Source organism: Streptomyces sp. NPDC056061 (assembly GCF_042266885.1).
Classification (GTDB): domain Bacteria; phylum Actinomycetota; class Actinomycetes; order Streptomycetales; family Streptomycetaceae; genus Streptomyces.
Genome location: NZ_JBHJWQ010000014.1, coordinates 56858 through 113521, shown reverse-complemented (window position 1 = coordinate 113521; position 56664 = coordinate 56858). Strand labels below are relative to the sequence as shown.

The 56664-nt window shown below is 73.0% G+C and carries 44 protein-coding genes and 6 pseudogenes (2 of these 50 only partly in view); 27 read left to right on the top strand and 23 right to left on the bottom strand.

Annotated elements, in window-relative coordinates:
- Positions 1-205: the start of an FAD-binding dehydrogenase gene (locus tag ACFC79_RS20715; RefSeq protein WP_376242122.1), read on the bottom strand. It extends 1451 nt beyond the left edge of the window; the window shows 205 of its 1656 coding nt (coding positions 1-205); its start codon is at positions 203-205; its stop codon lies off the left edge, out of view.
- A gap of 223 nt (positions 206-428) precedes the next feature.
- Here ACFC79_RS20715 and ACFC79_RS20710 point away from each other — a divergent pair, with 223 nt between their 5' ends.
- The 6 genes from ACFC79_RS20710 (at position 429) to ACFC79_RS20685 (ending at position 5398) form a co-directional block, all read left to right on the top strand.
- Positions 429-1322, top strand: coding sequence for a DMT family transporter (locus ACFC79_RS20710; protein ID WP_376242120.1), 894 nt, complete (start codon positions 429-431; stop codon positions 1320-1322).
- Between the two features lie 164 nt (positions 1323-1486).
- A complete protein-coding gene (locus ACFC79_RS20705) occupies positions 1487-2008 on the top strand; it encodes an NUDIX domain-containing protein (protein ID WP_376242118.1) in 522 nt (173 codons plus the stop codon).
- Between the two features lie 98 nt (positions 2009-2106).
- A complete protein-coding gene (locus ACFC79_RS20700; protein ID WP_376242116.1) occupies positions 2107-2502 on the top strand; it encodes a YidH family protein in 396 nt (131 codons plus the stop codon).
- Positions 2499-2810: a DUF202 domain-containing protein gene (locus tag ACFC79_RS20695; protein WP_376242114.1), complete on the top strand. Its 312-nt coding sequence runs from the start codon at positions 2499-2501 to the stop codon at positions 2808-2810. Before ACFC79_RS20700 ends, ACFC79_RS20695 begins: the two co-directional genes overlap by 4 nt.
- A gap of 346 nt (positions 2811-3156) precedes the next feature.
- Entirely contained in the window at positions 3157-4179 is a 1023-nt protein-coding gene (locus ACFC79_RS20690; protein WP_376242113.1) for a phosphotransferase family protein, read from the top strand.
- Positions 4180-4183: 4 nt separating this feature from the next.
- Positions 4184-5398, top strand: a complete 1215-nt coding sequence (locus tag ACFC79_RS20685) for an acyl-CoA dehydrogenase family protein (protein ID WP_376242111.1) — start codon at positions 4184-4186, stop codon at positions 5396-5398.
- Positions 5399-5487: 89 nt separating this feature from the next.
- On the opposite strand, the gene ACFC79_RS20680 is transcribed toward ACFC79_RS20685, so the two are convergent.
- A complete protein-coding gene (locus ACFC79_RS20680; protein ID WP_376242109.1) occupies positions 5488-10149 on the bottom strand; it encodes a HEAT repeat domain-containing protein in 4662 nt (1553 codons plus the stop codon).
- Positions 10150-10365: 216 nt separating this feature from the next.
- On the opposite strand from ACFC79_RS20680, the pseudogene ACFC79_RS20675 reads away from it, so the two are divergent.
- A pseudogene (locus ACFC79_RS20675) lies at positions 10366-10704 on the top strand (hypothetical protein); the annotation flags it as partial.
- On the opposite strand, the gene ACFC79_RS20670 reads toward ACFC79_RS20675, so the two are convergent.
- Positions 10643-11269, bottom strand: coding sequence for a TetR/AcrR family transcriptional regulator (locus ACFC79_RS20670; RefSeq protein WP_376242107.1), 627 nt, complete (start codon positions 11267-11269; stop codon positions 10643-10645). The pseudogene ACFC79_RS20675 and the gene ACFC79_RS20670 sit on opposite strands and share 62 nt — an antisense overlap.
- A 338-nt stretch (positions 11270-11607) precedes the next feature.
- Entirely contained in the window at positions 11608-12375 is a 768-nt protein-coding gene (locus ACFC79_RS20665) for an SDR family oxidoreductase (RefSeq protein ID WP_376242106.1), read from the bottom strand.
- Between the two features lie 340 nt (positions 12376-12715).
- Between ACFC79_RS20665 and ACFC79_RS20660 the strand changes: the two genes are divergently transcribed.
- Entirely contained in the window at positions 12716-13990 is a 1275-nt protein-coding gene (locus ACFC79_RS20660; protein WP_376242104.1) for an exo-beta-N-acetylmuramidase NamZ domain-containing protein, read from the top strand.
- 127 nt (positions 13991-14117) lie between these two features.
- Here ACFC79_RS20660 and ACFC79_RS20655 read toward each other — a convergent pair whose 3' ends face one another.
- Positions 14118-16943, bottom strand: coding sequence for a penicillin acylase family protein (locus ACFC79_RS20655; protein ID WP_376242102.1), 2826 nt, complete (start codon positions 16941-16943; stop codon positions 14118-14120).
- Positions 16944-17170: 227 nt separating this feature from the next.
- Between ACFC79_RS20655 and ACFC79_RS20650 the strand changes: the two genes are divergently transcribed.
- Positions 17171-17782 carry a hypothetical protein gene (locus ACFC79_RS20650; protein ID WP_376242100.1) on the top strand — a complete coding sequence of 204 codons (612 nt, stop codon included), beginning with the start codon at positions 17171-17173 and terminating at the stop codon, positions 17780-17782.
- Between the two features lie 128 nt (positions 17783-17910).
- On the opposite strand, the gene soxR is transcribed toward ACFC79_RS20650, so the two are convergent.
- Positions 17911-18384 (bottom strand): redox-sensitive transcriptional activator SoxR, encoded by a 474-nt coding sequence (gene soxR, locus ACFC79_RS20645; RefSeq protein ID WP_376242098.1) that lies wholly within the window; start codon positions 18382-18384, stop codon positions 17911-17913.
- Between the two features lie 324 nt (positions 18385-18708).
- Between soxR and ACFC79_RS20640 the strand changes: the two genes are divergently transcribed.
- On the top strand, positions 18709-19170 hold the full coding sequence (locus ACFC79_RS20640) for a MaoC family dehydratase (RefSeq protein WP_376242097.1): 462 nt from the start codon (positions 18709-18711) through the stop codon (positions 19168-19170).
- A gap of 104 nt (positions 19171-19274) precedes the next feature.
- Here the strand turns inward: ACFC79_RS20640 and ACFC79_RS20635 are convergent, their stop codons facing one another.
- The 3 genes and pseudogenes from ACFC79_RS20635 to ACFC79_RS20625 form a co-directional block, all read right to left on the bottom strand.
- Entirely contained in the window at positions 19275-19901 is a 627-nt protein-coding gene (locus tag ACFC79_RS20635; protein ID WP_376242095.1) for a TetR/AcrR family transcriptional regulator, read from the bottom strand.
- Between the two features lie 143 nt (positions 19902-20044).
- Entirely contained in the window at positions 20045-20335 is a 291-nt protein-coding gene (locus tag ACFC79_RS20630) for a YiaA/YiaB family inner membrane protein (protein WP_376242093.1), read from the bottom strand.
- Positions 20336-20456: 121 nt separating this feature from the next.
- A pseudogene (locus ACFC79_RS20625) lies at positions 20457-21149 on the bottom strand (acyl-CoA dehydrogenase family protein); the annotation flags it as partial.
- Between ACFC79_RS20625 and ACFC79_RS20620 the strand changes: the two are divergent.
- From ACFC79_RS20620 to ppk2, 4 genes and pseudogenes are all read left to right on the top strand, one after another.
- Positions 21150-21317: pseudogene (locus ACFC79_RS20620) on the top strand (TetR/AcrR family transcriptional regulator); the annotation flags it as partial.
- A 15-nt stretch (positions 21318-21332) separates the two neighbouring features.
- Entirely contained in the window at positions 21333-22046 is a 714-nt protein-coding gene (locus tag ACFC79_RS20615; RefSeq protein ID WP_376242091.1) for an ArsR/SmtB family transcription factor, read from the top strand.
- Between the two features lie 33 nt (positions 22047-22079).
- Complete coding sequence (locus tag ACFC79_RS20610) at positions 22080-23063, top strand: DMT family transporter (RefSeq protein ID WP_376242089.1); 984 nt, start codon at positions 22080-22082, stop codon at positions 23061-23063.
- Positions 23029-24054: a polyphosphate kinase 2 gene (ppk2, locus tag ACFC79_RS20605; protein WP_376242087.1), complete on the top strand. Its 1026-nt coding sequence runs from the start codon at positions 23029-23031 to the stop codon at positions 24052-24054. Before ACFC79_RS20610 ends, ppk2 begins: the two co-directional genes overlap by 35 nt.
- 54 nt (positions 24055-24108) lie before the next feature.
- On the opposite strand, the pseudogene ACFC79_RS20600 reads toward ppk2, so the two are convergent.
- The 4 genes and pseudogenes from ACFC79_RS20600 to ACFC79_RS20585 form a co-directional block, all read right to left on the bottom strand.
- Positions 24109-24255 (bottom strand): annotated as a pseudogene (locus ACFC79_RS20600) (alcohol dehydrogenase); the annotation flags it as partial.
- Positions 24248-24583, bottom strand: a pseudogene (locus ACFC79_RS20595) (aldehyde dehydrogenase family protein); the annotation flags it as partial. The pseudogenes ACFC79_RS20595 and ACFC79_RS20600, both read right to left, overlap by 8 nt.
- Before the next feature lie 290 nt (positions 24584-24873).
- Positions 24874-26763 (bottom strand): annotated as a pseudogene (locus ACFC79_RS20590) (ABC transporter ATP-binding protein); the annotation flags it as partial.
- A 109-nt stretch (positions 26764-26872) separates the two neighbouring features.
- The gene (locus ACFC79_RS20585; protein WP_376242260.1) at positions 26873-27499 is read right to left on the bottom strand and encodes a TetR/AcrR family transcriptional regulator; all 627 of its coding nucleotides are present in this window, start codon (positions 27497-27499) and stop codon (positions 26873-26875) included.
- A 224-nt stretch (positions 27500-27723) separates the two neighbouring features.
- Here ACFC79_RS20585 and hmgA point away from each other — a divergent pair, with 224 nt between their 5' ends.
- The 3 genes from hmgA (at position 27724) to ACFC79_RS20570 (ending at position 31204) form a co-directional block, all read left to right on the top strand.
- On the top strand, positions 27724-29052 hold the full coding sequence (gene hmgA / locus ACFC79_RS20580; RefSeq protein WP_376242085.1) for a homogentisate 1,2-dioxygenase: 1329 nt from the start codon (positions 27724-27726) through the stop codon (positions 29050-29052).
- Between the two features lie 65 nt (positions 29053-29117).
- Positions 29118-29903: a GntR family transcriptional regulator gene (locus tag ACFC79_RS20575; RefSeq protein ID WP_376242084.1), complete on the top strand. Its 786-nt coding sequence runs from the start codon at positions 29118-29120 to the stop codon at positions 29901-29903.
- 71 nt (positions 29904-29974) lie between these two features.
- Positions 29975-31204 carry a type ISP restriction/modification enzyme gene (locus ACFC79_RS20570; protein WP_376242082.1) on the top strand — a complete coding sequence of 410 codons (1230 nt, stop codon included), beginning with the start codon at positions 29975-29977 and terminating at the stop codon, positions 31202-31204.
- A 158-nt stretch (positions 31205-31362) separates the two neighbouring features.
- Here the strand turns inward: ACFC79_RS20570 and ACFC79_RS20565 are convergent, their stop codons facing one another.
- Positions 31363-32070, bottom strand: a complete 708-nt coding sequence (locus tag ACFC79_RS20565; RefSeq protein WP_376242080.1) for a TetR/AcrR family transcriptional regulator — start codon at positions 32068-32070, stop codon at positions 31363-31365.
- A gap of 64 nt (positions 32071-32134) precedes the next feature.
- On the opposite strand from ACFC79_RS20565, the gene ACFC79_RS20560 reads away from it, so the two are divergent.
- Together ACFC79_RS20560 and ACFC79_RS20555 are read left to right on the top strand one after the other, a co-directional pair.
- On the top strand, positions 32135-33112 hold the full coding sequence (locus tag ACFC79_RS20560) for an ATP-binding cassette domain-containing protein (protein WP_376242078.1): 978 nt from the start codon (positions 32135-32137) through the stop codon (positions 33110-33112).
- The gene (locus tag ACFC79_RS20555; protein ID WP_376242076.1) at positions 33109-33915 is read left to right on the top strand and encodes an ABC transporter permease; all 807 of its coding nucleotides are present in this window, start codon (positions 33109-33111) and stop codon (positions 33913-33915) included. The genes ACFC79_RS20560 and ACFC79_RS20555 overlap by 4 nt, the downstream gene beginning before the upstream one ends.
- 332 nt (positions 33916-34247) lie before the next feature.
- On the opposite strand, the gene ACFC79_RS20550 is transcribed toward ACFC79_RS20555, so the two are convergent.
- Both ACFC79_RS20550 and ACFC79_RS20545 read right to left on the bottom strand, forming a co-directional pair.
- The gene (locus ACFC79_RS20550; RefSeq protein WP_376242074.1) at positions 34248-34511 is read right to left on the bottom strand and encodes a hypothetical protein; all 264 of its coding nucleotides are present in this window, start codon (positions 34509-34511) and stop codon (positions 34248-34250) included.
- 271 nt (positions 34512-34782) lie between these two features.
- Complete coding sequence (locus ACFC79_RS20545) at positions 34783-35592, bottom strand: SGNH/GDSL hydrolase family protein (RefSeq protein WP_376242072.1); 810 nt, start codon at positions 35590-35592, stop codon at positions 34783-34785.
- Between the two features lie 226 nt (positions 35593-35818).
- On the opposite strand from ACFC79_RS20545, the gene ACFC79_RS20540 reads away from it, so the two are divergent.
- The gene (locus tag ACFC79_RS20540) at positions 35819-36913 is read left to right on the top strand and encodes a DUF5925 domain-containing protein (RefSeq protein ID WP_376242071.1); all 1095 of its coding nucleotides are present in this window, start codon (positions 35819-35821) and stop codon (positions 36911-36913) included.
- Between the two features lie 238 nt (positions 36914-37151).
- On the opposite strand, the gene ACFC79_RS20535 is transcribed toward ACFC79_RS20540, so the two are convergent.
- Positions 37152-37529, bottom strand: coding sequence for a GntR family transcriptional regulator (locus ACFC79_RS20535; protein ID WP_376242069.1), 378 nt, complete (start codon positions 37527-37529; stop codon positions 37152-37154).
- A 69-nt stretch (positions 37530-37598) separates the two neighbouring features.
- On the opposite strand from ACFC79_RS20535, the gene ACFC79_RS20530 reads away from it, so the two are divergent.
- The 3 genes from ACFC79_RS20530 to htpG all read left to right on the top strand — a co-directional run bounded on the left by ACFC79_RS20530 (position 37599) and on the right by htpG (position 41097).
- Entirely contained in the window at positions 37599-38519 is a 921-nt protein-coding gene (locus tag ACFC79_RS20530; protein ID WP_376242067.1) for a GNAT family N-acetyltransferase, read from the top strand.
- Positions 38500-38994 carry a DUF402 domain-containing protein gene (locus tag ACFC79_RS20525; protein WP_376242065.1) on the top strand — a complete coding sequence of 165 codons (495 nt, stop codon included), beginning with the start codon at positions 38500-38502 and terminating at the stop codon, positions 38992-38994. Before ACFC79_RS20530 ends, ACFC79_RS20525 begins: the two co-directional genes overlap by 20 nt.
- A gap of 171 nt (positions 38995-39165) precedes the next feature.
- Positions 39166-41097 carry a molecular chaperone HtpG gene (gene htpG, locus ACFC79_RS20520; protein ID WP_376242064.1) on the top strand — a complete coding sequence of 644 codons (1932 nt, stop codon included), beginning with the start codon at positions 39166-39168 and terminating at the stop codon, positions 41095-41097.
- 103 nt (positions 41098-41200) lie between these two features.
- On the opposite strand, the gene ACFC79_RS20515 is transcribed toward htpG, so the two are convergent.
- The 4 genes from ACFC79_RS20515 to ACFC79_RS20500 all read right to left on the bottom strand — a co-directional run bounded on the left by ACFC79_RS20515 (position 41201) and on the right by ACFC79_RS20500 (position 48556).
- A complete protein-coding gene (locus ACFC79_RS20515; protein WP_376242062.1) occupies positions 41201-42748 on the bottom strand; it encodes a trifunctional class I SAM-dependent methyltransferase/NUDIX hydrolase/VOC family protein in 1548 nt (515 codons plus the stop codon).
- Positions 42749-42912: 164 nt separating this feature from the next.
- Positions 42913-43800 (bottom strand): esterase/lipase family protein, encoded by an 888-nt coding sequence (locus ACFC79_RS20510; protein WP_376242060.1) that lies wholly within the window; start codon positions 43798-43800, stop codon positions 42913-42915.
- Between the two features lie 188 nt (positions 43801-43988).
- The gene (locus ACFC79_RS20505; protein ID WP_376242059.1) at positions 43989-45008 is read right to left on the bottom strand and encodes a hypothetical protein; all 1020 of its coding nucleotides are present in this window, start codon (positions 45006-45008) and stop codon (positions 43989-43991) included.
- A complete protein-coding gene (locus tag ACFC79_RS20500) occupies positions 45005-48556 on the bottom strand; it encodes a DNA polymerase III subunit alpha (protein ID WP_376242057.1) in 3552 nt (1183 codons plus the stop codon). The genes ACFC79_RS20505 and ACFC79_RS20500 overlap by 4 nt, the downstream gene beginning before the upstream one ends.
- A gap of 207 nt (positions 48557-48763) precedes the next feature.
- On the opposite strand from ACFC79_RS20500, the gene ACFC79_RS20495 reads away from it, so the two are divergent.
- A complete protein-coding gene (locus tag ACFC79_RS20495) occupies positions 48764-49801 on the top strand; it encodes a DUF3533 domain-containing protein (protein ID WP_376242055.1) in 1038 nt (345 codons plus the stop codon).
- Between the two features lie 164 nt (positions 49802-49965).
- On the opposite strand, the gene ACFC79_RS20490 is transcribed toward ACFC79_RS20495, so the two are convergent.
- The gene (locus ACFC79_RS20490) at positions 49966-50454 is read right to left on the bottom strand and encodes an ATP-binding protein (protein ID WP_376242053.1); all 489 of its coding nucleotides are present in this window, start codon (positions 50452-50454) and stop codon (positions 49966-49968) included.
- A 264-nt stretch (positions 50455-50718) separates the two neighbouring features.
- Between ACFC79_RS20490 and ACFC79_RS20485 the strand changes: the two genes are divergently transcribed.
- The 3 genes from ACFC79_RS20485 (at position 50719) to ACFC79_RS20475 (ending at position 52912) form a co-directional block, all read left to right on the top strand.
- Positions 50719-51570, top strand: coding sequence for a helix-turn-helix domain-containing protein (locus ACFC79_RS20485; protein ID WP_376242051.1), 852 nt, complete (start codon positions 50719-50721; stop codon positions 51568-51570).
- On the top strand, positions 51567-51779 hold the full coding sequence (locus tag ACFC79_RS20480) for a DUF397 domain-containing protein (RefSeq protein WP_376242049.1): 213 nt from the start codon (positions 51567-51569) through the stop codon (positions 51777-51779). The genes ACFC79_RS20485 and ACFC79_RS20480 overlap by 4 nt, the downstream gene beginning before the upstream one ends.
- 257 nt (positions 51780-52036) lie before the next feature.
- Positions 52037-52912 (top strand): alpha/beta fold hydrolase, encoded by an 876-nt coding sequence (locus ACFC79_RS20475; protein WP_376242047.1) that lies wholly within the window; start codon positions 52037-52039, stop codon positions 52910-52912.
- Positions 52913-52969: 57 nt separating this feature from the next.
- Here the strand turns inward: ACFC79_RS20475 and fxsT are convergent, their stop codons facing one another.
- Positions 52970-56664 carry the 3' portion of an FxSxx-COOH system tetratricopeptide repeat protein gene (gene fxsT / locus ACFC79_RS20470; RefSeq protein WP_376242046.1) on the bottom strand. Its footprint extends 238 nt past the window's final position, so the window shows 3695 of its 3933 coding nt (coding positions 239-3933); its start codon lies beyond the right edge, outside the window; its stop codon occupies positions 52970-52972.

The window sequence follows — 56664 nt, the reverse complement described above, 5'->3', positions numbered from 1 at the left end:
GGCTGTCGCGGACCCGCAGCCGACGCTGTTCGGGCGAGTCGACGAGGAAGAGCCCGCCGAAGGACCAGTGCGCCTGGCCCCCGATCGACTGCTCGGGCTCCTGGTCGAGGAGGATCACCGAACGGCCCGCCTCGACGAGTTCGGCGGTGGCCGCCAGGCCCGCGAGTCCTGCCCCGATCACGATCACGTCAGCGTCGTACGCCATGGGTTCCATCCTTGTCGGGGAGAAGCGCCGGCCCGCCCGGCGCCCCCGGGCCGTGCCGGGCGGCGGTCCGGTCCGCGAGCGGAAGTTACTCGTGCGTCAGATCCTCTGCACCGGTCGCCGCAACGTCAACAGCCCGGTCGGCGGTACTCCGGCCGCGCTCGCCGCCCGCACGCGTTATCGTCGAAACAAATCACCCATTTCTGGCCTTACTTGAGGTAGAAGCGTGTCGGTGCTGGTCGTCGTGCTCGCCGTGAGTGCCGCCTGCTGCCTGGGGTTCGGCTTCGTCCTCCAGCAGGCCGCCGCCTCGCACGCCCCGAAGAGCGACTACCTCTCCCCCCGGCTGCTCCTGGATCTGATGCGGGTGCGCAGTTGGCTGGCCGGGATCGGGTTGATGGTCTGCGGCATGGTGCTGGGTGCGCTGGCCCTGGGCAAGGGCGAGGTCTCCGTCGTCGAACCACTGCTCGCCACCAATCTGCTCTTCGCCATGGGACTGTCGCGTCACCGCACCGGACAGCGGCTGGGCCATCAGGGCTGGGCCGGGCTCTGGCTGCTGGCCGGCGGTGTCACCGCCTTCCTGGTGGCGGGCGAGCCGAGGGGAGGCGAAGCGGTGACGGACCCGCTGCGGCACTGGCTGGTCATCGGCGTGGTCGTGGGCGCCGCCCTGGTGCTCACCGTCATCGCCAAGCGCCACCGGTCCGGGGTCGCCCCCGCCCTTCTCGCGGTGGCGGCGGGACTGCTGTACGGATTGCAGGACGCGCTCACCCGGCTCACCGGCCAGCGGATCTCCGACGACGGCTTCGCCGCGCTGTGGACGACATGGCAGCCGTACGGGGTGGTGGTGCTGGGGGTGACGGGGCTGCTCCTGGTGCAGAGCGCGTTCGAGACGGGGCCGCTGCGGGTCTCGCTGCCGCCGCTGACCGCGGCCCAGCCGCTGGCCGGGATCGCCTGCGGAGTCGGCTTCCTCGGCGACCGGCTGCGCACCGACGCGGTCGCGCTGGCCTGGCAGGCCTCCGGGCTGGTGGCGATCGTCGTCGGGATCGTGCTGCTGGGGCTGCACCCGGCCATGCCGGAGGGGCCGGTGGGCAGGCACCGGCACAAGAGCCTCCAACCGAACTGAGCGACGCCCCGGGGTGCGCCCGGTCGCACCGGCCGGGCTCCGTTCGTCTGCCCGACCGGACGGCGGCCGGACCGCCGGCCCGGACCGTGATGTACGTCAGGGGCCGGTGGGCGCCGTCGGTGGCCTGATGTTGGCCGTCGGTGGCCTGATGTTGGATGAGGGGCATGACTCCTTCTGACGAGATCCTGGACATCGTCGACGAGAACGACGTGGTCGTGGGGCAGGCCCCGCGCGGTGAGGCGACCGCGCGGGGCCTGCGTCATCGCTGCGTCTTCATCGAGGCCAGGGATGCCGCGGGGAGGCTCTTCGTGCACCGCCGCACCCCCACCAAGCTGGTCTTCCCGTCGCACTACGACATGTTCGTCGGCGGGGTGGTCGGGGCCGGTGAGTCGTACGACGAGGCGGCGCTGCGGGAGGCGGAGGAGGAGCTGGGGGTGCACGGGCTCCCCCGCCCCGAGCCGCTGTTCACCTACCTCTACGAGAGCGCCGAGCACTCCTGGTGGAGCCGCGTCTACCAGGTACGGTGCGAACTGCCGGTGAACCCGCAGGTCGAGGAGGTCGCCTGGCACACTTTCCTCACCGACGCGGAGCTGGAACGCCGGCTCGGCGACTGGCGGTGGGTGCCGGACGGCCTGGAGACCTATCACCGCCTGCGCGCCTTCCGGGCCGCCGGTCCGGCCCACTGAGCCGGGTCCGCGACCGGCGGCCGGGCGTCGGGAGGCGTCGGCCGGGCGGCGGGCATGGGTGGCAGGGCGGTGCGACGAACGACGGGCAGGTTTCAGGAGTGAACGAATTCGTACGAGGGGTGCGGCTGTGGTTCGCGCCGCAGCGGGTCCGCGAGGAGGGCGAGACCCCCGACTACCGGTTCTCGCTCGCCAACGAGCGGACGTTCCTCGCCTGGATCCGCACCGCCCTCGCGTTGATCGGCGGCGGTTTCGCGGTGGACCAGTTCCTCCCGGAACTGGCGTGGGCCATGCGGGCCGGACTCGCGCTGGCGCTGCTGGCGGCCGGTGTGCTCTGCGCGCTGCGGGCGATCAACCACTGGGTGCGGTGCGAACGGGCGATGCGGCGCGGGGAGGACCTGCCGGTCTCCAGGTTCCCGACGCTGCTCGGCCTCGCCGTCGCCGTCGTCGCCGTCGCGATGGTGCTGGTGGTCCTCTTCGGCTGGGAGAGCCGGTGACGTCCAGGCCCCGCGACCCCGGGCTGCAGCCCGAACGGACCAGGCTGGCCTGGCGTCGTACCACGCTGTCCTGCACGGTGGCGGCGCTGCTCGCGGTCCGGCAGGCGCTGCGCGGCGGGGCGGGTCCGGTCGCGCTCGGTGCCGTGGCCCTGAGCACGGCCGCCTGGCTGGGTTTCCTGCTCCTGGCGCACCGGCGGGTGCTCGGGCTGGGCTCCGCGCGGCCGGCCCCTCTCCCGGCCCGGGGAGCGATGGCCGCGACGGCGTCCGTGATCGCGCTCGCGGTGTTCGCCGCGGCCATGATCTTCTGAGCCCGCGGGGACCGGAACACGCACCGCCGGACCCCGGCCACGCAGCGCCCCCTGCGCACGCGCCCTCCGGGCCCGCACACCCACCGGGGCCCCTCTCATACGTACCGTCGACCCTCGCCGCACACCGTTCCGGCCCACGCGCACACCACCGGCCCCGCACCCGCACCGCCGGACGTCGCGCCACACCCCCTCCGGGCCGACGCACGCGCGCCGCCGGGCCTCGCCACACACCGGCGGGACGGCGCGCGCACCCCGGCCCGCACCGGATTCCGGGGATGCACTGGACGACATACCGACTGGTCGGCATCATGAACCCCGACCGTCACTCACCCCGGAGGTGCGCACGATGAGCCAAGTCCACCCGCCAGGTCTCGACCTCGACCACCTGCGCGGGCATCTCGACCACGAGCTGCCGGGCCTGGTGAACGGGCCCCTCGAAGCCCGGCTCGTCGAGGGCGGCCGCTCCAATCTCACGTACCTCGTGACGGACGGCACCGGCCGCTGGGTCGTCCGCAGGCCCCCGCTGGGTCATGTACTGGCCACCGCTCACGACATGAAGCGCGAGCACCGGGTCATCAGCGCCCTCCACCCGACGGCCGTTCCGGTGCCCGAACCGGTGCTGCTCTGCGAGGACGACTCGGTGATCGGGTCGCCCTTCTACGTCATGGAGTACGTCGAGGGCACCCCCTATCGCACCGCCGAGCAGCTGGCCCCGCTGGGCGCCGCACGCACCCGGGCGGCCGTCCTCGGGCTCGTCGACACCCTCGTCGACCTGCACGCCGTGGACCCGCAGTCCGTCGGACTCGGTGACTTCGGGCGGCCCGAGGGCTTCCTCGACCGGCAGCTGCGCCGCTGGGGCAAGCAACTCGACGCCTCCCGCAACCGCGAACTGCCCGGCATCGACGAACTGCACACCGCGCTCGGCCGCACGCTGCCCGACTCCCCCGCGCCGACCGTCGTGCACGGCGACTACCGTCTGGACAACGTGCTGCTCGGTCCCGACGACCGGATCAGGGCCGTTCTGGACTGGGAGATGTCGACGCTCGGCGACCCGCTGACCGACCTGGGGCTGCTGGTGATGTACAGCTCGGACCTCGGGCTCGCCGACTCCCCGGTCTCCACCACCAGCGGCGCGCCCGGTCACCCCGCCCCCGCCGAACTGATCGAGCGCTACGCCGCCCGCTCGGGCCGGGACACCGCCGCCGTGCCCTGGTACACGGCGTTCGCCTGGTTCAAGCTGGCCGTGATCCTTGAGGGCATCCATTACCGCTACACCCTGGGCCGGACCGTCGGCAGCGGCTTCGACCGCATCGGCGACCTCGTCCCCGTCTTCATCGAGCACGGCCTCACCACCCTCCAGGAAGGCTGACCCCATGGACTTCGCATTCGACGCGCGCACCGAGGAACTGCGCGGCAGGCTCCTCGCCTTCATGGACGAGCACGTCCACCCGGCCGAGAGGACCGCGGAGGAGCAGCGCGCACGCCTGGCCTCCCCGTGGGACACGCCGCAGATCGTCGAGGACCTGAAGGCCGAGGCGCGGCGGCAGGGTCTGTGGAACCTCTTCCTTCCCGACGCCGAGCACGGGGCCGGCCTGACCAACCTCCAGTACGCCCCGCTCGCCGAGATCACCGGCCGTTCGCCGCAGTTGGCGCCGACCGCGGTCAACTGCGCGGCCCCGGACACCGGGAACATGGAGGTGCTCCACCAGTTCGGCACCGACGAGCAGAAGAAGCGGTGGCTGGAGCCGTTGCTGGCCGGGCAGATCCGCTCGGCGTTCGCTATGACGGAGCCCGAGGTGGCGTCGTCGGACGCGACGAACATCGAGACCCGGATCGCGCGCGACGGCGACGACTACGTCGTCAACGGCCGCAAGTGGTACATCTCCGGGGCGATGAACCCGGACTGCGAGATCTTCATCGTCATGGGAAAGACCGATCCGGACGGTGCGGACATCCGACGCCAGCAGTCGATGGTCCTGGTCCCGCGCGACACGCCCGGCCTCGAAGTGCGGCGCGCCATGCAGGTGTACGGCTACGAGGACCACTACCACGGCGGCCATGCCGAGGTGGTGTTCACGGACGTGCGCGTGCCCGTCGCGAACCTGATCGGCGAGGAGGGCGGCGGCTTCGCCATCGCCCAGGCACGGCTGGGACCGGGCCGCATCCACCACTGCATGCGGCTGATCGGCATGGCGGAGCGGGCGATCGAGCTGATGTGCCGACGCGCCGTGTCCCGTACGGCGTTCGGCAGGCCGCTCGCCCAACAGGGCGTCGTGCAGAACTGGATCGCCGACGCGCGGGTCACGGTGGAGCAGTTGCGGCTGCTGGTGCTGAAGACGGCGTGGCTGATGGACACGGTCGGCAACCGGGGCGCGCACACGGAGATCCAGGCCATCAAGATCGCCACCCCGCGCGCGGTGGTGGACATCCTCGACCGGGCGGTGCAGCTGCACGGCGCGGGCGGCGTGAGCCAGGACTTCCCGCTGGCCGAACTGTGGGCGGCGGCCCGGACCCTGCGCCTTGCCGACGGGCCGGACGAGGTCCACCAGCGGTCGTTGGCCCGGCGCGAGATCAAGCGGTACCTGTAGGTCCGCGGGACCGCGCGCCCCGGCACCGGCCGTCGGGCACGGGCACGGGCACGAAGCCCGTCGGGCGCGTGGTTCGCCGCCGTCGCGGATCAGTCGTCGGGCCGCTCCGCGATCCGGTCGGCGCAGCGGGCGGCGGTGATCCGGTCCAGCACCGAGGTGTAGCGGGCGCGCCGGTCGGGGCGGGCGTGGTCGGCGGCCCGGCGGAGGGCCGGGATCGCGGCCTCGCCCAGGGCGGCGAGCCCCTCGGCGGCCGCCCCGCGCACGACGGGATGGGAGTGCGCGAGCAGCGCCGTCACGGCCGGGGCCGCGGGCGTCCAGCCGGCCCGGCAGAGCGTGCGGACGGCCATCCGTGCCACGTGGGGCCGGGGGTCGTCCAGCAGGAGCGCGGTGTGGCGCAGATGGGTGTCGCGGTCCAGCATCGCGCGCGAGGTCCGGTGGGCGCGCAGCCGGATCTCGCCCCGGGTATGGAGCAGCAGTGCGTCGAGCAGGGTGCGCAGGGCGGGGTCCGGGTCCGGCTCCGGGCCCGGGTGCGTCTCGGCGAGCTCCGTCAGGGCCCGGTATGCCTGGTCCGGTGTTCCGGTGCGGGCCAGGTCCAGCAGCGCGTTCCGGGACGGGCGGTGCGGGGCCGCGGCGGGGGTACGGGCGCGCGACGCCTTCCGTTCCGCCGCGTCCCGCCGTGCCGCTTCGGGGCCGCGCAGCGGACCGTCGACGAGGACGAGCCGGTCGGCGAGCGCGTCGTGTCCCTCGGCGCGCAGCCGCTCACGGGCGCGGGTCAGCGCGGGGGTGCGCAGCAGCGCGCGGCCCAGGAGCAGGTCGAGGCAGCCCCGGGACCCGGCGTCGAGCCGGTCCTCGACGACCCTGGCGAGGGCGTCGGCGGGGTGGGCGCGCAGGGTGTCGGCGAGCGCGGGCCGCTCCGCGGGCGGGGCCTGCTCCCACCATTCCAGCAGCAGCGGCACCAGCGCTTCGCGTGCCGTCGGGTCGAGCTGCCGGGCCGCGCGGGCCACCCGTTCGCGTCGGATGTCGTCGGCACGGAGTTCCGCCGGGTCCATGGAGGTCAGCGCGTGGGCGAGGTCGCCGTCGGCGGGGAGGTCGACGCGTCCGCGGAGGAACGCGCGCAGCACCGCGCGCCGTGCCTCGGGATCGGGCCAGGTCGCCAGGGCGCGGGCGGCGGTGTCCCTGCGGTCGGCGGCGGGTGACTCCAGCATGTCCAGCAGGCGTTCCCGCAGCGGCGCGGAGCGGGGCTGGTCGAGGTCGTCGGGGCGGACCCGGCGGGGTTCCGGGACCGGGGCGCGGGCGGTCTCGGCGAGGGTCCAGGGCGGTGCGTCGAGCGGCTGGAGCGCCTCCATCCAGTCGAGCAGGGCGTCCCGGACGGCGGGGTCGGCGCCGTGGTGGACGTCGATCAGCGCGGTCAGCCGTTCCCGGGAGCCGACCGTGCCGTCGTCGCGTCGGCGGAACTCCGCCAGCGCGTCCGGGGTGCCGGCCGCGTCGTGCAACCCCTCCCGCCAGGCCCGGCCCCCGGCGGACGGGGGCGCCGCGGGGTCCGGGGCTCCGAACGCCTCGTCCAGGACCGCGGTCACGGCCCGCCAGGGGTCGGGGCCGAGCCGGGCCGACGCGAGTGCCCGGTCGAGGTCGGCACGGAGCAGTACGGCACCGAGGCGGCGCAGCAGCGTCAGCGTGGACCGGTGCGGGGTCGTGGGTGCGGGGCGCAGGGCCCGTACCGCGGCGACGGCGGCCGGACCGCCGACCTTCGGCAGGACCGGCGCGACCTCTTCGAGCAGCGCGATCAGGTCGTGCCGGTCCTCGTCCCGTGCGGCGGCGAGCGCGGCGAGCAGGACCGGGACGGACCGGGCGCACACCGTCAGCTCGTCGGCCGTCCGTGGCGCGGGGCAGACCCGCAGCACCAGCCGCACCACCTGCGCCCGCGACGCGGGGTGCGCGGCGGCCAGTCGGAGCCAGTCGGCGAGCAGGGGGCGCAGCCGCTCCGGCTGCCCGTCGCCGAACGGTCCGGAGCGCTCGGCGACGCGCAACGCGGTCGCGGGGTCCCAGCCGCGCACCACGAGCGCGGTGATGTCGTGTGCGGCCGAGTCGTCCGCGGACGGCCCGTCGGCGTCGGCCGGGGCGGCGATCCCGTGCCGGGTCAGGGCCGCTGCCAGATCCGCCGGGGTTCCGGAGGCCAGTGCCACGCGGCGGGCCGCCACCAGTTCGAGCAGGGGCGCCGCCGCCGGGGACGCCTGGTCGTCCAGGGCGAGGACGGCGCGTGCCGTGAGGGTGCCGTGGAGCCCTTCCAGGAGCAGTGCGCGGGTCCGGTCGTCCGGGGCCCGCTCGGCGGCGGCGAGGAGGGTCGCGGCGTACGCGTCGCCGAGGACGGCGCGCAGGGCGGCGACGAGGGAGTCGCGCAGCCCGGGGTTGTCGTGGTGCCCGAGCCGGAACAGCAGACCGGGTACGGCCTCCGGTGTGCCCGCGCGGACCAGTGCCCGGGCGGCGGTCTTCCGGATGTTCATGTTCGGGTGGTCGAGGCGGGCGGCGATCGCCCCGGAGGCCCAGTGGGCCTCGGCATGGCCCAGGGCGAGCAGGGCCTGCCGGACGGTCTGGATGTCCGCGGCGGCGGTCAGGGCGATCAGGGTGGCCGACAGCGCCTGCGCGTCCTCGCCGGTGGCGTCGCGGGCGAGCAGGGCGATGACGTGCTTGCGCACGTGCCGGTCGCGGTGGCGCAGCAGCCGGTGGACCCGGGAGCGGGTGCCGGGCCAGGGTGCCGCGAGGAGGGCTTCGAGCAGGATCGCCCGCTCCCGGTCGGTGAGCCCGGTCCGGTCCAGCAGGTCCAGGGTCGTGGTCGCGACGAGGGCGTGGCCGGCCTCCTCCGCGTCCGCCGCGTCGAGCAGGCAGACCGGCCTGATCGCGCCCCGTTCGTACAGTCGGCGCCCCAGGCCGTGGAGGGCGTCCAGGACCGTCCGGGGCACCACCGGCTCGGCGCCCCGCCCGTCCGCGGCATGCGCTGCGGCCGGGCCGCCCTGCCGGGCGGGCTGCCGCGCCCCGGCACCGGGGGCCGCAGGGTGCTCCCGGGCGCCTGCCAGGTCGGCCACCACGCGCAGCAGCAGGTCGGCGAGGGCCGGCTGGGAGTCCGCGGTGCCGTGGGCGGCAGTCCGGCACAGGGTCGCCACCGGGTCGCCCGGGTCCGGACGGGCGCCCAGCAGGGCGAGTTCCCGTGCGTCCGGGCCGCCGAGCCCGGCCGCCACCCGGGGCGGCAGGTCGAGCGGGTCGAGCCGGGCCAGCAGTTCCTGCCGCTGTTGCGGATCGGTGGTCAGCTGCCAGAGCAGGTCGACGGCCCGGTGCCGTACGGCGTACAGGCGCGGGTCGGCCGGGGCCGAGGTCAGGCCCAGTGCGGCGCGCAGGGCGTGTACCGTGCGCTCCCCGCCGATGGCCTCCAGGGCGTCCAGGGCCGGCGCGGGGGCCGAGGGCAGCAGGGCGAGCACGGCCTCCTCCGCCCCGGTGTGGCGCAGTGCGCGGATGGCGTGCAGGAACGGGCCGGGGGCGGGGGCCGAAGCGAGCAGCCGGGTGATCGCCGCCCCGATCGGGAGTTCGCCCACGCCCTGCCGGGCCAGCGACACCAGCAGGTCGAGCCGCCGCGGCCAGGACGGGTCGTCGGGGGCCGCGTCCGTCAGTTCCCGCAGCGTCGCCTCCCGGCAGGTGTACAGGATCGTCGTGACCTCGTCGGCCGGTATCGCGTGGTCGTCCAGGGCCAGGCCGATGACGGCCGGTACGTGCGGTCCGGTCACGAAGTGTCCGCGCCGGTGGAGGCCGCGCAGGCAGGTCACCGCGGGCCCGCCGAGGAGCAGCGGATCGCTCGCGGCGAGCGTCGTCAGTGCGTCGACGGCGTCGCGGTCCGCCGACTCGCCGAGCAGTTCCATCGCCCGGCGGCGCGTTTCCGGCGCGAGTTCCGGGGTGTCGAGGGCCTGCCACAGCAGTTCCTGGTGGCCGTGGCGGGCGGCGACCGTCAGTGCGGCGTCGGCCGTGCCGGGCCGGATGTGCGACGGATCGGCGGCGAGGAACGGGGCAAGGCGTTCCGCCGGCAGTGGTTCCGTCGCCGCCCAGGGCTCGCCGAGTTCGCGCAGGGCGTCGGCGACGACCGGATCACCGTCCGCGCCGAGCAGGCCGGTGAGCGTCCGCCGGACCAGGGACGGTGCCAGGAACCCGGCACGCAGTCCCTGGCGGGCGAGCCGCAGTGCCTCGGCCCGGAGCACCGGGTCGCCGCTCCCGGCGAGTTCGTCCACGAGCCGGGCGGACCGGGGCGCGCCGGTGAGGTCCGTGTCCCGTATCGCCTGGTAGAGGAGTTCACCGCGCGGCTCGTCGCGGATCACGGCCGGTTCGTGGAGGAGGTCGGCGCGCAGCCACGCGATCCTCACCCGGGCCGGCAGGTCGGCCGTGCGCCACGCCGGGCGGGGGCGGTCGCGCAGGTACGGGGCGAGGCGCTCGTACAGACCGGCGAGGAGCAGATCCGATTCCGGCTGTCCCGTCAGTGTCCCGGGCAGCAGGGCGGCGAGCCGCCCGCCCTCCGCGTCGTCGAGCGGGCCGCCGGAGGCGATGTGCTCGTCGAGCAGCACGAGTCCCGTCCCGCAAAGGCCCGGGTCCTCGTGCCGGAGCAGGCGTCCGAGCACGGCGGGTTCGCGGTGTCCGGCGTCCAGGAGCCGGGACAGGCGGTCGGCGTCGGCGCGGCATACGGCGTCGTGGATCTGTGCGTCGGTCGGCGTCCTCACCACCGGATACTAACGATCCGGGGAACAGCGGGGAGCGGGCTCCCGCCCCGGCGTCGGTGTCGGCGTCGTCAGTGGCCGCCGAACGGCACGTGGTCCGCGAGCGCCCGGGTCGCGGGCGAGAGCGCACAGTCGCTGCGGGCACCGGGCCGGGAGCCGTACGGCCGGTGCACGGCCCGGATCGTACGCCGCGGCCCACGGGGCGGGGACGCGTGCGGAGGGCTGCAGCGCCGGATCACCTGCGACGTCACCCGGATCCGGCTGCTCGTCGATCTCGTGCGGGCCGGTATCGGGGTGGCGATCGTGCCGCGGCGCATCGGTGAGGACGCCGGGCTGCCGTGCGTGAGCGTCCGCCGGCCGGAGCCGGGGCGGACGGTGGTGCTCGCGGGGCGGGCGCCGCGCCCGCGCGATCCGGCGGAGGCACTCCTGGACCGGCCGGCCTTTGCCGCTCCCCCGGCACCCGACGGCCGGGACGCGGTCCGCGTCACGCCGGGGCCTACGGGCGCAGCGCGCGCAGCAGCAGGTCCGCCAGGTGATCGGCGACCTGCTGCCGGCTGAGCGGGCCGTCGGGCCGGTACCAGGTGGACAGGTGGTGGACGGAGCCGAAGTGGTAGTCGACGATCAGGTCCGCCGGGGTGGCGGTGGAGAACACCCCGCTGCGCTGGCCCTCCTCGACCAGGGCGCGGAAGCCCTCGTGGTAGCGGCGCCGCGCCGCCCGGACCTGCTGATTCTTCTCCGGGCTCAGGTGGTGCATGGAGCGGAAGAAGATCGAGGCGTCGTCGAGGTTCTCGATGGTGGTGACGACCACGTCCGCGGCGGCGTCGCGCAGCCGCTTCTCGACCGGGGCGTCGGCCCCGGCGAAGGCGTCGAGGCGCTCCTGCTGGAGCCGGAGCACTCGGGCGTAGACCTCCTGGAGGAGGTCCTCCTTGGAGCCGAAGTAGTGGTAGAGCGCGCCCTTGGTGACGCCCGCCGCCTCGACGATCTCCTGAACCGAGGTGCGGTCGTAACCCCGCTCGGCGAAGAGCCGGGTGGCGGCGGCCAGCAGCCGCTGGGGCACGGGGGCCGGTTCCTCCGGTTCCCCGTCCTTCGCCTTGGCCGTCGCCTTGGCCGTCGCCTTGGCCATGGCCGCCACCTTCCTTCCGGGCTGTGCACGGCCGGCGCCGTGCGGGGGTCGAGAACGCGATGCGTGGACGGGAACGCGGTTCCCGCCCGAGGATCTTCCCACTCGCCGTCCTCGGCGGGTCGGCCAGGATCTCGGCCTCGCGCGGGCATGTGCACGCGGCGAGCCGCTCCCGGCAGTACCCGCCCAGTGCCTCGGGGGCGGCCCCGGCACCGGGCAGCGGACTCATGCGGGCTCGGACGGTCCCGCCCCGGTGGACCTCCGGTACGCGGGGGCGACGGGGGGCCGCCGGGCCTCGCCGAGCAGGGCGGGCCGGGGCTCGGCCGCGTGGATCGATCCGGTCATGCGCCGGTCTCCTCCCACGTGCGCTGAAGCCGGTTCATGCCGCCGAGCCAGCGTTCGGTGTCCTGGGCGCGGGCCCGGTAGAAGCCGGCGACCTCGGGGTGCGGCAGCACCAGGAAGCGGTCCTCGGCCATGGCGTCGAAGAGCGCGTCGGCGACCGCCTCCGGCTCGATCGCGCCGGGGGCGAGGATGAGTTCACCGGCCGACCCGGCGGCGGTGAGCATGTCGGTGCGCACGCCCTGCGGGCAGATGGCGTGGACCTTGATGCCGCGGTGGCGGTAGGTGAGGGAGAGCCATTCGGCGAAGGCGACGACGCCGTGCTTGGTCACGCTGTACGGCGCGGCGCCGATCATGGTCAGCAGTCCGGCGGCCGAGGCCGTCGAGACGAACCTGCCGCCGCCGCGCTCCAGCCAGCCGGGCAGCAGCGCCCTGGCCGCCCGGACGTGCGCCATGACGTTGACGTCCCAGGCCGCGGCCCAGACCTCCTCGTCGGCGAGGGCGTCGCCGGGCGAGGCGAGGCCGGCATTGGCGCAGTAGATGTCGACGGTGCCGTCCAGCGCGTCCCGGGCCGCGTCCAGGGTCCGTGAGGCGTCACCGACGACCGCGACGGCGCCGATCTCCTCGGCCAGCGCCCCGATCCGGTCCGCGTCGAGATCGTTGACCACGACGCGCGCGCCCTCGGCCGCGAAGCGGCGGGCCAGTGCGGCGCCGATGCCGCCTCCGGCCCCGGTGACCACCACACCCGCGCCCTGCACCGTGCTCCCCATCGGTTCCGCCCCTCTCGGCTCCCGGTCGACTGCATCGGCAGACTAACCAGTCGGTATGTGGGAGCGGAAGGGGTCGTACCCGTTCGGGGGAAGCCGGCCTCGGACCCGGACCGACGGCGTTCCGGGCGGGGTCGTCCGGCACCTCCACCACGGCACCGCCGCCGCAGCCGTCACGTCCATCACGCCTGTCACGTCACCGCACCCGCCGCACCCGTCACATCCGTCGCATCCGTCACGTCGCCGCACCGTGGCATCCGCCGCGTCCGGATCGTTCCGCAGCGGCTGATCGCACGCTAGCGTGCGTGACCATGACAGACGTCGCGATCATGGAGGTAGCCGAATGAGCCTGTCCAGACGTGGTTTGCTGGCCGCCGGCGGCGCGGTGGGCGCCCTCGCGGCAACGGCCTCCGGCAGTGGGACCGCGGTCGCCGCGCCGACGCCCGGCAGAGGGCACGGCAACGGCCGCCCCCGGGTCCGCACCGGCTTCGACCGGCTGGCCGAGGACGGCTACCGACTGTTGAGGGGGCAGAAGGTCGGGGTGGTCACCAACCCGACGGGAATCACCTCCGACGTGCGGCACATCGTCGACGTGATGCACCCGGACGACCGGGTGGACCTGATCGCCGTCTTCGGCCCCGAGCACGGCTTCCGCGGCACCGCGCAGGCCGGTGGCTCCGAAGGGCGGTACGACGACCCGGCGACCGGACTGCCGGTCTACGACACGTATCTGAAGAGCGGTCAGCCGCTCGCCGACGTGTTCACCGCCTCCGGCGTGGACACGGTGGTCTTCGACATCCAGGACGCGGGAGCCCGCTTCTACACGTACATCTGGACTCTCTACGACTGCATGGAGGCGGCGGCCCTCGCGGGCAAGCGGTTCGTCGTGCTGGACCGGCCGAACCCGGTGACCGGGCGGGCTGCGCTGGGCCCGGTCCTCGACCCGGCGTTCGCCACGTTCGTGGGCCGCCGGGAGATCGCGCAGGCGCACGGCATGACGGTCACCGAACTGGCGCTGCTGTTCAACGCGGAGTTCCTGGACCGGCCGGTGGACCTGCGGATCGTGACGATGTCGGGCTGGAAGCGCTCGGACTTCTTCGACGCGACGGGGCTGCCGTGGGTGCCGCCGAGCCCCAACATGCCGACCCCGGACACCGCGCTGGTCTACCCGGGAACCTGCCTGTTCGAGGGCACGAACCTCTCCGAGGGGCGGGGCACGACCCGGCCGTTCGAACTGCTGGGCGCGGAGGGCATCGACCACCGCTGGGCGGATGCGGCGAACACGCTGGGCCTTTTGGGGGTCACGTTCCGCGAGGCATACTTCGCGCCGACGTTCTCGAAGTTCGAGGGGAAGACGGTCGGCGGGGTGCAGTTGCACGTCCACGACCGCGCGGCCTTCGATCCGGTGCGCACGGGCATCGGGCTGCTGGTGACGGCGAAGCGGACCTGGAGCGGCTTCGCCTGGCGTTCCGACAACTGGATCGACAAGCTCACCGGCAACACCCGGGTCCGCACGATGATCGACGCCGGGGCGGACACGGACGAGGTGGTCGGGGCCTGGGCGCAGGATCTCGCCGCCTTCCGGACCGTCCGCAAGAGGTACCTCCAGTACCGGTGAGACGCACCGGGCGGGGCTCGCGCGGCGCGGGCCCGGCCCGCCGCAGGTGCCGCGCGGGGCGGGCCCGAGATCTCGGACCCGCCCCGCGGACGTCGTCCCCCCACCGCCGTCGGCAGTGACGTGACGCCTACCGGTGGGCGGGGAACTCCACCACCTGCTGGTAGGTCGGACGGTTCTGCCAGTGCAGGGACTTCTGCTCGATCCCGCCCAGCGGGCGGTGGTTGATCGAGTCGGAGCACCACTGCTCGCCGGCCTTGCAGGTGCCGTCGCCGGGATAGACCTCCGCGGCCGGCTTCGCCGCCGCCGCCTTCAGCGTGGTCAGCAGCGCGTCGCGGCAGGCGGCGAGGTCACCGCCCCCGCAGTAGGTCTTCGCCAGCGGGCCCTCGACCCGCTGTCCCAGGACCTTGCGCAGGTCCTTGTCCACGAAACCCCACCAGCCGTACTGGAAGGCCGAACCGCTGTGCGCGCCGCTCGGTCCGTGGGCGGCCGCCGGGGACTCGTCGGTGGCGAGGTTGGCGGTCAGCGCCCGGAACAGGTCGTCGCCCAGCCCCGGCCCGAACTCGGCCTCGACGAGTGCGGGCCACCACGCGTCCATGATCCGGACCGCGTCGGCGTACGTGTAGGCATGCGAACCCGGGCTGTTCTCCCGGCGCTGCGATCCGGCCGCCCGCCAGGACTCCAGCTGCTGGACCACGCCGTTCAGCTCGGGGTCGGCGACCGGCGCCGAGCGGATCACCTTCAGCAGTTCCGGCAGCAGCTGTTCGCCGCGCAGGTCGGTGACCGCGGCCTCGGCCATGGCCCGGGTGAGGGAGGCCCGGGTCACACCGCCCTCCGCGACCAGCTTCGCCACCCGGTCGTCCAGCAGGTCGCCCCGGTGCACCGCGCCGAGCCCGAAGCCCGCGGCGGCGTACCCCTCGGCCTGCTTGTTGTTCCAGGAGATGTAGTAGTCCTGGCCGCTGGAGTTCGGGTGCTCGGCGAACGGCGTGTACGCGGAGGTGTTGGCGGCCGGGTCGAAGTCCTTCCACTCGTAGGCCTTCTCGGCCCGGACGGGCAGCGCCGGGTCGACGCCCTTCGCCCGCACCGGGTTCATGCCGCTGTTGTAGTAGGCGGCGGTGCGGGAGTCGGCGTAGAACCAGTTGAACGCGTAGTCGATGTTGCTCGCCGCGCGCTGGAACGAGGCGGCGTCCTTGACGTAGTCCGGGTCGTTGAGCATCTGGAAGCCGACGATCGAGTCGGCCTCGTGGCGGTAGGTGCTGCGCAGCGAGGTGTAGGCGACGGGCTTGCCGCCCACGGTGGCACGGTGGGTGACGACCCCGTAGTTCGTGCGCCGGACCTGCATCCGGTAGGAGCCCTTCGCGGTGGAGTCGGCGACGGTCGGCTTCCAGGAGTTGGTGCGCTCCAGCGTCTCCATGGCGGTGCAGGCGCCGCGGTAGAGGTAGTGCGTGGAGTCCTTGGTGGGCGCGGAGCCGTCGGGTTCGCACAGCTCGACGGCGTAGGTGTCGGTGATGTCCTGCCCGGCCGAGGTGGCGCTCCAGGCGTAGTCCTGGCCGCGGCCCATCTGGATGTACATGCCGACACCGGCGAAGGAGACACCGCGGGCGCTGATGCCGGGACCCTGGAGCTCCTGGAGCATCATCAGCTGCGGCGCGAAGTAGCCGGTCTGCGGGCCGAACACGGCGATCGGGTTTCCGCTCGCGGTGTGCTTGCCGGAGACCAGCAGGGCGTTGGACATGCCGCGTTTCTGGGCGCCGGATCCGGAACCGGGCAGCGAGCCCTCGGGGATGACGCCGTCGTCGAAGAGGCCCTGGGCCTTCTTGAGGGATGCCGGGGCCTCGACCGGCGTCTTGCGGTCGGTGCCCGCGGAGCCGGTGCGGTCGTGGATCAGTTGCTCGGCCGTGACGGACCCGGCATCGGGCAGCGCGGTGCCCACTGCCTTGTCGGGCTTGCCCGCGTACGGGAACGCGGTGCCGTCGTGGATCGTCAGCACCGTCTCGGGGTCGTTGCGCTGGCGGAACGACTCCCAGACGCGGGTCCCCTCGGCGACCCCGTACTTCTGCTGGGCAGCGAGCAGCGAGAGCGCCGCCTGCACCTCGCCGCCGCCCCCGCCGCCGAACTGTCCGCCGACCACGGAGGCGATCGAGATCAGGTCGGTCAGCTTGAACGGCTGGATCTCCCCGACGTTGGTGATGGCGTCGATCTTGCCGGTGAGCACGTACTCGCCGGGGAAGTAGCGGCCGTTCTTGGACTTCTCGCGGTAGGCGTTGATGCCGTCGACGTAGGCCTGGGCGTCCGCCATGGCCTGCTCGCCGCGGGCACCCTCGTGGGTCCGGATGTAGTCGACCTGGGCTTCGAGGTCGGCCTCGGTGTACGGGGCCTGCGGCCAGAACTGCTGCTCCAGGCCCTGGTTGGCGAGCGCGCCGCCGGCGAACGAGGTGAGCTCGCCGCGGCCGATGTGCCGGAAGAGGTCCATCAGCCACAGCCGGTCCTGCCCGGCCGCGTATCCGGCGCCGAACTCGGTGCCGTAGCGGGTCGTGCCCTTGATGTGCGGGACACCGGTCGCCTTGTCGCGGGTGATGGTGACGTCGTCGCGCGGCGAGGTGACGGACTCGACCCGGTCCTCGGGGACGCCGAACGAGGCGTCGTTGAAGAAGTCGGTGAGCTTCTTGTCGGTGAGGGTGGTGTGCCCGGCCACCAGGCCGTTGTAGCGGTCGAGTTGGTCGTCGCTGTGCGCGGGGTGTGTGCCGAACGCCTTGTTGCCGAGGATCTCGACGAGGGTGGCGTTGCCGTTCTCGCCGGGCGGCAGGATGTCGTCGCACCGCCCCTGGCAGTAGTCGGTGGCGGCGGTTCCCGGCGCCGCGGCGCCGGACTGCGGCGCCGCGGCCAGCAGGGTGGTGCCGAGGACGAGGACCGCCGCCGCGGTGGCGGCTTGGGACATGACGGTGCGTGGGGGCATGCGGGCTCCTCCGAGTGGCCGATGGGCCGGAGGTTACTGGCGGTACGACCCGTCGGTAAGGTGAGCACCAGTCACTTTTTCCGAATCGTCACATGCCGCCGCGCCGACCCCTCGCAGCGGAGACGCCTCTCACATTCCAGACAGACTTGCGTGGCTCGGGATCCGAATCGGGTGCCCATTCGTCTATCGGGTGACGCCGAAGTACGAGCGACGGAGGTGGTGGCGCAATGGCCGGATTCCGAAGTCTTGCGAGACAGGTCCGAGATCCGCGGGGCGACCTGGCACTGCGGCGGTATTCGCTGCGCAAGTGCCTGGAGCGGTTCGCCCCCTACGGGCACCGGGCGACCTGGGATCATCTGTGCAGTCGGCACGGGATCGAGCCCGAGGACCGGTCCCCCGACCCGGTGCGACTGGTGCGCGCCCTGGACGAGCTGGAGGCGGCGCGGAACGTCTGGCTCGACTACGAGGCGTCCTTCGCCGCGCGGCGCAGGCGCGAGAAGCACGACGGGCTGCGCAGGCCCGCCGCGTTCGACGACTGGCACCGGCGCACCTGGGGCGGCAACGGGGTCGCCCGCTGCGCGGACCCGAGCATTCATCCCGCGGCACCGCTCGCCGAGGTCCTCGGCCGACTGATCGCCGCCCTGGAGTCGGAGCCGGGCGCGGCCTGCCCGGTGTGCGCGGGCACCGAGATCGACTGGCGGCCGGACCCGACGTACGACCGGCCGCCCGGCCCGGTCTGCGCGGGGTGCGGAATCCTGGTGCCCCGCCCGGTGCTCACGACCGGGGCGCTGTCGAGGGCACGCAACGCACGACAGCGGGACCTGGCGTCGGCGGCCTGACCGGCGGCGCCGCCCCTCCGAGGACGGTCGCGGCCCGGCCGGGTGCCCGGCACCGGCCACCGCCGCCCGCGCCCACGGGGACCGGCCGCCCACCGGCCGTCGCGGGCGATCCGCCACGGCCGTCCACGCTACGCGCCGTCGGCCGACGTCTGTTCCGGCATCAGGCGCGAACCGCTGAACCGACTGCCGGAGACATCGTTCGGGTTGGAGAGCACACAGGTCTCCAACGACAGACAGCCGCAGCCGATGCAGTCGGTGAGATGGTCCCGCAGTCGGCCCAACTGCTCGATCCGCTCGTCGAGTTCGGAGCGCCAGGCCGCGGAGAGCCGCGCCCAGTCGTGGCGGTTCGGAGTGCGTTCGTCGGGGAGCCGGGCAAGGGCGTCCCGGATGGTGGCGAGCGGAATGCCCACCCGTTGTGCCGCGCGGATGAACGCGACCCTGCGCAATGCGTCCCTGGTGAAACGGCGTTGGTTGCCACTGGTGCGGCGGCTCTTGATCAGGCCCTTGGCCTCGTAGAAGTGCAGGGCCGAGACGGCGGCGCCGCTGCGCGCGGAGAGCTGGCCGACCGTGAGTTCCTGGAGTGTCTGTGGGATCTGGGGCACTCCGCCCACCCTACGACCTCGCCCGCGGCGATCGGCCGGCTTCACGGCATTCGAGGCCCCCGGCCCCGGCCCCGCGTCGGCCGCCCCGGCTCCGGCCGCGGGGCCGAAGACCGCGAACGCCCCCTCCTCCCCCGCCCGTCGTGGCCGGGACCGCGTCGGACCGCCGCCGACGGGGCCGGTCGTTGACAGGAACGCACCCGCCAACCATGCTGAGCAAGCGCTTGGACAGGCCCGGGAACGGAGGGCCGCCCGCCGTCCCGGACGCTCCGTCCGGGAGCGCACGACCCCGGACGACCGACAGCGGGAAGGGCAGGGACCAGGGACATGGCAGAGCCGAGGATCTTCACGTCCGCGCAGGAGCTGCGCGATGCGGTGGGCGAGGAGTTGGGCCACAGCGAGTGGCTGGAGGTCGACCAGAAGAGGATCGACCTCTTCGCCGAGGCCACCGGTGACCACCAGTGGATCCACGTGGACCCGGAGCGGGCGGCGGACGGACCGTTCGGAACCACGATCGCGCACGGCTATCTCACGCTGTCGCTGCTGCCGGTGCTCGTGCCGCAGGTCATGCGGGTCGAGGGCATGAAGATGGGCATCAACTACGGCACGAACAAGGTGCGCTTCCCGTCCATCGTGCCCGTGGGCTCCCGGCTGCGCGCGACGGCCGTGCTGCGGGACGTGGCGGAAGCCGGGGGCGGCGTCCAGGTCACGGCGTCCGTCACGGTCGAGCGCGAGGGCGGCGACAAGCCGGTGTGCGTGGCCGAGTCGGTGTCCCGCTACTACTTCTGAGCGGCCGACACTTCCGGTACGACCGCTCCCGGGCCCGCGGGGCATGAACGGGACGCGCCGCCCGACGGCTCGTCCCGGGGCCGGGCGGGACCGCCGGCCCGCCGCTACCGCTCGGCGGCGACCATGCGGAGCACGAGGCCGGCGTAGAGTTCGCCGACCTCGTCCGGTGTCCGGCTGCCCCGCGTGTTGAACCAGCGCGCCACGTCGATGCAGAGCGAGAGCACCGCGAGCGTGGTGCCCGGCACGTCGGGGACGTCGAACTCCCCGGCCCGTACGCCCTCGCCGATGATCCGGCGCACCACCGCGTCGGTCCTGCGGCGCAGTTCGACGATCTCGGCCCGGTGCTCCTCGCCGAGCGCGTCGAGTTCGTACTGGACCACGCGGGCGGTGGTGTGCCGCTCGGCGTGCCAGCGGACGAAGGACCGTACGGCCTCGGCCAGGCGCTCGGCGGCGGTGCCGTCCGCGTCGGCCGCGGCCTCCAGGACGGACAGCGCGCGGTCGTGACCGATCCTGCTGATCCGGTGGAGCAGCTCTTCCTTCGTCTTGTAGTGGATGTAGAGCGCGGCGGGACTCATCCCCGCCCGGCCGGCGATGTCACGGGTGGTCGTGGCGTGGTAACCGCGCTCGGCGAAGGCGTCGACGGCGGCGACGAGGAGCCGCCTGGCCGCCTCCGGTGTCACCTCGGCCCACGGCGAACCGTCGCCGTCGGTCTCCTCGGCCGCCGTGCTCATGATCGCTCGCCCCTCTCGTCACCAGGACGCACACCATACCCCGAACTGAGCAAGCGCTTAGGGTGTCCGGCGCGCGCCCGCGGCACCACTCGGGGGCGGACCCGATTCCGGATCGCCCCGCAGCCCGGTGCGAGCGGTCCGGCTCAGAGCTTCTGGAAGGGGTCGTGCTCGGAGAGGATCTTCTCCAGGCGGGCCTGGTCGACGCGGCTCACGAGCTGCCCCGCCTCCTGCCGGTCCCGGACCACCTTGGCCAGGGTGAAGCAGGAGGTGACGAGGTAGAGGACGCTGATCGCGAGGAAGCCGCGGACCCAGCCGTCGGCGTCCAGGGAATAGATGCCGAACGCCACTGCGGCGATCGCCACCCCGAAGGACGCGACGGCCTGGCCGTAGAAGGCGGCAGTGCTCTGCTGCTTGACCGAGGATGTGTCACTCATGCGGCTCAGCATCGGGCGACGTGGCGTACGCCACATCCGTCCGCGTACTCAGCGCCGTACTCAGACTGCCGTTCGACATCCGGACGGGGCGAAGAGACCTCGCACGGCGGAACAGCGGAACTCAGAAGGCGGAGACCCCCGTGAGCGCGCGGCCGGTGATGAGCTTCTGGATCTGACCGGTGCCCTCGTACGGGGTCATCACGCGGGCGTCGCGCAGCAGCTTGCCGACCGGGTACTCGTCGACGCGGCCGTAACCGCCGAAGACCTGGAGGGCGTTGTCGGCAGCACGGACGGCAGCCTCGGAGGCGAAGAGTTTCGCCGTGGACGCGGCGGTGGCGAACTCCTCTCCCCGGTCGATCAGGTCGGCCACCCGCCAGGTCAGCAGCCGGGCGGCGTCGACGTCGACGGCGATGTCGCCGATGAGCTCCTGGACGAGTTGACGGCTCGCGATGGGCCTGCAGAACTGCTCGCGCTCGCCCGCGTACGCCACGGCGGCGTCCAGGGCGGCCCGTGCGATGCCGACGCATCCCGCCGCGACCGACATCCGCCCCTTGGCCGGCGCCGACATCGCGACGGAGAAGCCCTTGCCCTCCGGGCCCAGGAGCGCCGACGCGGGTACCCGCACGTCCTCCAGGACCAGTTCCGCGGTGGCCCGGCCGCGCAGTCCGGGCTTGCCGTGGATGGCGCGGCGGCCGAGTCCGGGGGTGTCCGCCGGGACGAGGAAGGCGGAAATGCCCCGGTGGCCGGGGGCGTCGCCGGTGCGGGCGAAGAACAGCACCACATCGGCCCAGGTGCCGTTGGTGATGAACATCTTGCCGACTATCCGCACCTCGGCCGGGCGCACCTGCTCACCGAACGCGGGGAACAGGTCGACGAAGGAGCGTTCGAAACCGGGCTGCGGGCGCTGATCGACGGTCTCTCCCTCCAGTACGAGCAACTGGCGCGCGCCGGGACACTTCGGCACGCGCCGAACCGTCCCTGACGCATCCTGGAGGGCATGGCACACCCCGACCCGGCAGCGCCCCGGCTCGCCGCCCTGGCCGCACTGCTCGCCGACGACACCCGCGCCGCCTTCTGCCTGGCCCTGCTCGACGGCCGCGCCTGGACCGCGGGCGAACTGGCCCGGCACGCCTCGGTGGCGCCGTCCACCGCCAGCGAGCATCTCCACAGGCTCGTCGCGGGCGGGCTGCTGGCCGAGGAACGCCAGGGCCGCCACCGCTATCTGCGGCTCGCCGACGAACGGGCCGCGCACCTCGTCGAGGACCTGGCGGCCCGGGTGGTCCCCGGCTCCCCCGCCCGCCCGCCGCGCACCCTGGCCGCGGCGAGCGCCGACAGCGCGCTGGCCCGCGGCCGCACCTGCTACGACCACCTCGCCGGGCGGCTCGGCCTCGCGATCACGGACGCCATGTCGGCGCGCGGCCTGCTGGAGCGGGACACCGGATTCGCCCTCACCCGCGACGGCGTCGACTGGTTCACCGCCCTGGGCATCGCCCTGACGCCGCGGTCGCGGCGTCCGCTGGTACGGAGCTGTCTGGACTGGACCGAGCGTCGGCCGCACCTGGCCGGACTCGCGGGCGCCGCGCTGTGCCGCCACATGCTGGACGTCGGCTGGTGCGTCCGGATCGGGACCGGGCGTGCGGTGAGGGCGACCGCGGCCGGGGAGCGGGCGCTGCTCGAACACCTCGGCATCGAGCCGGCCACACTTCGGTAGCTGCCGAAGAGTCCCGCCCCTACGGTCGTGACCATGACGACGAACTGCGAGACGGCGGCCGGAAACGTGCCCCGTCGTGACGGGCGGGCCATCGCCGCCGCCTGCACCACCGTGCTGCTGTGGGCCTCCGCCTTCGTTTCCATCCGCAGCGCGGGCGAGGCCTACTCGCCCGGGGCGCTCGCGCTCGGCCGGCTGCTCGCGGGTTCCCTGGCCCTCGGCACGCTCCTGCTGCTGAGGCGGGAGGGGCTGCCGCCGCGGGCCGCGTGGCCGGGGATCCTGTGGTCCGGGCTGTTGTGGTTCGGTCTCTACACCGTGGTGCTCAACCAGGCCGAACGGCTGGTCGACGCGGGAACGGCGGCGATGGTGGTGAACACCGGTCCGCTGCTGATCGCGCTGCTGGCTGCCCGGGTGCTCGCCGAGGCGCTGCCGAGGAGGCTGCTGGCGGGCATGGCGGTGTCGGTCGCGGGCGCCGTCGTGGTCGGGTCGTCGATGTCGGGGGACGGCGACGCGTCGGTGCCGGGGGTGGGGCTCTGTGTGCTGGCGGCGGTGGCGTACGCGGCCGGGGTGGTCGTCCAGAAGCCCGCCCTGCGGCACGGCTCGGCCCTCCAGGTCACCGCGTTCGGTTGCCTGGTCGGTACCGTCGGCTGTCTGCCGTTCTCGGGCGCGCTGGTCTCCGAGGCCGCCGAGGCGCCCCTGTCGGCCACCCTGAACGTGGTCTACCTGGGGCTCTTCCCGACCGCGCTGGCATTCACCACCTGGGCCTACGCGCTCGCCCGGACCACCGCGGGGCGGATGGGCGCCACCACCTACGCGGTGCCCGCGCTGGTGGTGGCACTGTCCTGGCTGCTGCTGGACGAGGTACCCGCACCGCTCACCGTCGGCGGGGGCCTGCTCTGCCTGGCCGGGGTGGCGGTCTCCCGGACGCGTACGCAGACTGGCCTGACGCGGAAGAGTCCGGCACAGCCGGTGGAGGGACGCCGACATGACGCGGAGCGCGAAGGAGCCGACCGGTCGTAGCCGGACGGAGAAGAAGCGGGCCCCCGCCCGGGACACCGCACCCGACGCCCTCGCCGACGCGGCCCGCCACGGCGGCCCCCGGCTGCGCGGCTTCGGCGTGGTCGACAGCGGAGACGACGATCCGGTGCTGGTGACGCCCGAGGGCCGGGCCCGGGACGCCTGGCGCGAGGACTACCCGTACCCGAACAAACTCGGCCGGAGGGCGTACGAGAAGTCCAAGCGCTCCCTCCAGATCGAACTGCTCAAGCTCCAGTACTGGGTGAAGGAGCACGGCGAGCGCATCATCATCCTCTTCGAGGGGCGCGACGCCGCGGGCAAGGGCGGCACCATCAAGCGCTTCACCGAACACCTCAACCCGCGCGGTGCCCGGGTGGTCGCACTGGAGAAGCCCACCGAACGCGAACGCACCCAGTGGTACTTCCAGCGGTACGCGGCTCATCTGCCGTCCGCCGGGGAGATCGTGCTGTTCGACCGGTCCTGGTACAACCGGGCGGGGGTGGAGCGGGTGATGGGCTTCTGCACCACCCGCGAGTACCTCGAATTCATGCACCAGGCACCCGGGTTCGAGCGGATGCTCGCCCGGGACGGCATCCACCTGGTGAAATTCTGGTTCTCGGTCTCGCGCAACGAGCAGCGCAACCGCTTCATGATCCGGCAGATCGATCCGGTGCGGCAGTGGAAGCTCAGCCCGGTCGACCTCGCCTCGCTCGACAAATGGGACGCGTACACCGAGGCGAAGGAACTGATGCTGTTCCACACGGACACGGCGGACGCGCCCTGGACGGTGGTGAAGAGCAACGACAAGAAGCGGGCCCGGCTGGAGGCGATCCGGCACGTGCTGCACCGCTTCGACTACCCGGACAAGGACCAGGACGTGGTCGGCGAGCCGGACCCGCTGATCGTCGGCCCGGCCTCCCGGCTCTTCGAGCGCGGCGAGATGGACGCCCGGCTGCTCACCACCGAGCGGGCGCAGGAGGGCCCCTTCGCATGACCGCGGGCGGCCGGCGGGCCGGACCGGGGACGACGCCCGGGACGGCGGGCCCGCCTACGGGAAGACCACGAGCGCACGCCCTCCCCTGCCCTCGACCATGCGGCCGAAGGCGGCCGGGATGCCCTCCAGCCCGATCCGTTCGGTGACCATCGTGGGGAGATCGAACCGGCCCGCCCGGATGTGCTCGGCGAGGACCGGCAACCGCGATCGGCAGGGCCGCGTGCACCGCCCGGGAGAACCGCGGCGGCGCGGCGAGTTCGGCGGTGGCGGTCGCCGCGATCTCGTCCTTGCGGGCGACGAGGACGTCGCGCAGGGCGGCGATCCGCGCGGCGCGCCCGACGGGCGGGGTGGCCGCCCAGGCCGCCGGCGCCCGGCGCGCGGCGGCCACGGCGGCGTCGACGTCCTCGGCCCCGCCCGCCGGGACGTGGTCGATGACCTGCTCGTTCACCGGGTCGACCACCGCGATGGTGTCCGTGCCCACGGCGGGCCGCCATGCGCCGTCGATGCACATGCCGTCGTGGGCCCTCATCGCGTTCCTCCCGGGGTGCCGCGGCTGCGGTGTCGTGCTCCGCACCCAAACCAGCGGTGTGAGTTTTTCGGCGCCGGGGTCCGCCGTCATGGCTCCCGTCACGATGCCACCGGCCCTGCCCCGCCGCGGCTCGGGGCCGCACCGGTGGCCGCCGCCCGTCAGCCGAGCCCCACGGGCTCCGTTCCGCGCCCGCCGGACCGAGCGCTCCCGGAACCGGCGTCCCCGGACTCCGGATCCGCGGACTCCGGGTTCGCCGACTCGGGGCTGGTGAGCCCGCCGCTCCCGGATTCCGGGCTCGCGGGCTCCGGGCTCCCGGAATCGGGGCTCGCGAACTGCGTGCGGTACAGCTCCTCGTACCTGCCGCCCGCGGCGAGCAGTTGGTCGTGGGTGCCGCGCTCCACGATCAGCCCGGCCTCCACCACCAGGATGAGATCGGCGGCCCGCACGGTGGACAGGCGGTGGGCGATCACGACCGCGGTGCGCCCGGCGAGCGCCTCGGTCAGGGCCTCCTGGACGGCCGCCTCGGAGGTGTTGTCCAGATGGGCGGTGGCCTCGTCGAGGATGACGACGCGCTGGCGGGCCAGCAGCAGCCGGGCGATGGTCAGCCGCTGGCGTTCGCCGCCGGAGAGCCGGTAGCCGCGTTCGCCGACGACGGTGTCGAGTCCGTCGGGCAGCGAGGCGACCAGGCCGTCCAGGCGTGAGCGGCGCAGCGCGTCCCAGAGGTCCTCCTCGGTGGCGTCGGGCCTGGCCAGCAGGAGGTTCGCGCGCACCGACTCGTGGAAGAGGTGGCCGTCCTGGGTGACCATGCCGAGGGTGTCGCGCAGGGTGTCGGCGGACAGGTCGCGCACGTCGATGCCCCCGATGCGCACCGCGCCCTCGTCGGTGTCGTACAGACGCGGCAGCAGTTGCGCGATGGTCGACTTGCCCGCGCCGGAGGAGCCCACGAGCGCAACGGTCTGGCCGGGTTCGGCGCGGAACGAGACGCCGCGCAGCACCTCGCCGCCGTCGCGGGTGTCCAGCGTCGCGACGTCCTCCAGCGAGGCGAGGGAGACCTTGTCGGCGGACGGGTAGCCGAACCGCACCTTGTCGAACTCCACGGACACCGGGCCCTCGGGAACGGTCCGCGCGTCCGGCTTCTGGTCGATCAGGGGCGTGAGGTCGAGGACCTCGAAGACCCGCTCGAAGCTGACCAGGGCGCTCATCACCTCGACGCGGGCACCGGCGAGCGCGGTGAGCGGCGCGTACAACCGGGTCAGCAGCAGGGCGAGGGCGACGACCGCGCCCGCGTCCAACTGCCCGCGCAGCGCGTAGAACCCGCCGAGCCCGTAGACCAGGGCGAGCGCCAGTGCCGACACCAGGGTGAGGGCGGTGATGAACGCGGACTGCGCCATGGCCGTGCGCACCCCGATGTCACGCACCCGGCCCGCCCTGGCGGCGAACTCGGCGGACTCGTCGGCGGGCCGGCCGAAGAGCTTGATCAGAGTGGCGCCCGGTGCGGAGAAGCGCTCGGTCATCCGCGTCCCCATCGCGGCGTTGTGGGCCGCCGCCTCCCGCTGAAGTCGCGCCATCCGGGCGCCCATCCGGCGCGCGGGCAGCACGAACACCGGCAGCAGCACCAGGGCCAGCACCGTGATCTGCCAGGAGATGGAGAGCATGACCCCGAGGGTGAGGAGCAGGGTCACCACATTGCTGACGACTCCGGACAGCGTGTTGCTGAAGGCGCGTTGGGCGCCGATGACGTCGTTGTTGAGGCGGCTGACGAGTGCGCCGGTGCGGGTGCGGGTGAAGAACGCGACCGGCATCCGCTGCACATGGTCGAAGACCGCCGTGCGCAGATCCAGGATCAGCCCCTCGCCGAGGTTCGCCGAGAGCCAGCGGCCGAGCAGGCCGAGGGCCGCCTCCGCGAGGGCGATCGCGGCGATGAGCAGCGACAGGCGTACCACGGTTCCGGTGTCCCCGCCGGTCACGATGGCGTTCACGACGCGACCGGCGAGTACCGGGGTGGCGACCGCGAGCAGCGCCGTCGCCACGCTCAGCACCAGGAACAGAGCGACCCTGCGCCGGTGCGGACGGGCGAACGCGGCGATGCGCCGCAGGGTGGCCCGGTCGAAGGGGCGTCGGTCCTGTTGTGCGTTCATGACGTTGTGGAGCTGTGTCCACGCGGTGGCTTCCATGCTCATGGCAGGAACCTACGACCTCCAGTGGACTTGAGGTCAACGGCCGGTCCGGTCCGCGCCCGGGAACCGCCGGACCGGCAACGGCACGGGGAAACGGCGGTGCGCCCCGGTGTCAGTCCAGGACCTGCGCGAGGTACGCCCGGAGCAGGGCACGGGTCTCGGCGACGATGGCGGCGTCCCCCGACGGATCGGTGCGGAAGGCGAGGCGCAGGAGCGCGTCCGCGGCCTCGACGCAGACCAGGATCGTGCGGAGCAGATCCTCGTCGGCGGGGCGGCCGAGGTGCCCGGAGAGGAGGCCGGTGAGGCGGCCCGCCACTCGCTGGTTGGCGGCGGCGGCCGAGTCGCCGTCCGGCGCGGGGGCGGGAGCGCCGAAGTCGACGAGGGCGAACCCGGCGACGGTGCGCTTCATCGCCAGGTACTCGTCCAGGACGGCGTCGATCGCGTTGCGCCAGTCGGCGGGCGGGATGCCGGCGAGGCGGCCTGCGATGCGTTCGGCGTAGCTGTCCAGGTTGCGCCGTGCGAGGGCGTCGGCGAGTGCGCGCTTGTTGGAGAAGAACCGGTAGACGGAGCCGATGGGAACCCCTGCCCGGACGGCGACGGCCCGGGTGGACAGCTGCTCGTATCCGGTCTCGTCGAGGAGTTCGGCACAGGCGTCGAGTATCCGGGCGAGCCGTTCGGCGCTGCGCTGCTGCACCGGGGCGCGGCGGAGGCTGGTGTTCTCGTGGGGCACGGGCTCCATCATGCCGTGGCGCTCCTGCGCGGGCCCGGTGGCCGTCGACGGACCGTGTCAGGACACGCGACGGAGAGCAGAGCGTTGTTCAACCGCCGGAACCTCCCGCGCGCACCCCGAAATCCGGCACGCCGCCGGACCCCCGGAATCCCGGACATCACCGAATGGCGTTGACGCGCCACGATCCGATTCCTACGGTGTTCCATAGGATTTCTTCGGCACCGGGAGCGCGCATGGGTGGCATCGAGCAGGCGAGGAAGACGGCACAGGGGCTTGAGTACTCGCCCGGATTCGGCAACGAGCACAGCTCGGAGGCGGTGCCCGGGGCCCTGCCGCACGGCCGCAACTCCCCCCAGCGCGCCCCGCTCGGCCTCTACGCGGAGCAGCTGAGCGGCTCGGCCTTCACCGAACCGCGCGCGCACAACCGCCGTTCCTGGCTCTACCGCATCCGCCCGTCGGCCGCCCACCCGCCGTTCGTCCGCGTCGACAACGGCGCGCTGCGCACCGCCCCGTTCACCGAGTCCGTGCCCGACCCCAACCGGCTGCGCTGGGACCCGCTGCCCGAGCCCCCCGCCGGGACGGATTTCCTGACCGGCCTGTGGACCCTCGGCGGCAACGGCGACGCGGCGCAACGGACCGGCATGGCCGTGCACCTCTATCACGCCAACGCGTCCATGACCGACCGGGTGTTCGGCGACGCGGACGGCGAGCTGCTGATCGTCCCGGAGCACGGCGGCCTGCTGCTCCGCACCGAACTGGGCCTGCTGCGCGCCGAGCCCGGCCACGTCGCGCTGATCCCGCGCGGCGTCCGCTTCCGGGTGGAGCTGCTCGATGCCACCGCCCGCGGCTACGTCTGCGAGAACTACGGCCGGCCGTTCGTCCTGCCCGACCTCGGCCCGATCGGCGCCAACGGTCTGGCGAACGCGCGGGACTTCCTCGCACCGGTCGCCGCGTACGAGGACGTGGAACGCCCCGTGGAGGTGATCAACAAGTTCTGCGGGAACCTCTGGTCGGCCACCTACGACCACTCGCCGCTCGACGTCGTCGCCTGGCACGGCAACCACACCCCGTACGTCTACGACCTGCACCGCTTCAACGTCATCGGGTCGATCAGCTACGACCACCCCGACCCGTCGATCTTCACGGTGCTGACCTCTCCGTCCGACACCCCCGGTCTCGCCGGTGTCGACTTCGTCGTCTTCGCGCCGCGCTGGCTGGTCGGCGAGGACACCTTCCGGCCGCCGTACTTCCACCGCAATGTGATGAGCGAGTACATGGGCCTGATCGAGGGCGCGTACGACGCGAAGTCGGCCGGGAAGGGCGGCTTCGTGCCGGGCGGCGGCTCGCTGCACAACATGATGTCGGCGCACGGCCCGGACCGGGAGACCTTCGACCGGGCGAGCGCGGCGGAGCTGAAACCGCAGAAGATCGACGACGGCCTCGCCTTCATGTTCGAGACCCGCTGGCCGGTGACGGCGACCGGGCAGGCGGCGTCCGCCGATCATCTGCAGCACGGCTACGACGACGTGTGGCAGGGTCTGAGCCGCAACTTCAGGCCGTAGACCACGGCGCCGCTTCCCGGCACGCGCGTCGTCGCGTCGGCCGCGCCGCAGTACGGAGAGACCAGGTGACCCAGGTGCCTCAGATCCCGCAGCCGTCCCAGGGGTCCGCCTTCGCCCCCGACTCGCTGGTCCTGAACCGCAAGCTGCCGCTGTGGTACCAGGTCTCGCAGTCCTTGCGCGCCTCGATACTGGGGCGCGCGAAGGACGCCTCGGCCCGGCTGCCGACCGAGGAGCAGCTCGCCGCGCACTACGGCGTCAGCGTCCTGACGATGCGCCAGGCGCTCAAGGAGCTGGAGACGGAGGGGCTGATCAGTCGGCACCGGCGGCGCGGCACGTTCATCGAGCCGCGCGCCCGCCGGGTCTCGCCGGTCCGGCTGCTGGGCTCGATCGACGCGATCGTGGCGCAGCAGTCCGGCGAGCGCACCGCCGTCCTGGACCACGGGCCGGTCGCCGTGCCTGCCGATCTCGGGGAGCACTTCCCCGACTGTGCGCAGGTGGTCGGCTACCGCAGGCTCCGCCGGGACGGGGACAGCGACGAACCCACCAACTGGGCGGAGAACGTGGTGCATCCCGAGGTGGCGGCCCGGCTCGATGTCGCCGACCTCGAACGCTGGCCGATGACCAAGGTGCTGCGCGACCGGGTGGGCGTCCGGATCGCGCGCATCACCGACACGGTCGAGGCGCGCCTCGCCGACCCCGTCACCGCCGAGCTCCTCCAGGTCCCCCTGCTGAGCCCGATCCTCTTCTACACGGGTGTGACGTACGAGGAGGGCGGCCGGGTGGTGGACGTGGCGCGGATCCGCTACCGGGGCGACCGGTTCTCCTTCTCGGTGACCGTGGAGGCGCACTGACCCCGCCCCGTCGGCGAGGTCGTTACGATGCCGGGGCAGCGGGCGGACGTGGCGACGGGGAGGACGACACGGTGGCAGCACGGGCAACGGGCGGCTCCGGCGACGCCCGGGGCGACGACGCCCCGCTCCTGGACGATCTGATGCCCTGGTCGGTGCGGCCGTTGCGCACCGGGCGCCACTGGGTGACGGCCCCCGACGCCGCCTCGCTCAGGGCGCGCTGGGAGCGTCTGGTGCGCGCCCCGGACGAGGAGCGCGAACGGCTCTTCCGGCCCACCCGCTCCCGCGGTCCGCGCACCCCGGTGGCGGCGCTGCCCGGGCAGGCCACCGGCACCGGCAGGTTCGACCACGAGAGCGGGCCCTGCCCCGAGCCGGTCCGGATCGCGCACGGACCGTTCGACGAGCAGTGGCTGCTGCCCGACCACCGGCTGATCGACGCCGCCCGCCCCGAGCTGTGGCGGGTCGCCGACGGGCAGCAGCTGTTCGCCGTCGAGCACGGGTACGTCCCCCGGGACACCGGACCGGCGCTGTCCGTGACGGCGCTGCTGCCGGACGGCCACTCACCGGCCGGGCGGCCGGGCCGCATCCGGCCGCTGTACCGCCGCCCCGGCGGCCTCGAACCCAACCTGGCTCCCGGGCTGCTCGCCCTGCTGCGGCACCACCACGGGGACGGGGTCACCGACCGGTCCGTGCTGGCCTGGATCCTCGCCGCGACCCGCAGCTCCCCCGCCGGGTGCGTGGTGCCGCTGCCCGCCGACACGGCGCGCTGGTCGGCGGGGGTGGACCTGGGGGCGGAGCTGCTGCGGGTGCAGCTGCGCGGCTCCCGGGGCGGGGAGCGCCCCCGGCTGCCGGGCGGGCGGCGGCCCTATGTGCGCGCCCCGGTCCCGCCCGCGCCGACCTCTCTGGCGTACGACGCGGCCGATGAGGTGCTCGTGCTGGACACGGGCCGCATCTCGCCGGTGCCCGCCGGGGCGTGGGAGTTCCGGGTGGGCGGGGTCCGGATGCTGGAGCTCTGGTTCGCGCGTCGTGTCGCCGCGGGCGGGGACGGCGCGGACGGCCTGGAGGGGGTCCGGCCGCGTGCCTGGCTCCAGGAGTGGACCTCGGAGCTGCTGGAGCTGATCACGGTGCTCGCGCTGCTCGCCGAACTCCGGCCCCGGCAGGAGGCGCTGGCCGACGGCCCGGCCCTCACGGCCGCCGGCCTCCGCGCGGCGGGCGTACTGCCCGTCCCCGCCGCGGCCCGGCGCCCCGCATCGGTGCTGGATCACCGGGAGGAGGGCCCGGACGGGCAGTTCGCGCTGCTGTGACCGGGCCGGGCCGCCATCGACGGGGCGGATGTCGCGGGTCACGGCACTGACGGCCCGGGGCAATCGGAGGTGGGTCGGCGAGCGGAGTCATGCGGCGCCTTGCGATGCACCGCATCCGGCGCCGCGCGCCGATCCATCGCGAATGGCCGGGACGGCCCTCAGCGGGCGAAGGAGTCCAGCACCCGGCCGAGCGCCCGGTCGAAGACCCCGTCCAGATCGATCGGCCCGGAGTCCTCGGCGAATCCGGCCGCCATCCGCGGGTACCTGCCGGTCGCGATCCGGCCGACCAGGTAGGCCGTGCGGGCGGCGTGCTCCTGCTCCTCGGACCAGGGCAGCGAGCGGGTGCGTTCCGCCGTGGCGATCTCGTTGGCCACGTAGGTGGTGACGATCCCGTTGATCATGGCGATGAGTTCCATCTTCTCGCCGAACCGCGCGTCGACGCCGTCCAGGCAGCTGAGCGCGTACTCCAGGTACCGCAGCGCGTTCGGACTGAAGCCGTACACGGGCGACATCAGCCGGGGCACCCAGGTGTGCCGGTGCATCATCGCGCGGGACTGGCGGGCCAGGGCGATCAGGTCGCCCCGCCAGTCGCCGGACGGCTCCGGGAAGTCGTAGTCGGCGCTGACCGCGTCGAGCATCAGCTCGTACAGGTCCTCCTTGCGCGGCACGTAGTTGTACAGCGACATCGTGCCGCAGCCCAGCTCCGCCGCCACCTTCCGCATGGACACCGCGTCGAAGCCCTCGGCGTCGGCGACGCGGACGGCGGCCGCCGCGATGTCCGCGCGGCTGAACGCGGGCCGGGGCCCTCGGCCCGCACGCTCGGGGCGCGCCCAGATCACTTCGGGTACAGCGGGTCGCCCCACCATGGATCACCACCTCGCCCACCATCGTAGTTACGTACACCGTACGTAGTGCGATACGGTGGGCCGCATGACAACTACGTACGCTGTACTTAGTGAAGGTCTGGAGAAGCGCTACGGCGACGTCCACGCCCTGCGCGGACTCGATCTGGCGGTCGCCGAGGGCACCGTGTGCGGGGTGCTGGGGCCGAACGGCGCGGGCAAGTCCACCGCCGTCCGGGTCCTCACCACGCTGACGGTCCCGGACGGCGGGAGCGCGCGGGTCGCGGGCCACGACGTGGTGCGCGAGGCGGACGCGGTGCGCGCGGCAATCGGCGTCACCGGGCAGGACGCCTCGGTCGACGGCGAACTCACCGGGCGGCAGAACCTGCGGCTGTTCGCAAAGCTGCTCCGGCTGCGGGGCGAGGCCGCCCGCGCCCGCGCCGACGAGCTCCTGGAGCGGTTCGAACTTGCCGATGCCGCCGACCGCCCCGCCCGCACCTACTCGGGCGGCATGCGCCGCCGGCTCGACCTCGCGGCCAGCCTGCTGACCCGTCCGCAGGTCCTCTTCCTGGACGAACCGACCACCGGGCTCGACCCGCACAGCCGCAACCAGATCTGGACCGCGGTCCGCGAACTGGCCGACCGCGGCACCACCGTCCTGCTCACCACGCAGTACCTGGAGGAGGCCGACCAACTCGCGGACGACATCGTGCTGATCGACCGGGGACGCGCCGCCCACCGCGGCACCCCGACCGAGCTGAAGGCACTCATCGGCAACTACGCCGAGGTGGTCGTCGCCCATGAATCGGCGCTCGTCCCGGCGGCGGGCGTCCTCGACCGGCTCACCGGCGCCGAGCCGGCACTCGACCCGGAGCGTCGCACCGTGGGCGCCGTCTCGACCGACACCGCCCTGACCCTGCCCCGCGTCGTCCGCGAACTCGACGCGGCGGGCGTCCCCGTCCTCGACGCGAGCCTGCGCCCCCCGACACTCGACGAGGTCTTCCTCCGCCTGACCGACCGCGGCGACGTCCGCACCTCCCCGCCCACGAAGGAGACAGCGGCATGAACATCGGCACCGCGCCGGCCGCCCGCGCCCCGCTCACCGACGTCCTGGCCGTGCTGAGCCGCCACCTGCAACGGATCAAGGCGGCCCCGGGCGTCATGATCCTCACCCAGACCATGCCGATCACGATGCTGCTGTTCTTCGGGTACGTCTTCGGCAGCGCCCTGGCGATGCCCGGCCGGGACTACCGCGCGTTCCTGGTACCCGGCCTGCTGGCGGCGACGGCGGCGAACGGCATCATGGTCGGCATGTTCCAGTCCTCGCAGGACTGCCAGCGCGGGGTGATGGACCGGTTCCGCACCCTGCCGATGAGCCGGGCGGCCGTCCCGTTCGGCCAGACCGCCGCCGATCTGCTGACCACGGCGGTCGGCATGGTCCCGCTGATCCTGGTCGGGCTCGCGGCCGGCTGGCGGATCGAGGGCGGCCCGCTCGCCGCCCTGGGCGGCTTCGGACTGCTGCTGCTCCTGCGCTTCGCCACGTCCTGGCTGGGCTGCTGGCTGGGGCTGCTGATCCGCAACGAGGAGGCGGCCGGGCAGTTGGGCAGCGCCACCTTCGTCCTGCCGCTGCTGTCGAGCGCGTACATCCCGACCGACAACCTGCCGGGGTGGTTGCGGACGGTCGCGGAGTGGAACCCGATCAGCGCCATGGCCTCCGCCACCCGCGAGCTGTTCGGCAACGCCTCCCCGGCCGCCGACGCGGCCTGGCCGGTCGCCCATCCCGTGGCCGGGACGATCATCTGGTCGCTGGCGCTCCTCGCGGTCTTCGTGCCGCTGACGGTACGGCGTCACGCACGCGGCGGCGAATGACCCGTCCGCGCCGCGCCCACGGGCGAGGGGACGGACATGCGGCCGGTCAGGACCGGCACCGGAACGGACTGCGCGCCTCCGCCGCACCCGACGCGCGGGACACGGGCGGAGCGCCCCTCACCCGCCGATGCGGCCGGTGAGCATGCCGAAGCGCTGCCGCGGGCCCCGGGGATGACGGGAGGGCAGGCAGCAGCACAGGGCCCGGACGACGCGACCGTCCGATTCACCCCCGGCGGGGGCCCGCACGGCGGACCCCGACCGGGGAAGGCCCCGGGCGGGACACGGCCGAGTGCCCGGTCGGGGCCGATGAGCGGTGGTGACGAGCCGTCGGGTCAGTGGCGGCCACCGAAGAGCGACCGGCGCAGCCGACGCAGCGGAGCGAAGAGCGAGACCCTCGCATTCCTGCTCCGGCGGCTGTGGCCGGCCTCGCGCGAGGTCAGCTCGCGCATGAGCAGCGTCGCCTCCGCCGCCTCCCGCCGCGACACGGCGGGACCGCCGAGCACCGCGAGATGGCGGTCGAGGCGCGAACTTGTCGCACTGCTCCCGCATGTGATGGCAGGCACACGCGGCCTGCTACGCACCGTTATCTGTTCCATGTCACTCCCCACCCGTACGAGGGCACCCGGCCCGGGCAGGGTAACCCTATCCTCCCGCGAGGACACTCGTGCATCCCGGGCACGTGCTCGCACACACATACGGAGGTTGACGATCAGTCTCCATATCCCTCCGATTCCAGGGCGACTTGGACAGAGCGGCACGGGATTTCCCGTGCCGGAAAGACGAGGCACCGTGCGGGGGACCTCCGCACAGGAGACCCCCCGTCCGTCCGGATTCCGAACGGGCCCGGCGTGTCGTCACGACGGGTGATCAGGCCGCCGCAGCGAGGGCCGGAAGGTATCCGCCGGACTGCCCCGCCGCCGTGGGGTGGTACGACTCACCGATGTTGAGCCAGTTGACGCTGTGCAGCCAGGCGTTCCCGGAGCAGATCTCGTGCCCGCCGAACCTGCCCGCGACATCGGCGTAGGCGAATCCGTGGTCGGCGGCACGCTTGGCGGTCGTCGTGTTGAGGTAGTCGGCGGCGGCGTTGATCGCCGAGCGCACCTTGTCGCTCAGGCCGACGGCGCAGCTGCCGCCGATCTCGTAGAAGCGCGGGTAGCCGAGGACGACGACGCGGGCGGACGGCGCCTTGGCCCGGATCGCCGAGTACACCGAGTCCAGGTTGCCGGGCAGGGTGGTGGCGACGTAGCTGCGGGCGGTGTCGATCCGGTTCAGGCAGGTGGCCTCCGACTGGAGGACGCAGGTGGTCATCACATCGGCGAAGCCCGCGTCGTTGCCGCCGATGGAGATCGAGACGAGGTCGGTCGAGGAGTTCAGCGAGCCGAGCTGACCGGACTTCACATCACCCGTACGGGCGCCCGAGCAGGCGGCGAAGGCGAAGGACGAGGGCGCGTTGGCCGCCGCCCAGAGGGCGGGGTATGCCTTGCTGCTGCGCTTGCAGGAACCGCTGCCGCTGTCGTAACTGCCCGATCCGACACCCGAGGAGTAGGAGTCCCCGAGGGCGACGTAGTCGACCGCCCGGGCGGACGGCGCGGCGGCGGCGGTGGCCGCCCCCGTCAGCGCGAGCACCGCACCGAGCAGCAGCGAGGACGAGAGCGCCGCGAGTCTGGACATCTTCATGGAGCCTCCCTTGGACCGACCGGCAGGATCTCCGCCGCGGTCTGCCGACTCCGTGGTAGCAGTACCCACACCCTTCCCGGAAGTGTTCATGCCAAGTTGGTCCGACGAGTGCGTCCGCACGCCCCCCTGAGTTCACGTCATGGACGCCGACCTCCCTCCGGAAGCGGGCTGAAAAGGCGGTGAAACCCGGGTGCGCCGGATATCCCCGTGCCGGATCATGGGCGACATGTCCGCCAACCCCGAGTCCGCGCTGCCGATCCGGCTCACCGTCGACGACAGCGATTCACCGGCCGACGTCATCGACGCGTTGTTCCTGGGCCGTTTCGCGACGGGCGAGCAGCCCTACTCCCACAACACCTCCCTCGACCGGGTCAAGGCCGATGCCACCCTCCTGCCGCCCGGCGCCTCGGTGCTGCGCGCCGCCCGGGACGACAGCCGCGGCGCCACGCTCGCCGAGGGCGACGGCTGGACCCTGCTCGTCTCCCGGTGGAACCACGGCGCCGACGTCACGGTCACCGCCACCAGCCCGGAACTGGCCCGCAAGGTCCTCGACCGGGCGACGGACGGCGTGCGGGACGAGCCCGAGCCGCAGCCCGAGAACGTGACGATGGGCTTCTGGTACGCGTCGCCCCGCCGCGGCCCGTACCGCACCACCCGGCAGATCGCCGCCGGCGCCTGGGACGAGGTCCGGGGCAACTACACCGCCCCGGTGGCCGACGCGATGGACCGGCTGATGAAGGTCACGCCCGACGACATCGCGGGACGGCTGCTCCTGCTGCACGGTCCGCCCGGCACCGGCAAGACGTCGGCGCTGCGCACGCTCGCGCGCTCCTGGCGGGACTGGTGCCAGGTCGACTGCGTACTCGATCCGGAGCAGCTGTTCAACGACGTCGGCTATCTGATGGACATCGCGGTCGGCGAGGACGAGGGCACGACGAAGGAGCGCTGGCGGCTGCTGCTCCTGGAGGACTGCGACGAGTTGATCCGCGGCGAGGCCAAGCACACGGCGGGCCAGGCACTGTCGAGGCTGCTGAACCTGACCGACGGGCTGCTGGGCCAGGGCCGCAACGTCCTGGTCGGTGTCACCACCAACGAGGACCTGGAGAAGCTGCACCCCGCCGTGGTCCGGCCCGGACGCTGCCTCGCCCGGATCGAGGTGGGCCCGTTGACCCGTCAGGAGGCGGTCGGCTGGCTGGGCACGGAGGAAGGGCTCGGCCGGGAGGGCGCCACGCTCGCCGAGCTGTACGCGCTGCGGCGCGGCGGCGGCCCGGCGTCGGTGCCGCGGCAGGACACCGGCGCGGACGCGGGCCTCTATCTCTGACGCCCGGTCACCGGGGCGGCCGCCGACCGCCGGTCGGACTCCCGGCCCTCGGACGGCCCTCAGGGGCGGCCCTCAGGGGCGGCCCTCAGGGGCGGCCCTCAGGGGCGGCCCTCAGGGGCGGCCCTCAGGGGCGGCCCTCAGGGGCGGCCCTCAGGCCGGAGCGGCCGGAGCTCCGCCCCGGACCGCATCCGGCGCCGCACCGCCGGGCGGGGCGCGCCGGGCCCGGCCCCGCACCGGCTCAGTGCGCCGCGTACGCCGCCCGCACCGCGGCCTCGGCAAGGGACAGCGCATCGGCCCGCGACAGACCCAGCCGCCGCGCCTGCTCGGCGTAGTCCCGCGCCGCGTCCGCCGCGTGCCGGTCCGCCGCGCCACCGGACGCCGCGACGAACGTGCCGTTGCGTCCGCGCGTCTCGATCACCCCGTCGGCCTCCAGCACCCGGTACGCCTTGGCGACGGTGTTGGCGGCGAGGCCCAGCTCCTCGGCGAAGCCGCGTACGGTCGGGAGTCTGAAACCGACCGGAAGCGTGCCCGAACGGGCCAACTCGGAGATTTGGGCGCGCAGTTGCTCGTACGGGGCGGTACCGGAGTCCGGATCAAGGACGATCTTGAAAGTCACGCCCCGATTGTCCCCCACTGCGGGAAAACCGGAGGCGATCCGGCACCGCCCACGCGTACCGTCCGGCCCATGACCGTCCTCGTCCGCGATTTCCTGCCCACCGACGCCGCCGCCTGGACACGGGTGGTGCGCGCGGCGATGCCCTACCTCGTGACCACCCCCGAACAGGTCGCCTTCGACCTCGCCTCCGCCCACCCCGACGAGCGCCGTCGGCTGCTGGTCGCCGAGGAGGACGGGGAGATCGTCGCCGTCGCCCGGACCGGCCTCGCGTACGAGAGCCCCGAACCCGGCAAGGCGTTCTGCGACCCGTACACGCATCCGGACCGCACCGGGCACGGCGCGGGCGGGCTGCTGTTGCGGACGGCCGAGGAGCACCTGGCGCGGGAGGGGGCGCGCACCGTCTACTCCTGGGTGCTCGACACCCCGTCGAACCGTGCCTTCGCGGAGAAGCGCGGCTACGCGCCGAGTCGTTCGGCGCATTTCCTCCGTCTCGATCTCGCGGGCGGTCCGCTGCCGTCCCTTCCGGCCCTCCCGGCGGGCGTCGAGCTGCGCTCGGGGGCGGACTTCGCGGACGATCCGCGCCCGCTCTTCGAGGCGGACGCCGAGGCCACGGCCGACGAACCGAGCGACACCCCGGCCGAACTCGACGACTACGAGGACTGGCTCCGGCGGACCTGGCGCCATCCCGCACTCGACCACGAACTCACCTCGGTCGTGGTGGTGGACGGGAAGGTGGCGTCGTTCACCGCGGCGCGGACCGACGGCCGCACCCGCTACATGTCGGGGATGACCGGCACCGTGCGCGCCCACCGCGGCCGGGGCCTGGCCAAGCTCGCCAAGACCGACTCGCTGCTCCGGGCGCGCGCCGCCGGATACACCGACGCGTACACCGGCAACGACGCGGACAACGGGCCCATGCTGGCCATCAACCACTGGTTCGGCTACGAGATCTGCGCGACGGAGGTGCGCCATGTCCGCGAGCTCGGCTGAGAACACCTTGACGGTCACCCTCGCCAAGGGCGGACGGACCAAGATCGGCTACCCGGCGGAACTCGTCCACGACGACGGTACCCGCGTCACGGTGCGGGCGGCCTGGGCGGCGCCCGGCGTCCGTGACTTCGGCTTCGTCCGGTTCGAGCCCGGCGACGTGTTCACGGAGCACTACTGGCGCGACCGGTGGTACGCCGTGAAGGAGGTCCGCACCGCGGCGGGCGAACTCAAGGGCTGGTACTGCGACGTCACCCGCCCCGCCGTGCTGCGCGACGGGGAGTTGCTGGTCGAGGATCTGGACCTCGACCTGTGGGTGTCGGCGGACGGGTCGGCCGTGTTGCGGCTGGACGAGGACGAGTTCGCGGCGAGCGGGCTCGCCGACCGCGATCCGGCGGCCTCGGACGCGGCCCGCCGGGCGCTGGACGAGCTGGAGCGCCTGGCCCGGACGGAAGGTCTCGCGGGGCTGCCGGTCTGATCCGCGGATGCCGTACGGCCGGGCCGGCCCCCGCGATCGGGGCCGGCCCGGCCGCTCCCCGGTGGCCGGTCCCGGCCCCGGATCGAGCGAAAGGGAGTTTCCGTGATCAACCGTTGATCTAAAGTTCTCGGGTCAGTTCCCCACCCGGTGACCTGAGAAGGAATCACGGATATGCCCACTGAGACGTTCGAGTTTCAGGTGGAAGCGCGCCAGCTTCTGCACATGATGATCCACTCGATCTACTCGAACAAGGACGTGTTCCTGCGCGAACTCGTCTCCAACGCCTCCGACGCGCTCGACAAACTGCGGCTCGAAGCGCTCCGCGACGACTCGCTCGGCGCGGACGTTTCCGACCTCCACATCGACATCGAGACCGACAAGCAGGCCCGCACGCTCACCGTGCGGGACAACGGCATCGGCATGTCGCACGACGAGGTGGTCCAGCTCATCGGAACCATCGCGAACTCGGGCACCGCGAAGTTCCTGCGGGAACTCAAGGAGGCCGAGGACTCCGCCGCGGCCGAAGGGCTGATCGGTCAGTTCGGGGTCGGGTTCTACTCCAGCTTCATGGTGGCCGACGAGGTCACGCTGCTGACCCGGCGGGCGGGTGAGTCCCGGGGCACCCGTTGGACGTCGACCGGCGAGGGCACGTACACGATCGAGTCCGTCGACGACGCCCCCCAGGGCACCTCGGTCGCGCTCCGGCTCAAGCCGGAGGACGCCGACGACCAGCTCCACGACTACGCCTCCCCGTGGAAGATCAGGGAGATCGTCAAGCGGTACTCGGACTTCATCACCTGGCCGATCAGGATGGTCCCGGAGGCCGCCGACACGGCGGACGCCGCGGACGGCTCCGAGGACGCCCCGCGCGAACCCGAGACCCTCAACTCGATGAAGGCCCTCTGGGCGCGCTCGCGCGACGAGGTGTCGGACGACGAGTACCACGAGCTGTACAAGCACATCAGCCACGACTGGATGGCCCCGCTCGAAACCGTCCGGCTCCAGGCGGAGGGCACGTTCGAGTACCAGGCACTGCTCTTCATCCCGTCGCACGCGCCGCACGACCTGTTCATGCAGGGGTACAGGCGCGGCATCCAGCTCTATGTGAAGCGTGTCTTCATCATGGACGACTGCGAAGCGCTGATGCCGCCGTACCTGCGGTTCGTGAAGGGGGTCGTCGACGCGCAGGACCTGTCGCTCAACGTGTCGCGCGAGATCCTCCAGCAGGACCGCCAGATCCAGATGATGCACCGACGCCTGGCGAAGAAGGTGCTGTCGACGGTCAAGGACATGATGTCCGCCGACCCGGATCGCTACGCCACGTTCTGGCGGGAGTTCGGCCGCGTCGTCAAGGAGGGGCTGCTGAGCGACTTCGAGAACCGCGACGCCATCCTCAAGATCGCCTCCTTCGCCACGACGCACGACAAGGACGAACCGACCACGTTGCAGCAGTACGTGGAGCGGATGAAGGAGGGCCAGGAGCACATCTACTTCCTCGCGGGCGAGTCCCGGCAGGCCATCGAGAACTCCCCGCACATGGAGGCGTTCCGGGACAAGGGCGTCGAGGTGCTGCTGCTTACCGATCCGGTCGACGAGGTGTGGGTCGAGGCGGAGCCCGAGTTCGACGGCAGGAAGCTGCGGTCCGTCGCCAAGGGCGAGGTCGACCTCGGCACCGAGGACGAGAAGAAGGAGGCGGCGACCGAGCGGGAGAGCCGGCAGCAGGAGTACGCGGACCTGCTCTCCTGGATGTCGAAGCAGCTCGGCGAGACCGTCAAGGAGGTCCGGCTCTCCTCGCGTCTCACCGTCTCGCCCGCCTGCATCGTCTCGGACACCCACGATGTGACTCCGGCGCTGGAGAACATGTACCGCGCCATGGGCCAGCCGGTCCCCCACGTCAAGCGGATCCTCGAACTCAACCCGGGGCACCCGCTGGTCAGCGGTCTCAACCGGGCGCACGGCGAGCTCGGTGAGCAGGACGGCACCGGCCTGGAGGAGACCGCCGAGCTCCTCCACGACCTGGCGCTGCTGGCCGAGGGCGGGGAGCTGGGCGACCCGTCGCGCTTCGTCAGGCTGATGGCCGACCGCCTCGAACGCACCCTTTAGCGGGGCGACGGAGTACCGCGCCGTCGGCCGGACCGGGTCGCTGCCGGGTCCGGCCGACGGCCGGAAGCCCGCCGGGCGGCTCCGGTCGGGCGGCGGGCGGCCCCTACTCCCGGCGCCGTTCCCATACGTCGGTGTACGGGTCCGGCTCCGGCGGCGCCGGGCGGGCCTGCCGGACACCGGCGACCAGTTCCACCTCGTATCCCGCCGCGTCCTCCAGATAGGCGGCGACGTGCTCGTCCCCGCCCGCGTGCGGGTAGCGGTCCGGGAACAGCTGCCGCCAGCCGTGGCGCGGGGCCTCGGCCACCAGCGCGTCCAGGGTGGCCCGGTCCCGGACGTGGAACGCCAGGTGGTTGAGCCCGGGACGGCACCGGTCGTGCGTCCCCCCGGTCAGATCGGGCGACTGCTCGACGACCACGTAGCTCTCGCCGCGTCGCCAGCTCCGCCCGTGCTCCCAGTGCTGGTACGGGACATGGCCCAGCTCGCCGAGCAGCCAGCCCCATCCCTGCTCGGCGACCCGCAGGTCGGGCACCCACAGCTCGATGTGGTGCACCCCTCCGGTGCCGGCCCCTCCGGCCGGGAGCGCGACGGCACGCCGGACGCCGTGCGGGCGGTACGCCACGGGATCGCCGTCCTCGTGCCAGTGGATCAGGAAGTGCTCCCCGGCGCGGTAGCCGTCGAGCCCGGCCCGGCAGTAGGCGACGATGTCGTCCGGGAGCGCGTCCAGCGGGAACCACGCCAGCTCGGAGCACTTGTCCGGCTCGCGGTTGTACGGCGGGCGGGCGGGATCGTACTCGGCCTCGAAGAACCAACCGGTCCGGGGACGGCCGCCGGGGCCGCGGTGCTGCATGACCAGCGCGACCCGCAGCTCGTCCGGGCCGAGTTCGACGCCGATCTCCTCGGCGGCCTCGCGGATCATCGCCTCGCGGACGTCCTCGCCGTCCTCGACGTGCCCGGACGGGCCGTTGAACAGCCCGTCCGCGTATCCCGTGCCGGCCCGGCGGGCGAGCAGCACGTCCGGGCCGCGGCGGAGTATCAGGTGCACGTCGACGACCTCGGTGTGCCGCCGCGGCGGTTCGACACGGGCCACCAGGGCGTAGCGCTCGTCGTCGACCTGCTTGCCCCACAGATCCGGGTCGTCGGAGAGCCGCTCGTGGTGGATGCGCTCGGTGAACTCCGAGAGCAGTCCGGTCAGTCGCCCGACGGGCAGGCCGACCCCGTCCCAGACGCCCTCGATCAGGATCAGCCGGCCGCCGGGCCGCAGCAGGGTGAACCAGTGGCGCAGGGCCGCCGCCGGGTCGGGCAGCAGCCACACCACGTGCCGGACCATGACGACGTCGAACTGCTGCTTGCCGACGGGCGGCCGGGCCGCGTCCCCGACGAGCACCTCGGTGCCGGTCCCGACGAGTTTGGCCCGGGCCTGCTCCACCATGCGCGGCGACCGGTCGACGGCGGTGACCCGGTGGCCCTGCCCGGCGACGAGCAGCGCGAGGCTTCCGGTGCCGCACCCCAGGTCGAGGACGTCCGAGCGGCCGCCGGGCAGCCAGCTCTCCAGCCGCCTCGCCCAGGCGTGCCGGACCACCGGGTCGAGCAGCCCGTGGTCGGGCTCCTCGTCGAAGGAGTCGGCCGCGGAATCCCAGTCGATCGTCGTCATGGGTCGATCGTGCCATCCGTCACCGACGGCGTCGTCGGATGGGCCGGATTCGTGACGGGCCGGATCGCCGCCGCCCGCGGACGGGAGTGGCACGCGGTGCGGGAGGCCCGCCCGGGGCACCGGTGGCATCCGGGCGGGCCTCCCGCACCGTCCCGTCCCTTCGGTTATCCGATGGCCGAGGCGCAGGTGGTGGGGGTGGCGTGGGCGGGGTCGAGCGCGTTCGCCACCTCGTGGAAGGCGATCCGGTCGATGGTGCCGATCGCCACGTGCCCGGAGAGGTCGACCGGGCACAGGTCCTGGAGCAGGACGTTGTGCACGTCCGGACCGTCCAGGAACTGGGTGCGGTACGGGGTCACGACCTCGTCGTACCTGGTCGCGATGACGGTGTAGCGCACTCCGGGCACGGTGTCGCCGCCCGCGTTGAGCGCGGTGATGAACGGCGAGCCCGCCACCTGGTCGGCGAGACCGGGGGTGTGCTCGTTCAGCAGGTCCTCGGCCCCCGGGAAGTACGGCAGCAGCTTCGTCAGGCCGAGCAGGGTGGTGCCGTGGTTGTCGGGGGCGATGCCGATCAGGGCGTTCACCTTGGCGGCGCCGCCGAGGAACTTCAGGTAATGGTTCGGCATCATCCCGCCCTGGGAGTGGCCGACGAGGTCGGCCTCGGACGCCCCGGTGGCGGCGAGGACCTTGTCGACGAACGCGGCGAGCTGGCCGGCCGACTCCTCGATCGGGCCGAGGCCGTGGAAGACCGGTACGCCGGGCAGCTGACCATAGTTCAGGGAGTAGACGCAGTATCCCCGGTTGACGAGGTAGGGGGCGAGGACCAGCCAGTTGTCGATGGAGTTCCCGAAGGTCCCGTGGACCAGGACGACCGGGCGGGGGTGTGCCGCGGAGGGCTTGCAGGAGAAGTCGTTCCAGCCGCGGGACGTGGCCGCGGCGGCGGGGGCGGCAGCGGCCGTAGCCGTGGGGGTGGCGACGGCGGCGACGGCGAGGAGCAGTGCGGCGAGGATCCTTCGCGCACGTGGCATGCGCGACGCACGGGTCCGGGGCAGCATCGTGTGATCTCCTTGCGGCTCAAGGGGGTTGCGATGGGGGGTATGCCCTGCGGCCCGGACCACGAGGTGCGGCAGCCGGTCCACCGCACTCGGGCGACCTACTGCGTGCTCATGCCAAATTACGCGCGAGTAGGGTGCCAGGGGAAGTTACGCGTCGGTAAAAACTGGTGGTTCGCCGCGACGACGGGTCATGCGGGCCGACGCGCCGCGAGCCGCCCCGGCATCACGGCCTGCGGGCCGAACCTCTCCCGCAGCCGGTCCGCCACCGCCTCGATCCGGCGCGCCCGTTCGTCCGCCGGGTCGAACGTCAGCTGGTGCGCGGCCCGTTCGGCGTCCATCAGCCCCTCCGCGCGCAGCACGATCCCCCGGACGCGGGCCCGCTGCAGCCCGAACGAGTCGTGGATCCGGTACGCGAGCGCGGTGAGGGCCGCGGAATGGGCGGTGGGCTCCGGGAGCGTACGGCTGCGGCTCAGCGTGGTGTATCCGGTCCGGCCGACATGGCGCACGACGACCGTGAGCCCCCGGCACACCTGTCCGTCCCCGCGCATCCTGGCCCCCAGTTCCTCGGTGAGCGACAGGAGCGCGCGGCGCTGCCGGTCCGGATCGAGTTCGTCGCGCGGGAAGGTCCGTTCGGCGGCCGTCGACCGGACGGGGGCGCCCGGCGCGACCGCCGTGCGGTCGATGCCGCGCGAGCGTTCCCACAGTTCCCGCCCGGTCCGGACGCCGGCGATCCGTTGCAGGGTGCCGAGCGGGGTCGCCGCGATCCGGCCGGCCGAGTCGAGCCCGTAGCCGCGCAGGGTGCGGGCGGTCGCCGCGCCGACACCGTCCAGGGCCGTGGCCGGCTCGACCGCGAGAAAGCCCGCTCCCGCGCCCCGGGGCACCACGCAGGTCGCTCCGGGCGCGGCCCGGCGGGCCGCCGCCCGGGCCAGCATCGGATTCTCCGCGGCACCGATCGCGCAGTCCACACCGTGCAGGGCGAGCGCCCGGACCCGGATCATCGCGGCCAGCCCCCTCGCGTCCCGCCCGAAGTAGCGCAGCGCGCCGCGCACATCGGCGAGTGCCGCGTCGGGCGGGGCCGCCTCGACCACCGGGGTGAACGCGCCGAGCAGGGCGAGCAGCCCCTCGTATCCGGCGGCGTCCGGGGGGCCGCCGCCGACCCTGCGGAACCGCAGGTACAGGATTCCCGGTTCGTCGTGTGCGGTGCTCATCCCGCGCTCCCCGGGCTCTGGTGCCACAGCTTCCTGCCGGTGGCGACGCCCTCGCCGGGCGGCTGGAGGTCGGCCCAGGGGTTCATCTCGTACCCGGTGGGCATCCGGAGGCGGCGGCCGTCGCCCCTCGTCGCCCGTCCGGCCGCCTCGGTGTCGGCCCCGTCGGGACCGGCTTCCCCGGGGACGCCCGTCCCGGGCGGCTCCTCGGCGAGTCGCGCGGCGACCGCGTCGAGCCCGCCGGTACGCCGCAGTTCGGCCAGCTCCGCCAGATTCCAGGCGGCCGAGCCGACCACGCTCAGGCTCTGCGGCCCGCGCCGCTGCACCACTCCGCGCACCAGCAGCAGCCAGGAGTGGAAGACGGTGTGCGCGCAGGCGGCGTGGCTGTCGTCGAAGAAGGCCAGGTCGATCAGGCCGCTGCCGTCGTCCAGGGTGGTGAAGACGATCCGGCGGCCGGACCGGACCGGCGGGGTCTGGGTGGCCGCCTTGGCACCCGCGACCAGCACGGTCTGCCCGTGCCGTGCCTCGCGCAGCCGTTGGGCGGAGACCGCTCCGAGTTCTTTCAGGAACGCGTGGTGATCGTCCATCAGATGGTGGGAGACGTCCATGCTCAGGACGCCCAGCTCGGCGCTGAGGCGTTCGGCCTCGTTGAGGTCGGGCAGCCCGATGGCGCCGGTCCGGCGCCCGCCGCCGAGCGGGAGCTGCATACCGGCACCGGAACCCGCGTTCCGCCGATTGCCGCGCAGTTCGGACAGGTGCAGCAGCAGATCGCGCCGGTTGGCGCCGAACGCGTCCAACGCGCCGACCTGGGCCAGCCGTTCGGCGACCGGCCTGCTCGGCCTGGCCCGCTGCCAGAAGTCCAGCAGCGAGGTGTAGGGCTGTCCGGCCTCGATCCGGGCGACCTCGGCCCCGCCGATGCCGTGGACGTCCGAGAGCGCGAGCCGCACCCCCCAGACCGGCTCCCCTCCTTCATCATCAGACACCAGTTCGATTCGATGAGAGGCTGTTGACCGGTTCACGTCGAGTCCCAGTACCGGGACCCCGCGTCGGCGCGCGTCCGCGAGCAGCAGCCGCTTCGGGTACATCCCGGGGTCGTGGGTGAGCAGCCCGGCGTAGAAGGCCGCCGGGTGGTGCGCCTTGAGCCACGCCGACTGGTACGTCGGCACGGCGAAGGCGACCGCGTGCGCCTTGCAGAAGCCGTAGCTGCCGAACGCCTCGACGATCTCCCAGGTCCGGGCGATCACATCGGCGTCGTACTTCCGCTGCGCCGCGCGCTGCGCGAACCACACCTTGATCCGGCCCTGCGACTCGGGGTCGGAGAGGCCGCGCCGCACCCGGTCGGCCTCGTCCCGGCCGCAGCCGGTCATGATGTCGAGGATCTCGATGATCTGCTCGTGGAAGACGACCACCCCGTAGGTCTCGCGCAGCGGCCCCTCCAGATCCGGGTGCGGGTAGCGCGCGGGCGCCCGGCCGTGCCGGGCCTCGATGAACGGCCGCACCATGTCGGCGGCGACCGGTCCGGGGCGGAACAGCGAGATGTCGACCACCAGGTCGTGGAAGTCGGCGGGCCGGAGTCTGCCGATCAGGTCGCGCTGGCCCGGCGACTCGATCTGGAAGCAGCCCAGCGTCTCGGCGCTCCGGATCAGCCGGTACGTCTCCGGGTCGCCCGGCGGTACGGCGTCCAGGTCCACGTCCTGCCCCGAGGCCCGCCCGATCTCGGCGACCGCGTGCGCCATCGCCGACTGCATCCGCACGCCCAGCACATCGAGCTTGAGCAGCCCCAGGTCCTCCACGTCCTCCTTGTCGAACTGCGCCATCGGGAAGCCCTCCCCGCTGGTGGGCACGACGGGCACCCGGTGCGGCAGCGAGGCGTCCGAGAGCAGCACCCCGCACGGGTGCATGGCGACGCCGCGCGGCAGGGCGTCCAGCGCCTCCACCAGTTCCCAGAGCCGCCCGTAGCGGTCCTTCTCCCGTGCCACGTCACGCAGTTCGGGCAGTTCCGCCAGGGCCGCGCGGGCGTCGCGGGCCCGGATGTGCGGGAACGCCTTGGCGAGCCGGTCGGTCTCGGCGGGGTTCATGGAGAGCGCGGCACCGACGTCCCGGATGGCGTGCCGCACCCGGTAGGTCTCGGGCATGGCGACGGTCGCGACCCGTTCGGTGCCGAAGCGCCCGATGATCGCGCGGTAGACGTCGAGCCTGCGGGCGGACTCGACGTCGATGTCGATGTCCGGCAGCACGGCGCGGCGCTTGGAGAGGAAGCGCTCCATCAGCAGCCCGCGCTCGACCGGGTCGGCGTGCGCGATCCCGATGAGGTGGTTGACCAGGGAGCCCGCGCCGGAGCCCCGGGCGGCCACCCGCACCTTCATCGCCCGCACGTCGTCCACGACCTGAGCGACCGTCAGGAAGTAGGAGGCGAAACCGTGGTACGCGATGATGTCCAGTTCCCGGCGCATCCGCTCCCAGTAGTCGCGCCTGCGGTCGTAGCCGTGCAGCACCATGCCGGCGGCGGCGCGGGAGGCCAGCACCCGCTGGGCGGTGCGACGGTCGGCGCCGACGAGGCGCGGTTCGGGGAAGTGGACGGTGCCGAGGCCGAGGTCGTCCTCGGGGTCTACGACGCAGGCGTCGGCGGTGCGCCGGGTCTCCGCGAGCAGCCGCGCCCCGGCGCCCTGCCCGAGCCCGGCGGCGGAGGCGATCCGTTCGGCGGTCTCCGCCATCGCGCGGGCATCCTTCAGCCAGCGCTCACCGCTGTCCAGCGGGGCACGGCGGGGATCAACGGGAACCAGTCGGCGGGCCGCGTCGAGCACGTCCGCGACCGGACCCTGCCCGGGATCGGCGTACCGGACGGCGTTGGTCAGCACGGCCCGCACGCCCTGCTCGGCGGCGAGACCGACGGTACGGGCGGCGAGCCGCAGCGAACCGGGTCCGGTGCCCTCGCGTCCGTGGTGGACGGCTTCGAGGCGCAGGTCGTCGCCGTGGACCTCCCGCCAGCGGGCGAGCAGCGCGGCGGCCCGGTCCGGCCGGCCGGCGGCCAGCGCCCGGCCGACGTCGGAGGCGGGGCCGAGCAGCACGACGAGCCCCTCGCCGGACAGCGCGGACCGGTCGACCAGGGGCTGTCCGGTACCGGCGCGCGCGGCACCGGCGTGCGCGGGGCCCGTCCCGGCGTGCGCGGCGGTGACGAGGCGGCACAGTTCCGCCCACCCCCGCGCACCGTCCCGGGCGAGAAAGGTGACCCGGGGTGCGGATTCGTCGACAAAGGCACCGCCGCGGACCGGGGCCCGCAGCCGATGCGTGAGCCCGCCGCCTCTCGTATCCTCCGCCGCCCCGGACCCTGCCGCTGCCCCCACCGCGAGATCCACCCCGAAGACCGGCCGCACCCCGGACCGCTCGCATGCCTTGGCGAAGCGGACCGCTCCCGCGAGCGTGTCGCGGTCGGTCAGCGCGAGGGCATCCATCCCCCGTTCCGCGGCGCGGTGCGCCAGCCGTTCCGGATGCGAGGCCCCGTACCGCACGGAGAATCCGGAGACGGTATGCAGATGCGTGAACCCGGGCACCCGCACCTCCTGGACCGATCCGTACTCACCACCCCCTCGCTCTCCACCATAAACCAAGTTTCGAACATTCGTACGATACCCGAGGCGGGATGGAACGATCCGGTACGGGACACGGCACCGGCCCCGGCCGACTCCCCCCGCGCCTTTGGTCACCCATTCGGCCCAGCCCCACCTGCATCGACGGCCGACACCCCGGAGCGTGGGAACATGACTTTCGTCGACGAGGTGAAGAACGCCGTCACCCCACGGGCCGCCGTGCTCGTCATCGGTGTACTCGCACTGCAACTGTTGTTCATCACCTCCTACGTCGGAGCACTGCACCGGCCGAAACCGACGGACGTCCCCTTCGGGGTCGTCGCTCCCCGTCAGATGTCCGCACAGCTCCTGACCGAACTGAAGAACCTCCCGGGCGGCCCGCTGGACCCCCGCGCACTCGCCGACGAGGCAACGGCCCGCGAGCAGATCATGAACCGCGAGATCGACGGCGCCCTGGTCGTCGACCCCACCCGGACCACCGACACCGTCCTCGTCGCCTCCGGCGGCGGTACCGCCATGGCCGACACCCTGACCCGGATCGTCACGAAGGCGGACCAGGCCCGGCAGCGCACGGTACGGCCCGTGGACCTGGCCCCCGCCTCCGATCAGGACTTCAACGGGATCTCGTCCTTCTACCTGGTCGTGGGCTGGTGCGTGGGCGGCTACCTCTGCGCGTCGATCCTGGCGATCAGCGCCGGCGCCAAACCTGCCAACCGGCAGCGCGCCCTGATCCGGACCGGCGTCATGGCGCTGTACTCCGTCGTCGGCGGCATCGGCGGCGCGCTCATCATCGGCCCGATTCTCGGCGCACTGCCCGGAAGCTTCTGGGGCCTTTCGGGGCTGGGGGCCCTGACCGTCTTCGCGGTCGGCATGCTCACCCTCGCCCTCCAGGCCCTCACCGGCATCGTCGGCATCGGCCTGGCCGTGCTGATCGTGGTGATCGCGGGCAACCCGAGCGCCGGCGGCGCCTTCCCGCTGCCGATGCTCCCGGACTTCTGGCGGGCGATCGGCCCCGCGCTGCCACCCGGGGCCGGCACCTGGGTGGCCCGTTCGATCGCCTACTTCCGGGGCAACGCGATCACCGGACCACTGCTGGTGCTGTCCGCGTGGGCGGTGGCGGGCACCCTCGTCACCTGCCTGATCGCCATGCGCCGCACCCCTCAGGACATCGCCGACGCCCCGCCGCCGTTCGGCTCGACGGTCGACTGACCGGCCGTCGGCCCCACGGACGAGTGCCCATGGCAGAGCCACGCACTTCGCGGGGCACCGGTACCGACCGGGGCGGGGCGGCCGCGCCTCGCCCGACACCGCATACGACCGGCGCGTTCCGAACGGGCGGAACCGCCCTTTCCGGACCGAGGCCGCGCACCTGCTCACCCCTCCCCGAACTCCACCTCCGCCCAGACCGTCTTGAGCCAGGCGTCGCGTACGGTGCAGCCCCAACGGCTCGCACAGGCGTTGATCAGCAGCAGACCGCGCCCCGAGTCGGCCTCGGCATCGGCGCCGATCGGACAGGAAGGGGGCTGCGGCAGGAGCCGTTCCGGACGCGTGTCCGTCACCTCGATGCGTACCGCACCCGGAAGGAGAAGCAGGGTCAGCCGGAAATCGCGGCCAGGAAGGCGACCGTGGGTGATCGCGTTGGAAGCGAGTTCCGCCGTGACGAGGGCGACGGTGCGTGCGGGTTCGGAGTCGTACGGGAGGCCGCACCATTCGGTGAGTTGCTGCACGGCGAGGGCGCGTGCGAGCCGGGCACCCCTCCTGGTGCTGCTGAGCTGCACCCTGAACTCGGGTGCGTGCACGCGTGATTCATGGGCACCTGGTTCGTCGGCGCGTCGTTCGTGGGTGCTTGTCCGGTGTGTCACGGGACCATCGTGGGCGGCCGGTCACCGCTCCGACCAGGGGTGACGGCCGTACGCGACCGCACTCGTACGGGAGTCGCCGGGCCACCGCACCGGAACGGACCGGAGCTGTACGGGTCTTGTACGGGTGCCGTACGGCTTCGCCTCCGTGTCCCGGGCGGAACGAGCCGCGTTGAACCTTCCCCGGCCGCGGTCAGGGCCGGGCCCCTGTGGGAAGGGAACGGGCGGGGCGGACGGCGTCCGGCTGAGCGAAAGGCGTGAGGACACATGCGGGATACGCGGAACGGCCGCGCGACGGGAGCGGGGGCGAAGGACGAGAACAGCCTGCCGGGCGTGTGGGTGGCCTACGGCAAGTTGCTCCAGCACCTGCGCAAACGGGCCGGGATGAACCAACAGGCGCTCGGGCATGCCATCGGCTACTCGCTGGAGCAGGTCGCCTCCGTCGAGCAGGGGCGCCGCCCGGCCAAGGAGGCGTTCACCGTGGCGGCGGACCGGGTGCTGACGGCGGACGGGGTGCTGGAAGTGCTCCAGCCCGACGTGGACCGGGCCAAACTACCGCTGTTCTTCCGCAACTTCGCCCTCGTCGAGGCCGAGGTGCTGAGCCGGTTCTCCTACGATCCGCTGCTGGTGCCGGGCCTGTTGCAGACGGAGGCGTACGCGCGAGCGGTGTTCGCGGGGCACTGCCCACCGCTGAACGAGGAGATCATCGACCAGCACACGGAAGCGCGACTGGCCCGCCAGAAGCTGCTGACCCGGGATCCGCTCGCCGAACTGTCGTTCATCATCGGCGAGGAGGCCCTGCGCAACCCCGTAGGCGGCCCGGAGGTGATGCACGGACAGTGGCGACGGCTGCTGGAGGTGGGCGCATCGCGCAATGTGGAGGTTCAGGTCATGCCGGCCGCGCCGGGGTTCCACCCCGGCCTCAACGGTCCGTTCGTGTTGGTGGAAACGGAAGATCTGAAGCGCCTCGGGTACTTCGAGTCGCAAGGCGTCGGCCACATCGTCCATGATCCCGCCGAGGTCAGCTCCTTCGGGTTGCGTTATGGCAAGCTGCGATCGCAGGCTCTGAACGGTGTGGAGTCCGCGAGGCTCATCGAACGGCTGGCGGGAGAGACATGAGCGTGGAGCAGATGTCCGGCGACACGAACGGGCTGAACTGGTTCAAGAGCAGCCACAGCGGATCGGACGGCGGCGACTGCGTCGAAGTGGCAACCGACCGGCACACCGTCCACGTACGCGACTCCAAGAACCCCCACGACGGACCGGTCCTCCACATCGCACGGAACCCATGGACCGCCTTCGTCGCGCAGACACTCACGGCCGAATAACGCCGGTCGAATCCTGGCCCGGTCAGCAGCCCGCACACACGATCCCAGGTGTGCAGGGGCCCATGACCGGGCCATTTCCTGCCCGAGGGCGCAGACCATCACGGTCCGTGTGCACTCCGACCGCCGTCCCCCGCGCCCCCTGAGCCCTGCCTTGTTTCCCAACACGCCGTCCCGGTAAGGGCTCTGATGAGCCATCATCGAATTGGGGCGGGGAAAGCCGGGCACGTCGTGCCCGCACCAAACGGAGGAGGCACGGAGTGCGAAGCCGGGTGCGCGCGGAGGACGGGCGGCATCTGATGGTGGAGCGTCTGGGGGACCCACGCGGCAGACCGGTGTTTCTGCTGCACGGAATGCCCGGCAGCAGGCTGGGTCCCGCTCCGCGCGGCATGGTGCTGTACCAGCGCAAGACCCAGCTGATCGCCTACGACCGGCCGGGCTACGGGGACTCCGACCGGTTGCCGGGCCGTTGTGTCGCCGACGCCGTCCAGGACGTGCGGGCCATCGCGGACCATCTGGGCCTCGAACGGTTCGCCGTGGTGGGCCGGTCCGGTGGCGCCCCGCACGCCCTCGCCTGCGCCGCGCTGATGCCCGATCGGGTGACCCGTACCGCCGCGCTGGTCGGGCTGGCCCCCTGGGGCGCCGACGGCCTCGACTGGTTCGAGGGGATGGCCGCGTCCAACGTGCTGGCGTACTCCACCGCGGCAGCCGATCCGGACGGGCTCGCCGAATCGTTCATCTCACGGTCGGCGGTGATCAGGAAGAACCCGGTCCGGCTGATCGACGACCTGCGCCGGGAGCTGACCGACTCCGACCGGATGGTGGTCAACGACGCCGGTGTCCGCTCCATGCTGCTGCGCAACTACCGCGAGGGACTGCGCACGTCGGCCTGGGGGTGGATCGACGACGCGATCGCGTTCAGCCGCCCGTGGGGGTTCGATCCGGCGGACATTCCGGGTCCGGTGATGCTGTGGCACGGCGAGAAGGATGTGTTCTCGCCGGTGGGGCACTCCCGCTGGCTGGCCGAACGCATCCCGAACGCGACCGTCGTGCTGGAGCCGACCGCAGCGCACTTCGACGCTCTGCACGCCCTGCCCATCATCCTCAACTGGCTGCTGGAACCCGGCGCCGCCTGAGGGAACGGATCGAGGAGCACGGGAGCGTCCGGCCCGGCGGCCGGACGCTCCCGTCGCTCACACCGCCGTCGGTTCCAGCTCGCGCTCGAACCGGTTCTCGTTGCGGGCGATCCGGGTCAGCGGGTGTTCGTCGCCGAGCTGCCGGGCCAGCTCGTCGCCCGTATCCGCCCGCAGCCGCGCCGCCTCGTCCGGCCGCCCCATCGCGTCGAGCGTGACCGCCATGTTCGACATCATCGCCAGGGTCTCCGGGTGGTGTGCCCCGATGACCTGCCTGAGCTGCCCGGCCAGCCTCCGTTCGGTCTTCAGGACGAGTTCGAGATCGCCCTGCTCTGCCGTCGCGTTGGCGAGGTTCATGACGCAGAACAGGGTGTTGGGGTGCTCCTGCCCGTACACCTCCCGCATCGACGCGACCACCCGGGTCAGTACCTGTTCCGACTCCTCCACCGCGCCGACGCCCAACTGGTAGACGGCGAGGTTGTTGAGGGCGGCCAGGGTGTACGGGTGCTTCTCCCCCGGCACCTTCATGTACTGGTCGACGACCTGCTGCGCGGTGTCCCTGGCCTCGACGGTCTCCCCCGCCACGTACAGGTCGGCCGCCATGTTGAGGTCGCAGGCGAGCCATTCCGGGTTGACTGCCGTGTACTTGGCCCGGAACCGGGCGAGAGTGGCGACCGTGAGCCTGCGGGCGTCCTCCAGTCGGCCCGCCCTGCGCAGCGAGACGGCGAGGCTCTTCGCCGCGCTCAGCGTGCCGGGGAAGGCCCGGCCGAGCGTGGCCTTGTAGCTGTCGTAGGTACGGCTGAGGAGGGTGACCGAGTCCTCGTACCGGCCGACCTCGCGCAGGTCGCGGGCGAGGTTCATGGCCGAGGACAGGCTGTACGGATGCTCCGCGCCGAGCACCTCGACCCGCCGGTCGAAGACGTCCTGGTCGATCTCCCGGGCCCGGGCGTACTGCCCGATGGAGCGCAGGGTGAACGCCAGGTTGTTCGCCGCCGCCAGGGTCCTGGGGTGCGATTCGTGGAAGATCTGGTTGAACCCGTCGGTGGCCTCGGTCGCCAGCTCGATCGCCCTGGTGTACTCGCCGAGCGTGCCGAGGTCCGTCGCCAGGCTGCTGGTACTCATGTAGGTGTGCGGATGCTCCGGCCCCAGGACCTCCTGCTGCATCGCCAGCGTGACCTCGTCCAGCTCCCGCGCCTCCACGTAACGGCCGCGCGAGCGGTAGATGTTGGCCAGGTGGAAGCAGAGGTAGAGGTACTGGATGTCGCGCTCGCCCAGGGTCTCCTTCCAGATGGCGCGCAGTTCCTCGCAGAGGGCACCCGCCGTCCTGAACTCGCCGCGCTTCCAGAGGTAGCGGACGCGGTCGATCAGCAGCCGACGTGCCTCGGGCTCCTTGCAGTTGCGGGCGTCGGAGGGGGCGAGGTGCGGCCAGATGGTCGCGAACTGCGGCCACGTCGAGGGGTTGTCGATGGGTTCGTCGTCGTCGGGCCGGGCGCCCGCGAGGATGCGGTGGACGGCGTGCCGGGCGTCGCGCTGCTCCTCCTCGGTGAGCTGCGCCCGGATGACGGCCTGGACGAGCCGGTGCACCTGGATGGAGTTGGAGACCTGATCGACCTTGGCGAGGGCGAACCTGCCGATCTCCCGGATGACCCGGCCCAGCACCAGCTTCTCCTGGAGCGAGGCGTCGTACGGCTTCAGCGCCTCGATCATCTCCTTGCTGTAGAGGAGGTTCCCGGAGATCGGCTCCGGGGCGAAGAAGGCACAGAGCTGGAGCAGCCGCACCGCGGCGGGCGAGCGCTCCTTGAGCCGTTCGATGGAGATGTTCCAGGTCGCGGCGACCGGCTGCGGGTAGCCGGCCGGCTGGTTGAGCGCCAGGACCTCGGGGGCCTGCTGTGCCAGCTGCTCCAGGTAGGTGTCGATCGGGGTGGCGGTCTCCGCGATCCAGGCCGCCGCCTGTTCGACGGCGAGTGGCAGGTCGCCGACCGCGGTGGCCACCTGGGCGGCGTCCTCGTCGCTCAACCCCGGAGCCCGGCGCTGGAGGTGCTCGATGGACTCCTCGCGCAGGAAGACGTCGACGGGCAGGGCGTCGCCGTGCTGGGACCACGCCTGGTTCCGGGAGGTGACCAGGATGTGCCCGGAGCCGCCCTGCGGGAAGTACCGCCTCAGCCGCTCGGGGTCGTCGGCGTTGTCGAAGACCAGCAGCCAGCGGTCCGAGGGGACCCCGCGCCGCAGCAGGTCCACGGCCTCCTGGGAGGCGGCGGCCATGTCGTCGCCGCCCTGGGCGCCGAGTCGCACGGCCAGCTCCGCGAGCGAGGCGACCACGTCGTCGGTCTGCTCCGAGGATATCCACCAGACCAGGTCGTAGTCGGCCATGAAGCGGTGCACGTACTCCAACGCGACCTGGGTCTTGCCGACGCCACCGAGCCCGTACAAGGTCTGCGGCTGCGGCAGCACGACGGCCATGCCGCCGCCGAGCTGGTCGCGCATCCGCTCCAGGACCAGGGAACGGCCGGTGAAGCCGGGGTTGCGGGGCGGCGCGTTCCAGATCCTGGGCACGGTGCCGGGGAAGCGCGGGCCGGGCGACACCCCGTCGGTGAGCTGGACGGGCCGGTCCAGCGCGCGCAGCAGCGCGGCGGTGGCGTGCACCTCGTCGAGCCGGAAGAGGTCGACGGGGTTGCGGTCGATGTAGGGGGCGGAGAGCCGTACGTCACCGACGCGCAGCGGCAGCAGCTGGCGTCGGCCGCCACCGGGGTCCTCCGCCACCGCCCGGTCCCAGATGTTCACCGCGCGCTGCGACTTGAGGTACGCGCTGGAGAGCAGCACCACGGTGCGGGCCGCGTTCTCGGCGACGCCCGCCGGTTCCGGCTCCTCCCGCTCGGCGGACACGTCGCGCGGCACGACCCGGAATCCGGCCCGGGTGAGCACGGACTCGATCCAGTCGGCCCACATCCGGTTCTCCGCCACGTAGCTGAGGAAGAGGTCCGCGGGCAGTGCGGGCCTGCGCCGGGTGAACGCGTCCCGGATGCGCAGCCGCACCTCTTCGCCGACCGGCGGCATCGAGGTGACCTGCTGGTCGGTGACGACCGAGGTGAGCCGTTCGAAGGCGGAGAGCAGCGAGTTGGTGAGACCGGTCTCGTCGCCGAAGGTGGCGAGGGTCTCCTCGTAGGCGTAGTAGGGGCGGTACGGGATCTCCACCGCGCCCCAGTAGGCGGTGAGTTCGTCGCCGGACAGGTCGCGTGGCAGCCGGTCGAACTTCAGCCGGGCCAGGGCCCGTCCGGCGTCGGCCTTCTCCTTCTCGCCCTCGTCGATGCGCATCGGGACGGGGTAGATCGCGATGGAGCGGCCGGTGTAGCGCTCGGAGATCTGCCGGGCGACGGAGGCGGCGCCGTCGATGGACTGGTCGCTGAGCGTGAAGCAGTCGACGAGGACGTCGGGCAGGTGGACGGTGCAGATGTCGGCGATGTCGCTGAGGCCGGTACGGCTGTCGATGAGGACGTAGTCGTAGTTGGCCTTCATGTCGTCGCGCAGGGCGTCGAAGAAATGGCCGCCGCCGAGCCGGTCGTAGAAGTTGTCCCAGTCGAAGGTGGAGACCGTCGCGGAGTACTCGCGGTTCTGGCGTCCCGCGGAGACGAAGTCGAGGGTGCCGCCCTGCGGGAACTCCCAGCCGAGCGCCTCGGGGGCGAGGGAGACGGCGTGCGGCTGGATGCGTGCGTAGTCGCGGTGCCAGTCGTCGGCGCGCTGGACGGGGCTGGTCGCGG

What these genes read in the sequence shown, in the direction of transcription:
- ACFC79_RS20485 (WP_376242051.1), top strand. Translation starts at nt 50,719, where the DNA reads ATGCGGGATACGCGGAACGGCCGCGCGACGGGAGCGGGGGCGAAGGAC.
- ACFC79_RS20670 (WP_376242107.1), bottom strand. Translation starts at nt 11,269, where the DNA reads ATGGCCAAGGCGACGGCCAAGGCGACGGCCAAGGCGAAGGACGGGGAA.
- ACFC79_RS20690 (WP_376242113.1), top strand. Translation starts at nt 3,157, where the DNA reads ATGAGCCAAGTCCACCCGCCAGGTCTCGACCTCGACCACCTGCGCGGG.
- ACFC79_RS20525 (WP_376242065.1), top strand. Translation starts at nt 38,500, where the DNA reads ATGTCCGCGAGCTCGGCTGAGAACACCTTGACGGTCACCCTCGCCAAG.
- ACFC79_RS20705 (WP_376242118.1), top strand. Translation starts at nt 1,487, where the DNA reads ATGACTCCTTCTGACGAGATCCTGGACATCGTCGACGAGAACGACGTG.
- ACFC79_RS20505 (WP_376242059.1), bottom strand. Translation starts at nt 45,008, where the DNA reads ATGAGCACCGCACACGACGAACCGGGAATCCTGTACCTGCGGTTCCGC.
- ACFC79_RS20610 (WP_376242089.1), top strand. Translation starts at nt 22,080, where the DNA reads ATGACGACGAACTGCGAGACGGCGGCCGGAAACGTGCCCCGTCGTGAC.
- ACFC79_RS20660 (WP_376242104.1), top strand. Translation starts at nt 12,716, where the DNA reads ATGAGCCTGTCCAGACGTGGTTTGCTGGCCGCCGGCGGCGCGGTGGGC.
- ACFC79_RS20545 (WP_376242072.1), bottom strand. Translation starts at nt 35,592, where the DNA reads ATGAAGATGTCCAGACTCGCGGCGCTCTCGTCCTCGCTGCTGCTCGGT.
- ACFC79_RS20615 (WP_376242091.1), top strand. Translation starts at nt 21,333, where the DNA reads ATGGCACACCCCGACCCGGCAGCGCCCCGGCTCGCCGCCCTGGCCGCA.
- ppk2 (WP_376242087.1), top strand. Translation starts at nt 23,029, where the DNA reads ATGACGCGGAGCGCGAAGGAGCCGACCGGTCGTAGCCGGACGGAGAAG.
- ACFC79_RS20650 (WP_376242100.1), top strand. Translation starts at nt 17,171, where the DNA reads ATGGCCGGATTCCGAAGTCTTGCGAGACAGGTCCGAGATCCGCGGGGC.
- htpG (WP_376242064.1), top strand. Translation starts at nt 39,166, where the DNA reads ATGCCCACTGAGACGTTCGAGTTTCAGGTGGAAGCGCGCCAGCTTCTG.
- ACFC79_RS20515 (WP_376242062.1), bottom strand. Translation starts at nt 42,748, where the DNA reads ATGACGACGATCGACTGGGATTCCGCGGCCGACTCCTTCGACGAGGAG.
- ACFC79_RS20685 (WP_376242111.1), top strand. Translation starts at nt 4,184, where the DNA reads ATGGACTTCGCATTCGACGCGCGCACCGAGGAACTGCGCGGCAGGCTC.
- ACFC79_RS20560 (WP_376242078.1), top strand. Translation starts at nt 32,135, where the DNA reads ATGACAACTACGTACGCTGTACTTAGTGAAGGTCTGGAGAAGCGCTAC.
- ACFC79_RS20555 (WP_376242076.1), top strand. Translation starts at nt 33,109, where the DNA reads ATGAACATCGGCACCGCGCCGGCCGCCCGCGCCCCGCTCACCGACGTC.
- ACFC79_RS20495 (WP_376242055.1), top strand. Translation starts at nt 48,764, where the DNA reads ATGACTTTCGTCGACGAGGTGAAGAACGCCGTCACCCCACGGGCCGCC.
- ACFC79_RS20655 (WP_376242102.1), bottom strand. Translation starts at nt 16,943, where the DNA reads ATGCCCCCACGCACCGTCATGTCCCAAGCCGCCACCGCGGCGGCGGTC.
- ACFC79_RS20480 (WP_376242049.1), top strand. Translation starts at nt 51,567, where the DNA reads ATGAGCGTGGAGCAGATGTCCGGCGACACGAACGGGCTGAACTGGTTC.
- ACFC79_RS20550 (WP_376242074.1), bottom strand. Translation starts at nt 34,511, where the DNA reads ATGGAACAGATAACGGTGCGTAGCAGGCCGCGTGTGCCTGCCATCACA.
- hmgA (WP_376242085.1), top strand. Translation starts at nt 27,724, where the DNA reads ATGGGTGGCATCGAGCAGGCGAGGAAGACGGCACAGGGGCTTGAGTAC.
- ACFC79_RS20510 (WP_376242060.1), bottom strand. Translation starts at nt 43,800, where the DNA reads ATGCTGCCCCGGACCCGTGCGTCGCGCATGCCACGTGCGCGAAGGATC.
- ACFC79_RS20635 (WP_376242095.1), bottom strand. Translation starts at nt 19,901, where the DNA reads ATGAGCACGGCGGCCGAGGAGACCGACGGCGACGGTTCGCCGTGGGCC.
- ACFC79_RS20640 (WP_376242097.1), top strand. Translation starts at nt 18,709, where the DNA reads ATGGCAGAGCCGAGGATCTTCACGTCCGCGCAGGAGCTGCGCGATGCG.
- ACFC79_RS20665 (WP_376242106.1), bottom strand. Translation starts at nt 12,375, where the DNA reads ATGGGGAGCACGGTGCAGGGCGCGGGTGTGGTGGTCACCGGGGCCGGA.
- ACFC79_RS20585 (WP_376242260.1), bottom strand. Translation starts at nt 27,499, where the DNA reads ATGGAGCCCGTGCCCCACGAGAACACCAGCCTCCGCCGCGCCCCGGTG.
- ACFC79_RS20540 (WP_376242071.1), top strand. Translation starts at nt 35,819, where the DNA reads ATGTCCGCCAACCCCGAGTCCGCGCTGCCGATCCGGCTCACCGTCGAC.
- ACFC79_RS20565 (WP_376242080.1), bottom strand. Translation starts at nt 32,070, where the DNA reads ATGGTGGGGCGACCCGCTGTACCCGAAGTGATCTGGGCGCGCCCCGAG.
- ACFC79_RS20530 (WP_376242067.1), top strand. Translation starts at nt 37,599, where the DNA reads ATGACCGTCCTCGTCCGCGATTTCCTGCCCACCGACGCCGCCGCCTGG.
- ACFC79_RS20630 (WP_376242093.1), bottom strand. Translation starts at nt 20,335, where the DNA reads ATGAGTGACACATCCTCGGTCAAGCAGCAGAGCACTGCCGCCTTCTAC.